This is a genomic window from Quyinboa sediminis, assembly GCF_042219855.1.
Lineage (GTDB): Bacteria > Bacteroidota > Bacteroidia > Bacteroidales > UBA5342 > JBHJHP01.
Map to the genome: position 1 here is coordinate 1,153,426 of NZ_JBHJHP010000001.1, position 57,671 is coordinate 1,211,096.

The 57,671-nt window shown below is 40.8% G+C and carries 45 protein-coding genes and 1 tRNA gene (1 of these 46 running past the window's edge); 27 read left to right on the forward strand and 19 right to left on the reverse strand.

The features are described from left to right. The 3 genes from ACE1EF_RS04800 to ACE1EF_RS04810 form a co-directional block, all read left to right on the forward strand. On the forward strand, positions 1-429 hold the end of the coding sequence (locus ACE1EF_RS04800; RefSeq protein ID WP_375719484.1) for a PAS domain S-box protein. 3,297 nt of this gene lie to the left of the window's left edge; the window shows 429 of its 3,726 coding nt (coding positions 3,298-3,726); its start codon lies beyond the left edge, outside the window; it ends in the stop codon at positions 427-429. Between the two features lie 79 nt (positions 430-508). After that, a complete protein-coding gene (locus ACE1EF_RS04805; protein WP_375719485.1) occupies positions 509-1,459 on the forward strand; it encodes an alpha/beta hydrolase in 951 nt (316 codons plus the stop codon). After that, positions 1,456-3,396, forward strand: a complete 1,941-nt coding sequence (locus ACE1EF_RS04810) for a peptidylprolyl isomerase (RefSeq protein WP_375719486.1) — start codon at positions 1,456-1,458, stop codon at positions 3,394-3,396. Before ACE1EF_RS04805 ends, ACE1EF_RS04810 begins: the two co-directional genes overlap by 4 nt. Here ACE1EF_RS04810 and ACE1EF_RS04815 read toward each other — a convergent pair. The 4 genes from ACE1EF_RS04815 to ACE1EF_RS04830 all read right to left on the reverse strand — a co-directional run bounded on the left by ACE1EF_RS04815 (position 3,391) and on the right by ACE1EF_RS04830 (position 7,879). Next, the gene (locus ACE1EF_RS04815) at positions 3,391-3,918 is read right to left on the reverse strand and encodes an RDD family protein (RefSeq protein WP_375719487.1); all 528 of its coding nucleotides are present in this window, start codon (positions 3,916-3,918) and stop codon (positions 3,391-3,393) included. The genes ACE1EF_RS04810 and ACE1EF_RS04815 overlap by 6 nt on opposite strands. Before the next feature lie 81 nt (positions 3,919-3,999). Continuing rightward, on the reverse strand, positions 4,000-4,944 hold the full coding sequence (locus ACE1EF_RS04820) for a glycoside hydrolase family 43 protein (RefSeq protein ID WP_375719488.1): 945 nt from the start codon (positions 4,942-4,944) through the stop codon (positions 4,000-4,002). A 95-nt stretch (positions 4,945-5,039) separates the two neighbouring features. After that, positions 5,040-6,752, reverse strand: a complete 1,713-nt coding sequence (locus ACE1EF_RS04825; RefSeq protein WP_375719489.1) for a rhomboid family intramembrane serine protease — start codon at positions 6,750-6,752, stop codon at positions 5,040-5,042. A gap of 113 nt (positions 6,753-6,865) precedes the next feature. Beyond that, entirely contained in the window at positions 6,866-7,879 is a 1,014-nt protein-coding gene (locus ACE1EF_RS04830) for a pirin family protein (protein WP_375719490.1), read from the reverse strand. 209 nt (positions 7,880-8,088) lie between these two features. Here ACE1EF_RS04830 and ACE1EF_RS04835 point away from each other — a divergent pair, with 209 nt between their 5' ends. Beyond that, positions 8,089-9,063, forward strand: a complete 975-nt coding sequence (locus ACE1EF_RS04835; protein WP_375719491.1) for an endonuclease — start codon at positions 8,089-8,091, stop codon at positions 9,061-9,063. Between the two features lie 12 nt (positions 9,064-9,075). On the opposite strand, the gene ACE1EF_RS04840 is transcribed toward ACE1EF_RS04835, so the two are convergent. Beyond that, entirely contained in the window at positions 9,076-11,229 is a 2,154-nt protein-coding gene (locus ACE1EF_RS04840) for a family 43 glycosylhydrolase (protein WP_375719492.1), read from the reverse strand. A 452-nt stretch (positions 11,230-11,681) separates the two neighbouring features. Here ACE1EF_RS04840 and ACE1EF_RS04845 point away from each other — a divergent pair, with 452 nt between their 5' ends. The 15 genes from ACE1EF_RS04845 (at position 11,682) to ACE1EF_RS04915 (ending at position 31,599) form a co-directional block, all read left to right on the forward strand. Further along, positions 11,682-12,695: an aldo/keto reductase gene (locus tag ACE1EF_RS04845; RefSeq protein ID WP_375719493.1), complete on the forward strand. Its 1,014-nt coding sequence runs from the start codon at positions 11,682-11,684 to the stop codon at positions 12,693-12,695. A 141-nt stretch (positions 12,696-12,836) separates the two neighbouring features. After that, a complete protein-coding gene (locus ACE1EF_RS04850; RefSeq protein ID WP_375719494.1) occupies positions 12,837-15,266 on the forward strand; it encodes a glycoside hydrolase family 3 N-terminal domain-containing protein in 2,430 nt (809 codons plus the stop codon). A gap of 59 nt (positions 15,267-15,325) precedes the next feature. Beyond that, complete coding sequence (locus ACE1EF_RS04855; protein WP_375719495.1) at positions 15,326-15,952, forward strand: hypothetical protein; 627 nt, start codon at positions 15,326-15,328, stop codon at positions 15,950-15,952. 381 nt (positions 15,953-16,333) lie between these two features. After that, a complete protein-coding gene (locus tag ACE1EF_RS04860) occupies positions 16,334-17,878 on the forward strand; it encodes a rhamnogalacturonidase (protein ID WP_375719496.1) in 1,545 nt (514 codons plus the stop codon). A gap of 15 nt (positions 17,879-17,893) precedes the next feature. Beyond that, positions 17,894-19,255: a hypothetical protein gene (locus ACE1EF_RS04865; protein WP_375719497.1), complete on the forward strand. Its 1,362-nt coding sequence runs from the start codon at positions 17,894-17,896 to the stop codon at positions 19,253-19,255. Between the two features lie 7 nt (positions 19,256-19,262). Further along, complete coding sequence (locus tag ACE1EF_RS04870; protein WP_375719498.1) at positions 19,263-19,721, forward strand: PH domain-containing protein; 459 nt, start codon at positions 19,263-19,265, stop codon at positions 19,719-19,721. Positions 19,722-19,763: 42 nt separating this feature from the next. Beyond that, positions 19,764-20,672 (forward strand): DUF6263 family protein, encoded by a 909-nt coding sequence (locus ACE1EF_RS04875; RefSeq protein ID WP_375719499.1) that lies wholly within the window; start codon positions 19,764-19,766, stop codon positions 20,670-20,672. Between the two features lie 20 nt (positions 20,673-20,692). Then, positions 20,693-22,372: an ArnT family glycosyltransferase gene (locus tag ACE1EF_RS04880; protein WP_375719500.1), complete on the forward strand. Its 1,680-nt coding sequence runs from the start codon at positions 20,693-20,695 to the stop codon at positions 22,370-22,372. 23 nt (positions 22,373-22,395) lie between these two features. Continuing rightward, complete coding sequence (locus tag ACE1EF_RS04885) at positions 22,396-23,223, forward strand: alpha/beta hydrolase (RefSeq protein WP_375719501.1); 828 nt, start codon at positions 22,396-22,398, stop codon at positions 23,221-23,223. Positions 23,224-23,361: 138 nt separating this feature from the next. Then, positions 23,362-24,207 carry a helix-turn-helix domain-containing protein gene (locus tag ACE1EF_RS04890; protein WP_375719502.1) on the forward strand — a complete coding sequence of 282 codons (846 nt, stop codon included), beginning with the start codon at positions 23,362-23,364 and terminating at the stop codon, positions 24,205-24,207. Positions 24,208-24,349: 142 nt separating this feature from the next. Continuing rightward, entirely contained in the window at positions 24,350-25,507 is a 1,158-nt protein-coding gene (locus ACE1EF_RS04895; protein WP_375719503.1) for a right-handed parallel beta-helix repeat-containing protein, read from the forward strand. 497 nt (positions 25,508-26,004) lie between these two features. Further along, positions 26,005-27,921, forward strand: a complete 1,917-nt coding sequence (locus ACE1EF_RS04900) for a sensor histidine kinase (protein ID WP_375719504.1) — start codon at positions 26,005-26,007, stop codon at positions 27,919-27,921. Positions 27,922-27,931: 10 nt separating this feature from the next. Further along, on the forward strand, positions 27,932-28,699 hold the full coding sequence (locus tag ACE1EF_RS04905; RefSeq protein ID WP_375719505.1) for a LytR/AlgR family response regulator transcription factor: 768 nt from the start codon (positions 27,932-27,934) through the stop codon (positions 28,697-28,699). 271 nt (positions 28,700-28,970) lie between these two features. Further along, the gene (locus tag ACE1EF_RS04910; protein ID WP_375719506.1) at positions 28,971-29,582 is read left to right on the forward strand and encodes a hypothetical protein; all 612 of its coding nucleotides are present in this window, start codon (positions 28,971-28,973) and stop codon (positions 29,580-29,582) included. A gap of 541 nt (positions 29,583-30,123) precedes the next feature. After that, complete coding sequence (locus tag ACE1EF_RS04915) at positions 30,124-31,599, forward strand: MFS transporter (RefSeq protein WP_375719507.1); 1,476 nt, start codon at positions 30,124-30,126, stop codon at positions 31,597-31,599. A gap of 516 nt (positions 31,600-32,115) precedes the next feature. Here ACE1EF_RS04915 and ACE1EF_RS04920 read toward each other — a convergent pair. Beyond that, positions 32,116-32,189, reverse strand: a tRNA-Arg gene (locus tag ACE1EF_RS04920). A 358-nt stretch (positions 32,190-32,547) separates the two neighbouring features. On the opposite strand from ACE1EF_RS04920, the gene ACE1EF_RS04925 reads away from it, so the two are divergent. The 3 genes from ACE1EF_RS04925 to ACE1EF_RS04935 all read left to right on the forward strand — a co-directional run bounded on the left by ACE1EF_RS04925 (position 32,548) and on the right by ACE1EF_RS04935 (position 36,357). Continuing rightward, complete coding sequence (locus ACE1EF_RS04925) at positions 32,548-34,035, forward strand: S10 family peptidase (RefSeq protein ID WP_375719508.1); 1,488 nt, start codon at positions 32,548-32,550, stop codon at positions 34,033-34,035. A gap of 204 nt (positions 34,036-34,239) precedes the next feature. Then, complete coding sequence (locus ACE1EF_RS04930; protein ID WP_375719509.1) at positions 34,240-35,043, forward strand: DUF4382 domain-containing protein; 804 nt, start codon at positions 34,240-34,242, stop codon at positions 35,041-35,043. Between the two features lie 243 nt (positions 35,044-35,286). Further along, positions 35,287-36,357 (forward strand): NAD-dependent epimerase/dehydratase family protein, encoded by a 1,071-nt coding sequence (locus ACE1EF_RS04935; RefSeq protein ID WP_375719510.1) that lies wholly within the window; start codon positions 35,287-35,289, stop codon positions 36,355-36,357. A 160-nt stretch (positions 36,358-36,517) separates the two neighbouring features. Here ACE1EF_RS04935 and ACE1EF_RS04940 read toward each other — a convergent pair whose 3' ends face one another. Next, complete coding sequence (locus ACE1EF_RS04940; protein WP_375719511.1) at positions 36,518-37,336, reverse strand: hypothetical protein; 819 nt, start codon at positions 37,334-37,336, stop codon at positions 36,518-36,520. A 410-nt stretch (positions 37,337-37,746) separates the two neighbouring features. On the opposite strand from ACE1EF_RS04940, the gene ACE1EF_RS04945 reads away from it, so the two are divergent. Next, positions 37,747-38,955: an outer membrane protein assembly factor BamB family protein gene (locus tag ACE1EF_RS04945; protein ID WP_375719512.1), complete on the forward strand. Its 1,209-nt coding sequence runs from the start codon at positions 37,747-37,749 to the stop codon at positions 38,953-38,955. 159 nt (positions 38,956-39,114) lie between these two features. Here the strand turns inward: ACE1EF_RS04945 and coaE are convergent, their stop codons facing one another. The 4 genes from coaE to ACE1EF_RS04965 all read right to left on the reverse strand — a co-directional run bounded on the left by coaE (position 39,115) and on the right by ACE1EF_RS04965 (position 42,289). Further along, entirely contained in the window at positions 39,115-39,696 is a 582-nt protein-coding gene (coaE, locus tag ACE1EF_RS04950) for a dephospho-CoA kinase (protein ID WP_375719513.1), read from the reverse strand. Positions 39,697-39,698: 2 nt separating this feature from the next. Continuing rightward, positions 39,699-40,724 carry a CdaR family protein gene (locus ACE1EF_RS04955; protein WP_375719514.1) on the reverse strand — a complete coding sequence of 342 codons (1,026 nt, stop codon included), beginning with the start codon at positions 40,722-40,724 and terminating at the stop codon, positions 39,699-39,701. A gap of 243 nt (positions 40,725-40,967) precedes the next feature. Beyond that, entirely contained in the window at positions 40,968-41,291 is a 324-nt protein-coding gene (gene yajC / locus ACE1EF_RS04960) for a preprotein translocase subunit YajC (RefSeq protein WP_375719515.1), read from the reverse strand. Between the two features lie 53 nt (positions 41,292-41,344). Continuing rightward, entirely contained in the window at positions 41,345-42,289 is a 945-nt protein-coding gene (locus ACE1EF_RS04965) for a transcription antitermination protein NusB (protein WP_375719516.1), read from the reverse strand. 167 nt (positions 42,290-42,456) lie between these two features. On the opposite strand from ACE1EF_RS04965, the gene ACE1EF_RS04970 reads away from it, so the two are divergent. Beyond that, positions 42,457-43,122 carry a CBS domain-containing protein gene (locus ACE1EF_RS04970; RefSeq protein WP_375719517.1) on the forward strand — a complete coding sequence of 222 codons (666 nt, stop codon included), beginning with the start codon at positions 42,457-42,459 and terminating at the stop codon, positions 43,120-43,122. On the opposite strand, the gene uvrA is transcribed toward ACE1EF_RS04970, so the two are convergent. From uvrA to ACE1EF_RS04995, 5 genes are all read right to left on the reverse strand, one after another. Then, positions 43,107-45,983: an excinuclease ABC subunit UvrA gene (gene uvrA, locus ACE1EF_RS04975; protein ID WP_375719518.1), complete on the reverse strand. Its 2,877-nt coding sequence runs from the start codon at positions 45,981-45,983 to the stop codon at positions 43,107-43,109. The genes ACE1EF_RS04970 and uvrA overlap by 16 nt on opposite strands. Continuing rightward, positions 45,984-46,958, reverse strand: coding sequence for a lytic transglycosylase domain-containing protein (locus ACE1EF_RS04980; protein ID WP_375719519.1), 975 nt, complete (start codon positions 46,956-46,958; stop codon positions 45,984-45,986). Positions 46,959-47,082: 124 nt separating this feature from the next. Then, entirely contained in the window at positions 47,083-49,740 is a 2,658-nt protein-coding gene (gene leuS / locus ACE1EF_RS04985) for a leucine--tRNA ligase (RefSeq protein ID WP_375719520.1), read from the reverse strand. 155 nt (positions 49,741-49,895) lie between these two features. Beyond that, entirely contained in the window at positions 49,896-50,135 is a 240-nt protein-coding gene (locus tag ACE1EF_RS04990; RefSeq protein ID WP_375719521.1) for a T9SS type A sorting domain-containing protein, read from the reverse strand. Continuing rightward, positions 50,119-50,379, reverse strand: coding sequence for a hypothetical protein (locus tag ACE1EF_RS04995; RefSeq protein WP_375719522.1), 261 nt, complete (start codon positions 50,377-50,379; stop codon positions 50,119-50,121). The genes ACE1EF_RS04990 and ACE1EF_RS04995 overlap by 17 nt, the downstream gene beginning before the upstream one ends. A gap of 470 nt (positions 50,380-50,849) precedes the next feature. Here ACE1EF_RS04995 and mnmE point away from each other — a divergent pair, with 470 nt between their 5' ends. Both mnmE and ACE1EF_RS05005 read left to right on the forward strand, forming a co-directional pair. After that, a complete protein-coding gene (gene mnmE / locus ACE1EF_RS05000; protein ID WP_375719523.1) occupies positions 50,850-52,250 on the forward strand; it encodes a tRNA uridine-5-carboxymethylaminomethyl(34) synthesis GTPase MnmE in 1,401 nt (466 codons plus the stop codon). Positions 52,251-52,524: 274 nt separating this feature from the next. Then, positions 52,525-53,025, forward strand: a complete 501-nt coding sequence (locus ACE1EF_RS05005) for an ORF6N domain-containing protein (protein WP_375719524.1) — start codon at positions 52,525-52,527, stop codon at positions 53,023-53,025. Between the two features lie 47 nt (positions 53,026-53,072). On the opposite strand, the gene ACE1EF_RS05010 is transcribed toward ACE1EF_RS05005, so the two are convergent. Continuing rightward, on the reverse strand, positions 53,073-53,375 hold the full coding sequence (locus ACE1EF_RS05010) for a hypothetical protein (RefSeq protein ID WP_375719525.1): 303 nt from the start codon (positions 53,373-53,375) through the stop codon (positions 53,073-53,075). A gap of 43 nt (positions 53,376-53,418) precedes the next feature. Then, a complete protein-coding gene (locus tag ACE1EF_RS05015) occupies positions 53,419-54,639 on the reverse strand; it encodes an MFS transporter (RefSeq protein ID WP_375719526.1) in 1,221 nt (406 codons plus the stop codon). Positions 54,640-54,933: 294 nt separating this feature from the next. On the opposite strand from ACE1EF_RS05015, the gene ACE1EF_RS05020 reads away from it, so the two are divergent. Continuing rightward, complete coding sequence (locus ACE1EF_RS05020; protein ID WP_375719527.1) at positions 54,934-56,382, forward strand: TrkH family potassium uptake protein; 1,449 nt, start codon at positions 54,934-54,936, stop codon at positions 56,380-56,382. Positions 56,383-56,384: 2 nt separating this feature from the next. Here the strand turns inward: ACE1EF_RS05020 and ACE1EF_RS05025 are convergent, their stop codons facing one another. Beyond that, on the reverse strand, positions 56,385-57,461 hold the full coding sequence (locus tag ACE1EF_RS05025; RefSeq protein WP_375719528.1) for a sensor histidine kinase: 1,077 nt from the start codon (positions 57,459-57,461) through the stop codon (positions 56,385-56,387). Positions 57,462-57,671: the final 210 nt, after the last annotated feature.

Consider the following 57,671-nt stretch of genomic DNA (forward strand, 5'->3'; position numbering starts at 1 on the left):
AGAGAATTTGAGTTGCTGTTTACTGCGGCCAACAACAAAAAAATCGACCTTATTAACCAGGTTGATGCCAATACAATAGTCTACGCAGATGCCGAAATGATTTCGACAGTAATCCGCAACCTGGTATCCAATTCCATAAAATTTACGCAGGATGAAGGCACCATTTCCGTCAAAGCTAAAACCACAGGGAATACGGTTGAAGTCACGATTAGTGATTCAGGGATTGGAATGGATGAAGAGATTGCAAAAAATCTGTTCAAAATAAACAGTGAAACCCAGCGAAAAGGCACATCCGGTGAAAAAGGTACCGGTCTGGGGTTGGTGATCTGTAAGGATTTTGTTGAACAAAACAACGGTACTATCTGGGTGGACAGTACGCTTAATGTAGGATCGAACTTCCATTTTACGCTTCCAAAATTCAACGGCTGATCTTTCTTTCATAAAACTTTAGTAATTTTAGAACCAATCTCTGATTACAGGGTTAATTAGATACATGAAAAAGTCTATTATGAAACATCAGCATTTTGCATGGATCCTTTACAGCATCCTTTTTGCAGCGGTTGTGAGCAGTTGTAAGAAATACCCTCCCATAGAACCAAATAATCTGGACAGCACATTGTTTAAAGATTCTGCCTTAATCGTACCATCAAATTATCTCATCTCGGCCACTGATACAATACCGGATGTATCCATACCCGTTTTGATTGCAGCTCATGGATACACAGCAACACCCTTTGAATGGTTCGAATTTGCATCTTTTCTTTCTAAACAGGATAGTCCGGTATATATTTCCAGGGTTTTGCTCGGCGGGCATGGCAGAGATTATGACAGCTTTAACAAAACCACCTGGCAAGACTGGCAAAAACCTGTGTTGGACGAATATGAAAAGCTGTATCACATGGGATTCAGAAACATATCCCTTGCCGGATCATCTACCGGATGTCCGCTGATTCTCGATTTAATAGTTAAAAATGCTTTCGATACACTCTGTGAGCCCAAAAATGTTTTTTTTATTGACCCGATTATTGAACCGTCCAATAAACTGTTGAACTATGTCGGAATTCTGGGGAAATTTATGCCATATGTTGAAGTGGATGTAACAGATTATGAAGCACGCTACTGGTATAAATACCGTGGAGAGAAAAGTCTGGTTCAGTTAAATAAACTGCTTAAGGTGAGCCGCAAAAACCTGAAAAAAGGCATTACCCTGCCGGATGCAACTCAGCACTCCATGGTATGGAAAGTTGAACGGGATGACTCAGCTGCACCTGAAAGCGCAAAGTGGTTATACGATGGTGTACACTTCAGCAACGGATCAGCCATTGACACCATAATGCTTAATTCCGGGCTCCATGTTTTTACACGTTTAAAAGGAAGAATGACCGTTTCTGATCAGGACAGAAAGCTACAGCAGGAAACATTTAAAACAATTTATCAAACCATTTTAGAATCCGAATGAAAAAACTCGTTTTTTTAACAGGTATAGTATTGTCAGTTATTGCCTGTCAACCCAAACCGCGCCCCATACAACTGAATAAATTTGAGGACATTACACTACAGAAAATATATACCTTCCAATACAACAGACAATCCGACAGCCTGATCAGCTATCTTAAAAGTGACAGTGCAATATACCGTGCGGAAGCCGCCTTGTCATTCTCATCCATTCAGGACAGCAATTATCTCACATCGCTCTATCCGCTGTTGAATGATCCGGATGCATCAGTCCGCAACAATACTGCTTTTGCAATCGGACAAACCGGTGCCGTTTCATCGGAGGCAGAGCTGATAAGCTCATTAACCGGAGAACGTGATCCGGATGTACGTTCTGCAAAGCTTGAAGCACTGGGTCGTGTATCCTCATTCCGCGGACTGGCATTTATAGCCGGTTATCCGGCAACCGACAACATTTCAACCGGAGGGAAAGCCTGGGGGATTTACCGTGCCGGACTAAGGAATATTAACAGCAAAGAAGCGGTTTCAGTGATGCTGGGTTATGCATCTGAAAGTGCACCATATGAGGCCCGCCTGGCTGCCGGCCACTATTTTTACCGCCTGAAAACATATCCGGAAAACCTTAAAAAAAGGGCTTTGCAACTTGCCACTGCTGACCAAACGCCTGAAATCAGAATGATCTACACAAGCGTATTATCCGGATTTAAAGATGACGAAACAGAACATAAACTGTTAACTACCTGCATGTCTGACTCGGTATACAATGTCAGGGTATCGGCAATAAATGCCTTAAAGGCATTTCATACCCCCGCAGTTTATGAATCAATATGGGAAACCCTACAGAAAGATCCCCATATCAGCGTCAGACTGGCTGCAGCCGAATATATTGCATCATCTGAAATCGAACCGGAAAACGATCTGATTAATGTGGTTCAGACCGAAGAGAATAATATTATCCGGGCCGTTTTACTTAGTGCATTTATGCAGAATGACATTGCAGAGTCTGTTAGTTCTATTGCAAAAGAATTTTTAAAATCGTCAGATGACAGATTTGAAAAGCAATTACTGGTAAAAGCCCTGCTGAAGCGCAGCGATAACTTTGATTATGTATTCACTTACATGAAATCAGTTGAGAACCGTGATTTTATTCTTGCGGTGGCTTATACGCTGAATGAAATGCTGGACAGTGGGAGAATCTCTGAGGGGGAATTCAGTTCCCGTTTATCCGCATGGCTCATGTCCGATAATCCTTACCTGGCAAAACAAGCTGCCTGGTTCACGACGAAACCGGGATTCAAACAAAGTACCCTATTACAGGGTCAGTTAAATGATGCTCTTGCCAGGTTTGATAATTACAGGGATAAAACAGTACCTGATGCCATAAGAAAGGCCCTTGAAACGACAATGCCGGATGAAAATACAGAAAACTGGGATCCTGAATATTATCAACCTTCAGATGAGTTTGTAACCTTTAACTGGAATAAAATTGTCACAATTCCTGGTGATCTTAAAATTGATGTTTATACTGAAAAGGGCAAATTTACCATGCAGCTTTTGGTTGAAGACGCCCCCTTCTCCGTGCGCCATTTTATTGATCTGATAAAAGATGAATTTTTTGAAGGTTCTCCTTTCTATCGCGTGATCCCAAACTATGTTAAGCAGGCTGGTGGAGCCAAAGAACCTAACTTTGATATTCTGGCGGAAGAGCGGATCAGGTCTGAGTTCAACAGGCACAGGTTCAGAAGCAATGTGGTTGTTATGGCATCTGCCGGAAGAGACACTGAATCGAGTCATTTTGCCATCAAGATCTCCCCTGCTCCCTGGAACGATAACCGATATACAGTATTCGCAAGGATAACTGAGCACAGGGATGTCGTTCAGCATTTAATGCCGGGTGATCTTATTTACGGCATGGAAATATTATGTAAATATAAACTATAGTCCCGGCTGAATCCCATCCATAGAAAGTACAACAGTAGAAGAAGCATAATCATGTATGCCTCTGCGGTTTTTATTGAAGGTAATGGTAAAAAATGATATCCAGCCCAGCAAAACTTTAACCGTAAACCGCAAAAAGGCTGAAAAAAATCCAACCTTTTCATCCGGAGCAGAAATCTTTCTAACACGAATGTTTGTCAGCAACTGTCCAAAAGTAGAACCGGTGGAAATCAATATCGGTTCATACAGAAAAATAACCAGAAAAAAGGAAATACCCCGAATGATTCCGGGTACATTTTCAATCACTTCAAACAGGTAAGATACGGATAAAGCCAGAACCACAATCGAACATGCATCAACCAGTGTCGATACGTACCTTCTTCTTATGGTCGGCATCTGAAAAGTAGACCTATAATCAGCCACATCCTTTTTGTCCTGCGATCCGGAATTAATAATCCTGAATTTATTTTTGCCCGGCCGGGAGATGTCCCTCTCCACGACAAATTCAACATGTTGGTTGTTCATAATGACAGATAATCTTTCTAATATTTACGTGTGTAAATACTCAGGTTTATGTCATAAAGATAACGGAAATATTTGAATGCATTAATCCGCTGCCACTGTTTTTTTAAGATTATCAAGAATATTCTGGCTGACCCTGAAAACTGAACCATGCCTGGTCCCTGCCGGGAAACTTAACTTATCAGAAATCTCTTTCCAGTTCTTCAGGTCATCCGACAGAACTACTCCCATAGTGTGACGGGTATATTTATCGTAATATACCACCCAGCCCATATCTGTTTTGGCAACGGTAGGGCCTTCAACCCAGTTATCCGTAATAGGCTCAGAGGCGTCTGAATAGCCTCCTGTAAGATAATCGCTTGTGGCAATTCTTATGTTTTTTTCTGCCCTGGGATACTTCGTTTCATTTTTAAGAAACATAACGTATTTACCATGAATCTTCTGAATTGTGGCATCGATCACATTGAAGCCTTTATCGTAAAGAAGTTTCGTATCAGCAAATGTTTTAAAATCGGTTGTGGTAGTATAATACATTCTGTGATTATATCCACTGTCTCCGGTAGAATCTGTTTCAGCAAACCGGCCCGGAATTGTTGTTGCCCAATAGATCATATAACGGCTGGAATCCTTATCATAAAACAATTCAGGTGCCCAGCAGTTTCTGGCTCCCTGCTCGTGTTCCATTACAGGGATAAACTGCTGCTCTGACCAGTGAATCAAATCCGGGGAACTGGCATAACCAATTCCCTTGTCATTCCAGCTTACAGTCCATACCATATGAAACAAACCATCCCCACCCCTAATGATACACGGATCACGCATTAGTTTTGCATTACCGACTTCCGGTTTTAAAAAGGACTTGTTATTGTTCAGAGTTGTCCATGTCAACCCGTCATTACTGTAAGCCAGATGTAAACCGTCCTGACCATTGTTCTGAAAGTAGGAAAACATATAGACTTCCGGTTCGGATTTTGAACAGGATATAAGAACAAAAATCATTATCAAGGTGGAGTACAGTTTTTTCATCATGATCATATTAGTTTTTACTGGCAACTAAAATATAAAAAAAGCTGAAGAGAAGCACCAAAACAAGGGCATTTAGTCCATGTTTTTCCGGTGAACCCTTATTTTGTAGTGATGACTACAGCTCCATTTTTACCCTTGTTGCCATAAAATGCTTCTGCTGTTTCAGGTTTAAAATAGGTCATTGATTGAATCTGTTGTTCATCTACATGTTCTAAGGACTCAACCGGCTGACCATCAACCACAAACAGAATGTCTTCCAGCGACTTAAACTTTTCTTCCAGCGTAAGGTCCTGGTTTTCCAGTCTTGCATTGATTAAGTTTTCATCATAGTAACGTAAATCGGCAGATTCATTGCTTTTTGTATCAGTCCGGGGCTGTCTGCCATATTTGTAACTATGTTTCTCATAAGCCACAAAATCCTTTAATAAATTTACATCTTTATGATTGCTCAGGTACTCTTGTGTGGCTCTGTTCACTAATGGCCTGAACTTTTCCTCGCTCTTCAGAATCTGTGGATCAGCCACTAAAAGTTTATCCTCGATATCCTCTCCGTTAATACGTTGAATAATCCGATTAATAATATCATTGTAGTAACGTATTCTTCCCCCATACATATAAGTCTGTTCAGCTAAACTTTTACCCGTAAACGTATAAACTTCTATTCTATAGTCGCAATACCGTTCATACAAATCCATGATGTAATAATGTTCGTCTGTCAGGCCTTCAATTTTTTTCATTTCACCGGATATCTCCCTGCATTTTTCCCACTCCGGTATTGCCGTTTCATTGATAAAATCGACAAAATCACCGGGAGATATATCATCATTCAGCATCGTATAGAATTTCAAGGCTTCCATTTCATGCCTTGAAAAATCAGCATAAAGTTTATCCAGTGCCCTAAGGTTGGTTGGGAAGTGTGTAACCACAAAACCCGATATGATGATTAACAGAATAAAAGGCACTGTTCCAACGATATATTCATGAAAAATTGAATCCTTATGTTTCAGTGAAGGATAAAAACTGTATCCGAGTATCACTCCTCCGAATAAACCCGCGATGTGTGCAGCATTATCCACATCATTCCGGATGCCACCCAAAAGATTATAAGCCACAAAAATGACCATGCTTGTCAGCATTCCTGCCCTGCGTTTCTTATCAACGAGTCCGGTGGTAAGGATGGCCATATACACACCAAAAAGTCCGAAAATTGCGCCTGAAGCGCCTGCGGAAACCATGTTACTGTCGTGCCATAGTGCACTGACGATACCTGACATAATACCGGTTATGAGAAATGAGAGGAAGAGCCGGTAATGTCCGATCAGCTGTTCCAGGAAGATACCCGCAAACACCAATGCATAAATATTGAAAGCCAGGTGAATTATTCCAAAATGAATTATCATGCTGGTCAGCAATCTCCAGTATTGCCCTCCCAATGTCAGCAGTTTTGAGTTTGCACCCCAGCTGACCATATCCTGTATGTCCGGATCAAAAATATGAACACCTGAAAACACCATAAGCAGGAAGGTGAACAGCAGGATGCCGGATAAAAAAGAAGTAACAAAGTATTGTTTCAGAAATACAAATACCGGATTTTCCTTCTTTTCCTCAGGTTTTCCGGAAAGCAGACTCTCAATGGAGTTATCCGGTTTTCGGACAGGCAGTACTATCTCATTTCTGTCTCCTGCAAAATTCGGGCAGTCCATGTCGAAATCTGCAAGGTCATTAGTCAGACCACAAATCAGGCCTTTTTCCTTGCTAAACTTACTGTGATTACAAACGCGGCAAAAACAGACATGTTCTTTTCTGGTCATAACAGGCAATGGTTAGATATTCTCTGAGGTTGAAATTATAAAAAAAACAGAGAACATCAAATAAAAGCGACACATGTTAAGCTGCCACCCGGACCAGAACCAGGTATCCTGCACTATTTAACCTCCTCTCTCCCATCTGCATACAGGGCAAAACGTCCCTTATCCCTTGGATGAACCATTTCATAGCTTTTCCATGGCCAGCCACCAAATTGTGTCTGCCGGTACTCGTTATAAGCCTGTCTTATTTCAGCTTCATAGTTCATCACAAAAGGTCCGTACTGTGCCACAGGTTCATTTATGGGTTTGCCCTGTAACAATAACAGATAAGCCGGGTCTGATCCATTAACCACAGTTACAGCACTATCCGCTTTAAGTCCCACCGAATGATATTTGCTGACCTCCTTATTATTTACTGTTAGCGTTGACCCTTTATAAAAAAACAAATCCCGGTTCACTCCTGCTGTAGCGGAAGGAATCTGCCATTCTGCTTCCGGATCAAGTTTAATCAGCCAGACGGCCACTTCGTTTTGAGGATCGGCAGCCCATGAATCCGGTGAAGGCTTAAGGGCCTGTGTCCCGTCCACAGTTCCCGCAATTACATTTATCTCTGTCTGTCTGCCATTCTTGTCCTTGTGCAGAACCTTCGGAATATCTTCCGCCCAGAACATGGTATAATACGGATCACAAAGCTTACTTTTTCGCGGAAGGTTCAACCAAATCTGAAACAATTCAAGTGGATTATCCTTATCTCTGTTCAGCAATGGAAACATTTCCGCATGTTGCAGGCCTGAACCGGCCGTCATCCATTGAACATCTCCATTACCATATCTACAGGCTGCATTGGCAGAATCTGAATGGTCAATAAAACCTTTCAGAACGATGGTTATCGTCTCGAAACCACGGTGTGGATGAGCAGGAAATCCCGGTACCTGTTCCCCATGATACATACGCCAACCGTCTTTAACTGTAAAATCGTTACCAATGCTCCGCCCTGCCAGAGAAGCATCCGGCCCCATATTTTCATTTCCTTTTGGATAATGATCATTGTGGTGAACACAAAATAAAAACGGATCACCAGTCTGCCAGTTAAATCCGAGTGGTTTTACACTTTTTATGGAATTGCTCATACCTTAATAAACGTTTTCATACTATAACATGTCAGGCGCCATGAATTGTTTAGATACAATAGCGTTAATAAACCCTAAACCGGAAAACTCACCAATCAATAAAAAAACCAGTGGTTAATAAAATGTAGAATTACGGTTAAAACCCTTACCTTTGGTGCGAGGTAAATGATAAACACCGGTTCACCAAAACCGGTTTAACAGGCTTAAGGATGAAAATCATAAGAAATACAATGGCTGTATTGCTGTTTGCTGCGCAATGCACCATCTCATTCACACAGATTCCAGCGGGCTATTATGGTTCCGCTGAAGGGAAAACGGGAGAACAACTTAAAGCAGCTTTATATGAAATTATTAAGGGTCATGTGGAATATCCGTATACGGCTTCCACTACTGACACATGGGATATACTGAAATCGTCTGACAGGGATCCGGAAAACGCTGAGAATGTCATTCTTATTTACACCAACAGGAGTGTTAACGGCCCGCAGGAATACAATAACGCACAGGGCTGGACCAGGGAACATGTATGGGCCAAGTCCAGAGGTGATTTCGGAACCTCAACCGGCACCGGAACAGATTTGCACAATCTGAAACCCTGCGATGTAAGTATGAACTCGTTACGTAGCAACCGCAGTTTTGCAGCGTCGGATAATCCGGTTGACGACAATGGCATATTTACCGGTTGTTATGTTGGTGATGGATTTACATTTGAACCAAGAGATGCTGTGAAAGGTGATGTGGCAAGGATAATTTTCTACATGGCTACCCGGTATGAAGGATATAATGGAGAACCGGATCTTGAACTCACGGAACAGGTATTGGATTCCGGTGATAAAAGTCCCCTGCATGGTGTTCTCTCTGACCTGTTGAGCTGGAATGACGCTGATCCTGTTGATGCCTTTGAAGAGAACAGAAATAACGTGATTTACAGTTATCAGCAAAACCGTAATCCCTTTATTGATCATCCTGAGTGGATAAATGCCATCTGGGGCACTGCAACAAAAATACAAAACACATTCACTCTGCCTGAAAACAATCAGATTGAAGTCTATGACCTGTCAGGGCGATGCGTTTATAAAGGAGAACGAAATCCGGGGTTCAGAAGTACGCTTATCCCGAATTCCATTTATATTATCAAAGACAGTTCAGGAATACACAAAATTATTATTCAGAATAACAGATAGTCCGGTAACCGGCTATTCTTCCAGTTCTGTAAGATTCCATACAAAGCATGCGCCGCCTTTGCGATCGGGCCGTGCTCCTCTGGCATCAGCAGAACAGAGACTATTGGCATCAGGATCTACAAACAAATACCGGTTTGTATACAGCGACATAAGCATCAGGTCGCCTTTCAGCATGTCGGTCCACTGAAATGTTGATGCCTCTCCTTTATCTTCGGATTCTATGCGAACCTCCGCCATTCCTCCCAGGCCTTTAACTGTAACATATCCGCCGGTGGCTACAGATTGCAGCGCAATTCTTCCCTGACCACGATCCAGTACCCTGAATTTCGCCAGATCACCGGCAGCAAAACGGCTACCCTCCTCAACCGGCCTCAGGTGATTCCGCCAGTTTACCAGAACTGATCCGTCAGCCAGGCTGTTTAGCGTAATAATTTTGTCATATGGTACAGGCCTTGTAAGGCTCTGACATCTAGGTTCAATCACCTTAAAACTGTTAAAGTCCGCGTAGCCTCCCTCTTTTCCGGTTTTATTAAAATTAAACAGTGCGTAACGTACCCCCTGGAAGGTTCTTAACTGGTAAGGCATTAAAATCTCTCCACCAAGATCGGTAAAATTCTCACCATCAACACTGTAACTCAGTAATCCATTATCCGTATCGAAATTACAATAGGCTCTGAACCAGATTTTTTTGGTTTGTAACGGTACTGTTAATGTTTTTTGCTCCTGTTGGTTATAAAACTGTATCTCTCTCACTTTCCCCTTCTGAACCACACCAATCCAGGCATATGGTAAATTTAACAGCGCCAGACCAGCTACATCGCCATCTTTAAGACCTTTAAGGTCCAGTTCTGTTATAGCAAAAGATTCGGGACCAATTCCACGTTGTGTCAATGAGTTTCTGGCATGCCAGAAGGATTCCGCAGGCAGGGAATGTAATCGCAAATATCCTTTACGCTCCTTTAACGACCATTTACTGTCAACAGGAACATGATTCCATTGCCAGCCATTTTTCAGTTCCGGTCCGCTAAAATCATCATCCCTGTCGAAGGGTGCGTGTGGTTTGGATGTAAATCCGGTATTAGGTTTGATCCATGTTCTTGGTGAACGGGTGAGGTTGCCCGGCAGACCGAAATACGGCCATCCATCCTGCCATGTAACAGGTGACAGGCCTACCACTCTTCCAATGGAATTATAGTCCAGCATGGACCATCCCCACCACTCACCGGATTGAATCTGTACTATACCTCCCTGATGCATCGGAATACACCCTACATAATTTTCAGGAAATCTTACAATATCAAACGGAGGTCCCTGACGGGTATTGAAAATACGCATGCGCTGACCTTCTCCAAAATTTTCTTCAGCGCTCATTACATTAACTTCATATGGTCCGTAAGGCTTATCTGCCCTTAGACAAACCTGGTAACAGAGTGGATCATAGTTGGTGTTTGTGATGTAATATTTCCCGTTAATTTTATAGATATGACTTCCTTCTCCAGCACCACTGCCAGCTTCCACAATAACATGTTCTGTCCCCGGAATCACATCCATCAGGTCGCTTGTCAGTTGGACCATTTTAACTTCATTATAGCCCCAAACGGCATAAATCTTATCATCATCGTCAAACAGAATGGTTACATCGTGCAGGCGTGCATTCATGGTGCGTTGCTTCCATGGGCCCATAGGGTCAGCGGATGTAAAAATCTGGGTTCCATGCCCGTTAACATTTGAAAAAATGTAAAAGGTATCCTTATGGTATCTGAAACAAGGCGCCCAAATGCCCTGTCCATAGAAATCACGGCCGTTCTCAAGACGCATCTCCGGTCCCATATCAAGCCGCGGGACTGCATAGCTCAGCAGTTCCCAGTTTACCAGATCTCTGGAATGCAATACTGGTAGTCCCGGCATGGTATGCATCGTAGTTCCGGTCAGATAATAATCGTCTCCGACACGGATCATATCAGGATCAGAAAACTCCTCGTAAAACAATGGATTGGTAAAGGTGCCGTTTCCGTTATCTGCAGTCCATGTGCAATCGGCAACCGGTTCTACAGGATCTGTTGCCATAGCAAGCAGGTTGCTGCTCATGACCAGAACAGCCGCGAGACCTGTTTTATATATTCCCGTCCTAAGATCGCTAAAACGGAGTGATTTCAGTTTTATCATAATGTACGAATTAATGTTGAAGGGGTATAAAGATAAGACTTTTTAGTGTTATACATACACTCTAAACAAAATCTCTTAAACCTGAGTTCCGAAAACATTTATTTAATTGCTGTTGTCCGGTTAAAACTTCAGAGATTCCTCGCTTCACCGGACTGAAAGGCAGCTGACAGCTTTAGGGCTGGAGGAAGGGTAAATATACGACTCAAATACAAACCGACTCTTCTCCGGCCAATTCTGAATCCACCAGGCTGTTATTCTGAGCCTAATAAAACGAAGCGAATAATCTGTAAGTCATACTGAGTTTTAAGCAGACAACGGTCATTTTTAATTTGAAATCATTATGAATTATTAATTTTTTGAACCAAACACCTGCCGGATAAGTTACACATACTGCCTTTCCTGTTTTGCAGTTCCGTTTAACCATCACCCGAAAACAATTAAATTTATACATTATGCAATACAATTTATTAGGGAACACAGGTTTAAAAGTCTCAGAATTATGTCTTGGCACCATGACCTTTGGTGGAAAAGGAATGTGGACTGCAATCGGCACCCTTCCACAGGATCAGGTAAATGTGCTTATGAAACAGGCTGTGGATGACGGAATAAACTTTATAGACACGGCCAATGTCTACAGTGAAGGCCTGAGTGAACAAATGACCGGTCAGGCAATCAGGGAACTGGGTCTGAACCGTGATGAACTTGTTATCGCTACCAAGGTTCGTGGTAAAATGGGAGACGGTCCCAATGATATTGGTTTAAGCCGTAAACATATTTTACAGCAGGCAGATGAAAGTTTGCAGCGACTGCAACTGGATTACATTGATCTTTACCAGATTCATGGCTTTGATAAACTGACTCCGGTTGAGGAAACACTGGAGGCTCTGGATCTCCTGGTAAAAAGTGGTAAAGTAAGGTATATCGGTTGCAGCAACCTGGCGGCATGGCAAATTATGAAAGCACTTGGCATTTCAGCAAAAGAACATCTGAATAAGTTTATTTCACTTCAGGCTTACTACACCATTGCAGGACGTGACCTGGAACGGGATATCGTACCGTTGCTTCTGGATCAGCAGATGGGATTAATGGTATGGAGTCCTCTGGCAGGTGGTTTGCTGAGTGGCAAATATAACCGCTCCATGGAAAACAGTGAAGGACGCCGGGCAACATTCGATTTTCCACCTGTGGATAAGGAAAAGGCATTTGATATTATTGATGTAATGCAACCTATTGCGGCATCAAAGAATGTCTCTGTTGCACAGATAGCATTAGCCTGGCTGCTTCATCAGCCGGTAGTCACTTCTGTTATTATCGGAGCCAACAAACCGGAACAGCTTTCAGACAACCTGAATGCTGTAAATGTAAAACTAACGGAAGATGAACTTCAAAAACTGAATGAAGTAAGTAAACTGACACCGGAATATCCCGGTTGGATGATTGATCGCCAGGGTGGAGACAGACAATAAGAAGTGTAAAGCTTATAAATATAAAGGTGAAAAGCGTCATTATCAGTGGCGCTTTTTCATTCTCCTATATTCCGGTATAAAGATCAAAGAATTTACAATCATTCTTTCTATTTTAGCAAGACGAAAAAAATCTCACATATAATGAAAACTATTTTCCCGATTCTGATGCTGTTGTCATACTTAATACTGGCACAACCCTTTGCTGCAGGACAAAAGTTTGCAACCGGTAAAAAAGGACTGAATATTTACCACAAATCCTGGGTGGATTTTAATAAAAACGGGAAAAAGGATGTGTATGAAGATCCGGATCAAGCCCTTGACAAAAGGATTGAGGATCTCTTGCAACAGATGAACCTGGAAGAAAAAACCTGCCAGATGGCTACATGGTATGGCTACAACAGGGTGCTAAAGGATCAGTTACCGACTGAAGACTGGAAAAACAAAGTTGTTAAGGATGGCATTGGCAATATTGATGAACACATCAATGCGGTGGCTTACCACGGAAATACTGTTACTCAATACTCCTGGCCACCATCAAGTCATGCCAGAGCCATAAACGAGGTTCAACGCTTTTTTGTGGAAGAAACACGATTGGGTATACCGGTCGATTTTACAAATGAAGGCATCCGGGGCCTGTGCCATCAGGGCGCCACCGGTTTTCCTGCTCAAATTGGCATAGGCAGCACCTGGGACAGGGAACTGGTATCTGAAATTGGTAAGGTAACAGCAACGGAGGCCAGAAGCCTTGGTTACACCAACATCTATTCACCAATACTTGATCTGGCCCGTGATCCACGTTGGGGTCGAACTGTAGAATGCTACAGCGAAGACCCTTGTCTTGTCAGTAACCTTGGACTTGAAATGGTAAAAGGTCTGCAGGCCAACGGGGTAGTTTCTACAGGAAAACATTTCGCTGTTTACAGTTCACCCAAAGGCGGACGGGACGGTGAAGCCCGAACCGATCCACAGGTTACGGATAGAGCCATGCACGAAATTTTTCTGGAACCTTTCAGAACTGCAACAGAAGAAGGACATATTCTTGGATTTATGTCATCCTATAACGATTACAACGGTATTCCGGTTACCGGGAGTCACTACTTTTTAACGGATCTTTTAAGAGATACATGGGGATTCAAAGGTTATGTGGTTTCTGACAGCTGGGCTGTCGGGGGATTACAGGGAAGACATTATGTGGCAGAGAATTTCAGGGAAGCTGTTTATCAGTCCGTAGAAGCCGGATTAAATATCCGGACCAATTTCACTCCACCAGAAGATTTTATTCTGCCCCTAAGGGAACTGGTGACCGAAGGAAGAATTTCAGAATCAACCATCAACAGCCGGGTAAGAGACGTTTTAAGGGTCAAGTTTATGCTCGGCTTATTTGACAATCCATATGTGGAAGATCCTGAAAAAGCCGATACAATTGTGCATAATGAAGCTCATGTTAAGATAGCCAAACGGGCATCCTATGAATCTGTAGTGCTTTTAAAAAATGATGTGAACCTGTTACCGCTGAATAAAGATGCTTTAGGCTCTGTTCTGATTACCGGACCAAATGCAAAAGCGGTTAATCACTCCATAAGCAGATACGGGCCGTCAAATATTGATGTGATATCGCTTTACGATGGTATTGAAAATCTGGTTGGGGATCAGGTAAAACTGGAATTTGCACAGGGCTGTGATTTTTACGATGAAAACTGGCCGTTAAATGAATTATATTACATCGCTCCCTCAGAAAAACAGCAAAACTACATTGATGAAGCTGTTGAAAAGGCCAGGAAAGTGGACCTGATTATTGTAGCTGTCGGCGATGATGAACATACCGTTGGAGAATCCAAATCCAGAACATCTCTTAACCTGCCCGGCAACCAGGAAGAGCTGGTGAAAGCACTATACGAAACAGGTAAACCAGTGGTAGTGGTTCTCATCAATGGTCGTCCGATGTCGATCAACTGGATCGATGCTTATATCCCGGCCATCATTGAAGCCTGGTTTCCCGGCGAATATGGAGGAGAAGCAATTGCTGATGTACTCTTTGGAAACTACAATCCGGGAGGAAAACTTCCGATCACCTTTCCCCGGACGGTAGGTCAGATCCCCTTTAACTTTCCGGCAAAACGCAGTTCTCAAAAATGGCAGGGTCGCAAAGAAATAGGCAGTACCAGAGTCAATTCGGCCCTCTACCCTTTCGGTTATGGCTTAAGCTATACCACATTTGAATACAGTGATCTGCAGGTCAACCCTAAAAATCAGGTCCCGGACTTTGACAGTATTTCCGTCAGTTTTACTCTTAAAAACAGTGGACAACATGCAGGTACCGAAATTCCCCAACTTTACATTCAGGATGAGTACAGTTCAGTGGTATGGTATGAAAAACTATTACAGGGTTATACCAGGGTATGGCTTGAACCGGGTGAATCTAAACAGGTGACGTTTTATCTGCACCCCAAAAACCTTTCATTGCTGAACAAGGAAATGAAGCGGGTGGTTGAACCGGGTATTTTTAATGTTTATGTCGGGGCATCGTCTGAAGATATCAGGTTAAGTGGTCAGGTGATGATCAGTGAATAGATGATATGTATATCAGATAAGTTTTATATATTTGATGTTTTCATCTAAATTACCATATCATGAAAACACCTGTAAATCCTTTAAATTTTGTTGTTATCCTTATATCACTTACGTTCTTAAGTCAGGGATGTAAGGTTAAATCCCAACATGAAAAAAGTAAAATGCAATATGTATTAAGTGCAAATTATAAAATTGATATCAGTCATTCTGATGGCATCCCCTACGAACGAAACGGCTTTAATAATTACAACCGGTTTCAATCTGCTTCCGTTGAAAATATGAATAAAGAAGACCTTATAAATACTCAGCACAGTAATGATACCATAAAACACCTGGTGAATCAAAATTTATTCGGGTATACCATATCGGAGTACGACTATAAAATTGATTCTGTCTTTAAAATTAAACCGGAGGGTAATTCCGGGTTTAAATATAAAAACGGTATAACAGGCCATTATAATTACCATATTTTAAAGATCCGTGAGAAACAGGACACAGTGCCCTACACGATTCATGTGCAGTTTACGGATACAATAAATTTAAACTGTAAGCATAAACAGCTAAATCACTTAATTGCACATGCCATTAATTCAGAATTACATGATTCTTTCAAAAAGTATATGCAAAATACAATCATCAAATTACCATTTGAAAAGCCGGATTATAATGCGTGGCGTAATGATTAGAATTAAAACAAGGTTTATAAACAGCTGTAAATAAAAGAAGAACCTTTAGTTTACACCTTCGCCAGGTTGTGCAGGAATGTTTACGTATAATCCTGATTGTATGAAACATGTAGTTTTATAAAGGCCACATCCCTTAAAAACCTTTCTGATAATTGTTTTTTTATAATGTTTATCCCATTCAGCAATTTACTTTAATTCAGCAGGTAAAGTCATAATGGTATATCTGTATGAACCATTTATCAAACGGATACTGTATGGTATTATCAATACATAATCTGCAAAACCATTCATTTTTTTGTAGCTTTGAAAGGCAAAAGTCAAAAGCAGATAAATAATCTGAAATTCACTGGATACCATTCAATTTACCACTATAAAACAAAAATGATGAATAGAGGATCATTAACGCTCATCTTTACTGTTCTGATTCTATTAACACCTTTTTATGCCCAAAGCACAACAGGTGTATATAATATACGTGAATTTGGCGCTGCAGGAGATGGAGAAACACCGGATACAGATGCCATCAATGCTGCCCTTACAGCTGCAGCAGAAAACGGTGGTGGGACTGTCGTTTTTCCTGCCGGAGACTACCTGAGCTATTCAATTCGGTTAAAAAGTAACATTTCCATTTACCTGAGCCAGGGTGCTACCATTATTGCAGCTGAACCCACCGACAGTACAGGTTATGATTCTCCTGAGGAAGGTCCGGGAAACAGATACCAGGACTATGGACACAGCCACTGGCATAACAGCCTCATCTGGGGAGAAGATCTTGAAAATATTTCTATTACGGGACCAGGAATGATCCATGGGAAGGGCTTGAAACGCTCACGTCCATACCGTTTTCCCCATGCAAATAAAGCCATTGCTTTGAAAAACTGTCGCAACGTCATTTTCAGGGATTTTACCATTTTAATGGGCGGACATTTTGGAATCCTGGCTACAGGTGTGGATAATATGACTATCGATAATCTAAAAATGGACACAAACCGGGATGGTATTGATGTGGATTGCTGCCGGAATGTCCGTATTTCAAACTGCAGTATAAATTCGCCCTGGGATGATGCCATTTGTCTGAAAAGTTCCTATGCGCTCGGATATGCCAGAGCCACTGAAAATGTTACCATAACAAACTGTCAGGTATCGGGTTATGACCGCGGAACATTTCTGGACGGCACATATCAGAAAGAGGAAGCACATCTTGTTCCGGACCGTGAAGGCCCGACAGGTAGAATCAAGTTCGGAACTGAATCGAATGGCGGATTTAAAAATATTACCATTTCCAACTGTGTATTTGATTATTGCCGTGGACTTGCTCTTGAAACGGTCGATGGCGGATTTCTGGAAGATGTAACAATTTCTAATATTACGATGAGAAATACCATCAACTCCCCCATCTTTTTGCGTTTGGGAGCACGCATGCGTGGCCCTGAGAATATTCCTGCGGGAAAACTGCGGCGTATTAATATCAGCAATGTGGTGGTATATAATGCAGACTCCCGTTTTTCCAGCCTCATCACAGGTATTCCGGGTCACCAAATTGAAGATGTTACACTCAGTAACATAAGCATCTGGTACAAACCATTGGATGCTGAAGCCGGAACAATTCCTGAGAATGTTCCGGAAATGGAAGATGCTTATCCCGAACCACAAAAGTTCGGATTAATTCCATCCTACGGATTTTTCATCAGGCATGCTAAAAATGTAAAAATGCATAATATAAATATATATCACACCGGCGAAGAAAAACGTCCGGCCATGATACTTGACGATGTTCATGGTTTATATCTGACGAACTCTGAATTTCAACAACCGGAAAACGGTGAGCTTATACATATTTTGAACTCTGCCAATGTTAAAATAAAAGGCTGTGAAAACATCCATGATGCAGAGTTGGAACAAATTGAAAATAAAATTATTAAATAACACAACAGGTTAATTATGAACGTTAATACCAGATTCAGCATTACATTGTACCTTATCTCCGCTTTGATGTTTTCTACATTAAGCACCGAGGCGCAGATCGGCACACGCTTTCCTTCAGAAAAAAAGATAATCACGGATCCTGTTACAGGTGTAAAACTCGCCTTTCTGACCAGTAAACCGCTTGGAGATTCTAAAATTTACCAGACGCACAACCAGTGGACTTCCGATGGAAAGTGGCTGGTATTCAGGTCAAACAGAGTACGTGGTGAGGCACTGGCAGTCAATGAGGAAACCGGCGATATTGTTCAGATAACTGAAGGTGGATATACCGGCATGCTAAATGTTGCCCGTAAATCCATGAAGCTATATTATATGCATCCCGTTGAAAAGGATTGGCGACGCAACAGAAACATACAGGTAATAGAGGTTGACCTGGCAAGGCTTTTTGAAGACAGCAGGAACAATACATTGAAAAATGAAGATACATACCAGCGGGTTTGCGGAACAATACCGGCAGAATACGGTGCCGGCGGAGATATGACGCTGGATGGCAACGAAGAATGGGTTTGGTTCAGGGTTGGAAAAACCATGGCCGGTAAGCATCTTCCCGATAGTGTCGCTGTGAAACCTGACTTCGGGCCTCGTCATATGGGTGCCGGGCCGGGTGGCATTGCCGGTATGAACATTAAAACAGGGGAAATTTCCTATGTTGTTTCCGTACCGTTTCAGGTCGGACATATTCAATCCAATCCATGGGTACCGGGGCAGATCGTGTTTTGCTGGGAAACAGGTGGTAAGTCGCCGCAACGTACATGGATCGTAAATTCTGACGGAACAGGACTGCGTCCCTTATATCCGGAAGCGCCTTACGAATGGATAACACATGAGGCCGTAATCACTCCTGATGAGGTGGCTTTTGCGATTATGGGGCATAGAAAAATTCCCGGAACAGATGAGCAGATAAAACCCGGAACAGATGTTAAAGGCGTTAATCCCGGACAGGAAGCTTCCTGGGGGCCTTGTGGAACACGTGAAAAACCAACGGGACTGGGCATCGTCAATATCAATTCCCGTGAGATGACGATTGCGGGTCAGATTCCTTATGGCAGCGGATTCTGGCATGTAAGCGGATCACCGGATAAGCGGTTTGTTGTTGGCGATAATTTCAACCGGGATATTTACCTGATAAACAGGGATACACATCAGATGCGCTTGCTATCAACCGGTCATAAGGCAACGGCATCAGACCATCCACATCCAACCTTTAGTCCGGATGGTTCTAAAGTGGAAATTCAGTCAGCCATGCTTTCTGATGATAACAAATCCATGAATATATGTGTTATCTATGTACCGGAAACCTGGTTTAATGAGAAATAGGGAGAAAATGACATCTAAAAAATTAATATTCAGAAGCAAACGGGATGTTTCCTTTGCATTACTACTGCTGCTGTTTATTTTAGTGGTAGTTGGTGTTGGAATTGTTTTACCTTACCTGAAAAGTCAGGAGGAAGAATTTTCACAGGTGATCATTTCTGCTGTTATCTCAGTTCTTTTTGTTGGTTTGATAATCTGGATCTGGTTTAACACAAAATACAAAATCAAAAATGACAACCTGCATATTTCCACCGGTCCCTTTTACTGGAATATCCTAGTCACAGAAATCAATACGGTGAGGCTGAATCAACAAACATTCGGGGGCTTGTTTAAGCTATCCCTTTCATGGAAATGCATAGCACTGACCTATAAATCAACACGAACAGTTTATATTTCACCCATAAATGAAACGGAGTTTTTAGCCGAACTGTTAAAAATAAATCCTAATATTGCAATCATAAACCATTGAGAAATACAATATTTTAATTATAACCGTTAACAACTATATATTATGAAACCGATTTACACCCTTATTTTAGCCACTTTGCTTATCGCAGCCTGCAAGCCTCAGAAAATTGAACTGTCATTAAACCTGGAGAAAAACAAGGATTATAAACAGATCAATGTCTCAAAGGTTGATATTACCCAAAATATGATGGGTCAGAGTATTGATATGGGAATGACCATGAAAAGCAGTCTGAATTTTAAAGTGGATGAGATTAAGGATACCATATACGACATCAGTGCAAAGTACGACAGTGTTTCCATGTCAATGGAATCATCCATGTTTAATATGACTGCAAATTCAGAATCAGAAGATGCAGCAAATCCCCTGACTGGTATTATGTCAGGAATGACGGATAAACCATTCAATATTCAGCTTACAAAGCATGGAAGAATTGAAGGCGTTTCCAACATCGAATCACTTTTTGAATCGGATAATCCAATGGCGCAGGCACAATTGGATCAGGTAAAGGTGCAGCTGCAAAATGCTTTTGGCGAGGAATCAGTAAAAAGCAACCTTCAGATGGTTACAGATATCTTTCCTGATCATCCCGTCAAGGTGGGCGACTCATGGGTGATTAATTCAACTCAAAGCTCCGCGTTTAAAATTAATTACAATACCACATATACTCTTGTTGAAAAAACCGCTGATTATTATCTGATTACCGGTAGCTCCGTCATTACAACTCCGGATTCGCAGGCATACATTGAGAATAACGGCATGGAAATGAAAACCGAGATGAACGGTACAATGACATCTGAAATAAAGATTGATAAAATGACCGGCTGGCCAATCGAATCCAAACAGAATCAGGATTTGACAGGGGTAAGCAAAGTTAAGGGCAATAATATGATGCCGGACGGGATGGAAATATCCATGAAGATTAAATCCAATACAGTTATTACGAACAAGTAAAACACCATACTCTCTTTTTAATGCGACAATCCGGCAAAAGATTCTATCTGTTGTTGTTGATTTTTGCTGTCATCAATTTAATTCAGGCCATAGTAACACCTGTTTCCTCTGATGAAGCATACTATATGACCTTTGCTCAAAATCCGGCCTGGGGCTATTTTGATCATCCACCCATGGTGGCATGGATCCTTTATGCCGGTTCTCTGTTTATGAATGGGATAACAGGGCTCAGGATCATGACAGTCCTGCTTTCAACGCTCACCTTAATGCTAATATGGAAACTTATTCCTGAACCGGTACGGCAGGACAAGAACTCGGCATACACTTTTTTCCTGTTGGTTCTGGCTTTTCCGGTTTTTAACATGTACGGTTTTATAAGCACACCTGATGTTCCACTGCTTTTTTTTGGAACACTTTACATTCTGCTATTCAGAAAACTGTTACAAAAAGCTGATATTGTCACATCCCTGATGCTCGGAATAGTTGCCGCAGCGCTCATCTATTCCAAATACCATGGTGGAATAATTATTCTGTTGAGTGTGATCCTTAATCTTAATGTATTGAGAAAACCGCACATTTACATTTCAGGTCTTATTGCTGCTGCTCTGCTGTTACCCCATTTACTCTGGCAGATGGATCATGATTTTATAACCTTTAACTATCATTTATTTGAACGTACAAAAGGAACGTTTCAGTTAAAACATGTCCTTGAATATCTTGGCGGAACCATTGGCATTCTGAATCCGCTTATCATTCTTTTTCTGATTATCCTTATCATCCGGGATTCTGGATTTTTTAAATATGCAGAGCTATTCTGGAAAAAACTGTTCATCGCTTTTATAACGTTCTTCTTTTTGTATTCATTCCGAAGCAAAACAGAAGCCCATTGGGTAGCATTTGCAGCTGTGCCTTTACTTATTATTCTAATGACTATTCTGTCAGGCAAGAATAAATACAGCAGACAGTTAAAACTTATAACCCTGATATCTGCCGGACTTATTTTATTAGCCAGAGTCATCATTATCCTTCCTCTACCTTTAAAAACTGATTTTCATAAAGAAAAACGAGACTATTATTCAGCCATAGAAAAGCTGGCAAAAGAACGAAATGTGGTTTTCGTAAACTCCTATCAACGGGCAGCCAAATTTACCTTTTACACCGGTAAAAAAGCCATGTCACTTAACAATGTCTATTACCGTAAGAACCAGTATGATCTATGGAACTGTGAAGATGATTTTGACAACCGGAATATATTATTAATCGGCAACTGGCCATCAGCATTTTTTGATAGTCTGATAACACGTAAAAATGAATTAATTCTATATAAAAAGATTGACAAATTCCCCCTGATCAGTAAGATTAACTGTACTCTGGTTTCTGATAGCCCCATACTCAGTCAACAAAAAAATGAACTAAAACTTGACCTCCTTAATCCTTACAAAAAAACGGTCTCATTTAACAGAACCGATTTTCCTGTCGTTTTTTCTGCTGTTTTGGAAAACAAGGAAAAAACGGTCATTTTACCGTTAAAACTAAAATCGTTACCGGATCAGGTGTTACCGGATCAACTTCTGCATCTGACCGCAAATATTGACCTGAGGTCCTTATCTCCGGGAACCTATTCATGTTGTTTTGTTTGCAAAACTGGTTATCTTTATGATCAACAGATCAGCAGAAAATATGAGATGGAAATTCAATAGCCTGACTTTATTTGGTAAATGACATGAAAACACATACTTTACTTATTGTATTCTTCTTAATTGCGACCTGCTTGGTCGCACAGGAAGTTACCTATAAAAGTATTGAGGATATTCCTTACTACGAAAACACAGATACCATAAAGGATGCCTATAAAAAAGAGCGGTGTGTGCTGGATTTATATTATCCCTCCGGTTTAAATGCATTTCCGGTGGTGGTCTGGTTTCATGGCGGTGGCCTTGAATTTGGACAGAAAGAAATTCCCGAAGGTTTAAAGCAAAAAGGTATAGCAGTTATCGGAGTGAATTACCGGCTTTCTCCAAAGGTAAAATCTCCGGCTTATGTCGAAGATGCTGCAGCTGCTGTGAGCTGGGCTTTTCATCATATTGCGGAATATGGTGGTGATCCGGAACTTATCTTTGTATCAGGGCATTCAGCAGGTGGATATCTGGCCAGCATGGTTGGAATGGATAAACGATGGCTTGCTAAGTTCGGTATTGATGCCAATGACATAGCCGGACTAATACCTCTAAGCGGTCAGTGCATCACACACTTCACGATAAGAAAGGAAAGGGGTATTCCATCCACTGAACCCATAATAGATGATATGGCACCCATTAATCATGTAAGGCCGGATGCACCGCCAATCCTTTTAATAACGGGTGACCGCGATAAAGATATGCCTGCACGATACGCCGAAAACGAGTATATGCTGACTATGCTGAAAGTAGTAGGACATCCGGATGCAAGACTATATGAACTTGGTGGCTATTCACATATGATGGTTGAACCGGCTCTGCCCCTCGTCCTTGAGGAAGTGAAGAGAATAACAAAAATTAAAGAAGGAAAATAATATTCCTCTGCTATATAATCTACCGAATTATGGTTGGAGGTTATTAAGCAGTACAGTCCAAAATATTTTTTTTTGACATACACAAAATAATTTAATTTGCGTGTAATCTTTTACAGGCTTTTGAATTATATTTGTTCCATGATTACCACCTATTCTACCGAGCATGTTATACCCAAAGATCTGAATGATGTACTGGTTCACATGATAACTTTCAGCTTTATTACGAATGGAGAAACATTAACCGATAAATTTATTCCGCAGTGCACCACTTCATGGGTATTACATTTCCGTGAGACATTTGAGTTATCAGGGAAAAACCTTGAACCGACCGTTTTGCCCAAAACATTTTTTACGGCTAACATCAATCAATATTTGTATCTGAAATCAATCGGTGATGTAGACAGCATTGTCATTATGTGTAAACCTTACGGACTCTACAGAATTTTCGGTACCGACATGGATCATTTAACCCAAAATTATTGCATAGATGCCATGCCATATATTGGAAAAGCATTTTATGACAAACTTAAGGCTACATCCTCAGCAAATGAACGTGTGGCAGCGCTTTACAGTTTTATTCAGAATAAACTGATTGAAACAGCACAACCACGGCATATTGTCGATATCATTTGTGACGATCTTCTGAAAAAAAAGGGCAATATTAAAATTCATGACCTGACCGATAAGTACGGTTTAAATGAGCGGTACCTCAGGCGTGTTTTTAAGGAACGAATCGGCTTATCTGCAAAACAACTGGCACGTACCGCACGGATCACCCATATTATTCAGAACCTGCCACTGAATACAAAACCGGAATGGTTATCGCTTGTAGCAGAATGTGGTTATACTGACCAGGCTCATCTTATTAAAGACTTTAAATCAGTAACAGGCGAAACACCGGAAATGCTTTACAGGCGCGACAGAAGCTATATGAATTTAATCTCCTATCTGAAATCTGAAGAAATGACGTTTCTTACCGATTAATCCCCCGTTATTATTGTCCGTTTTTTACAATATATTGGTACTCTGAACCCGTAATTTTAGCCTGCTAACAGTGTTACTCCTGTTTGGGATATTCAAACTGTAAAATTTACAATCACTATTATTCAATTAAACATGTTAAATTATGAACCAGAAATTATTGATTTGGATTTTTTTAGGCAGCATTGCGCTGTTCACATCCTGTGTTGAAAAAAATGTAAACGTTACGGGTAATCTTGTTAAGGATGTAAACTCTCCTACCACCCTGACAGCTGACAAAGAATGGACCGTAGAAGGTTATGTAAACATTATTTCAGATTTAATCATTGAACCGGGAACGGTAATAAAATTTAAGGAAGATGCCTCTCTGAACATCGGGAATGGGAAATACGGTTCACTTAAAGCAATCGGAACAGCTGACAAACCTATTATATTTACTTCAGCTTCCTCTAATCCAGAGGCAGGTGACTGGGATGGCGTATATTTTTACGATCAAAATTCATCGACTCAAAGCGAACTAAGCTACTGCAAATTTATGTATGGGGGACAAACATCAGCATATGATGACGAAGGAGGTCTTGTTGAACTGTATGATACAGATCTGAAAATAACCAACTGTACGTTCAGCCACATTAATAACTGTGGCATCTATCTGAATACCAATTCTGAATTTGTGGCATTTGAACATAACCGGATTGAAGATTGTGGTAAACATCTTATGGTTCTGCCCGCAACAGCTGCCGGAACCATTGGTGCTGACAACATCTTCACAACGAATAAAAACTATGGCATCCTGGTTACACAGTCTGAAATTAAAACCAATGTAGAATGGAAAACACAGACTGTTCCTTTCTTTGTTCACGATTGGATATCAGTCAATGGAAACAATGCCGTTTTTATCATTCATGCCGGAACAGTAGTGAAATTTAATCCCTACGGCGCTATTGTTAACGGGAATGATTCCAACGGGAAGTTTCTGGCCGATGGCTTACCTGATTCACCGGTTATATTTACGTCTGCTGCATCGGTAGCATCAAAAGGTGACTGGCAGTTTATCCAGTTCGGTGAATTTACATCTGCCGGATCCGGTTTAAATTATGCGGTTGTGGAATATGGTGCCGGCGCATACGATGATGATGAAGACGCTGTAATAAATATCTATTCGGATAAAGTGAGTATATCTCACTGTACAATCAGAGAGAACGAAGGTTACGGCATCTATATTTGGTATGATTTATCGCCGGATGTGAATGATAATATCTTCTCCAACAACAATAATGCGGATATTTATAAGGTGGAATAAGAGTTTGTAGAGATTAATTACCACGTTAAACCTTTACATCCCCGTTACCCGCAGTGTTCCCTCTGCGGGTAACTTATTTTAAAGCTTCATCAGAGCAGTTAGCAATATTCCGGTTTTGAAACTCCGGTTCTGATTTTGCTGTTTTTCTTGCTTTTGTATTTAACGTCATTTACAGCCATACCGCGTATTTTATTCATTCAGCCCTACAGGCTGAACCATTACACAGGCCATCACCCGGCACTACGTACCGGGTTTAGTACATGCAGTCCTTCAGACTTAAAACTGTACCTTATAAAGGTTAAAGCAAAGGCTGAAAGCCTTACTGATTCCAGCCTGACATGCATGTCAGGCTGATGAGCACAGCGTATACCCACACTGAAGGTGTGGCTGATGATGCCCTTTGTATTTCATCGGCTTATTTCGCAGCTTATCGGAAAAATGTAGTATAACTGACAGATACGGTGTTTTTTTACACAATAAATTATAATTTTAATGCAATGAAAAAAAGACACCTCACTTTGTTATTACTTACAGGAATACTGTTCCTGGGACAAACGGTTCATGCCAACGACCAGTTTTCGAATCTGGATAAAGCCACAGAAAAAAAGTACTGGGACTTTATGAGTGAACGCCTGTTTAATCCTGAAGTAAGGGTTTTTGCTAAATTTCCCCATCAGGACATCCGAATCACCATGTCAGATGCAACTCCTGAGGACAGCACTATTGTTAAGGATTTGATCAATGAAATTCAGCCCTTTATTACGACCAAGAAAATCGGTTTGATTCCAACGATACCCAATGACAGAAATCCTGATATCTGGTTATTTTTTCCCAAAAGAGATTCCTTAAACAGGTCTACTCACAACTTCAGCTTTTCTTCAAACGGAGAATTAAAAAAATTTGAGGACGAATCAGGAAATATCATAAAATACGATGGGTTTAAGGGGCAATTTCAAACAGAAATTTACCTGCAAAATATATTGTTTGATTTCAAAGATGCTGCAACAGATTCACTACGCATCCGCTATATCCGATACGCCATTTTAAGATCCTTCTGCGCATTTAACGGAAACCGCAATACTATTAAAACCTACATTGATCATGCCGTTTTTAACTCCTATGATTTTAATCCGAAGGGGACTGAATTTAAAGAGGTAGACAAATTTCTGCTATCCAGGCTGTATTCACAGGACATAAACGAACAATATAAAAATTACTTTTTGGAATACCATTCCTGGATGGAGTATTATATATATTTCATTAATGAATTTCTAAGTGGTTTTTCATATAAGATAATAACGTTTATAATTGGCTTAATTCTTTTTCTGATTTTCTTAAAGCCTGTATTTATTCGTTCTTATAAAAGCAAAATAATAAGCTACATACTTCCTGGATTAACCATTTTTGCTATTCTCTATCTAATTATGATTCTAAACGAAATTCCATTGATATTTACTTTTGGAAAAGAAAACTACAATGATTTCAGGCACGTCTCAAGACTGAGTGGTTATTTAGTTAACAATTTCATTGTCCTTATTATCTCAATTTCGTTTTTTACATTCACCCTTTACATTATTGAAAACTATTTACTACCTCTTAAAGCTTTTAGAAAAAGAAAAGTTTTATTTCAAGCTTTAACGCTCCCATTTTTAATTGTAACAACAATATTATCTCTTATACTTCTCACAGGAACTCATATTCATCTGGCAGGTCTTCTTGCCAAGGTGTTAACTTGGGGTATTACGTTTTCAGCTGCCCGTGGAATATGGCTCTTTTTAAATAACATATCAGACTTAAAGCTTAAAGAAAAAGAAGTGGAAATCAGCCGGCTAAAAGAGCAAAAATCACAGGCAGAGCTACAGGCTTTGCATTCCCGGATCAACCCGCATTTTTTATACAATTCACTGAACACTATTGCCGGACTGGCGCATAGCAATCCTGATAAAACAGAACAAATGGCTTTATCCCTGTCAGATTTGTTCCGCTACACCATCAACAGGAACGGGGAACAGCTGAGTAGTGTAAAAGAGGAAATGATGATGGTTGAAACCTACCTGAATATCGAAAAAATTCGTTTTGGTCAGCGGATGACCTTTACCATAAATGTGGATCAGGATTTAAACGACGTATTAATCCCCAAATACATCATTCAGCCCCTGGTGGAAAACGCTGTGAAGCATGGTATATCCAAAATAAACGGAGCAGGAAATATTGGGATTTCCGTCCGCAGGGATAAGGATGACCTACTCATTGAAATTGCCGATAACGGACCCGCATTTGATGAAGGACTGGTAAGCGGCTATGGACTTCAGAGTGTATTCGACATTCTTGAGCTAACCTACGAATCACGGGCTTCAATGCATTGGGAAAACGAACCGCGAAAATTTATCCAAATAACCATACCTTTAAAATAACCCGATCATAATGAATACAAAAACATACTCGTGTATTATTGTAGATGATGAACCCGCGGCAATTCAGCGGTTAAAGGAACTGGTGAGTGATTTTCCTTCTACATTCAGGATAGCCGGTACAACTCAAAATGCAGTGGAAGCCATCGATTTAATAAATTCGCTTGAACCGGATTTAATTTTTCTTGACATCCAAATGCCTGAAATAACAGGTTTTGATCTGATTAAAGCATTACAAAAGATTCCGTTGATTGTATTTTGTACCGCCTACGACCAGTATGCATTGAAAGCATTTGAGACCAACAGCATTGATTATCTGCTTAAACCGGTCAAAAAAGAGCGCTTAGAACAAACTGTAAAAAAACTAAATTCACTCACTTCTCAACCGGACAGAAACGAATTAATGAAACTGCTGGAACAGATATCCGCCGTTTCACCTAAAAAGGAAATGACTTCCATTACCGTACGTCAGAATAACAAAATTCAGTTTTACAGGTTAAGCGATATTGCATATTTCAAAGCCGCGGATAAATATGTAAGCTTATATCTAAAAAACGGTGAAGAAAAAATAATTGAGAAATCGCTCGTTCAGCTGGATCAGGATCTTCCTGAAAATTTTCTGAGAGTCCACCGTTCTTTTATCATCAATAAGCATTATGTGCAGGAAGTACAGGTGCACTTTAACAGCCGGTATGCCATTTTAATGAATGATAACCCAAAAACAAAGATTATTTCCGGCCGAAGTTTTCAAACACAGATTAAATCCTGGATGAATTATTGATGTCAACCAAAATTCCCCTTCATTTCCAACGAAAGAGGATTTTATGCTGTCGGACTGCTAAGAATAGCGAATATCCACACTGAAGATGTTGCTGATATAAACGTCAAAATTTTCATTCAGTTTCAACTCCCATTGTCTTAATTTATATCGCATTTAACCTTCTTATTTCCAACAACAAAACCTGAATAAAATATTATCGTTCAACAAAATTGTCTTAATTTTATATACCTCAAAAAATGTACTCACTTTAAACTCTCTAATATAACTTCAAATGAAAAAGTCACAGAACCGTAAGCCATTAAGAGTAATTATCATCCTATTGTTCAGCTGTTCCTTTATTGGTCTTCAATCACAGGTTACAACAAGTGAAGCACCCCATACGCCTGCCGTGTTTATAGGAGTTGGAGGCGGACTAAATGAAATGGGTATTCTGGGACTCGCCATGGAACTTCCTGTAGGCGGAAAGAATTCATTTGGTGCCTCCGCCGGAATTGGTAGCTGGGGCTATAAATTGCGTGGCAGTCTGAACTTTTATACAAAAGAAGCCGGCTATAAATCATGCTTTAGTCTTGGCGTCAGCTATGCAACCGGAATGGACAACTTTACAAGCGAATTACCGGTTGAACCGGATGATGAAATGGTTGAACTGGAAATGGATCTTCTTCCGGTTTTGAGTATCGATTTGGTTTACTCCTATAATATCAGAGTTGGAAAATCATCCAAGGTCGTATTATCCTTAGGTTATTCCATCAACACAAAATCGAATGCATATACCCTGCATGACAGCTATTATCAGTTAAGTGACACAGGCAAACAGGCTATGAATTTAGCACAACCCGGAGGTCTGTTGCTTGGTTTGAAATTCATGTTCGGTGTCGGATAAAACGTTTAGAGCTACACACTATTATCTCCTCTTTAAAAGGAAGTGTCCCTTCCGATAGCTATCGGAATTATCAGGAGTGAGGATTTCTTTCAGCCCTACAGGCTGAACCACGACTCATGCCTGCAACCGGCACTGCATTTAACAGATTCATCGGATGACTCGGAGTCATCCGATGAATTTACTCTGGATTTCGCCCTTAATACTTTTACTCCGGTGCATTGCACCTGACTTTTGCTACGAGTCTGTTGGACCGAAACGTAACAACTTTGCAGGTTAAACCAAAGGCTAAAAGCCTTAGCGATTTCAGCCTGACATGCAATGTCAGGCTGATGAGCAAAGCAAATACCCACACTGAAGGTGTGAATGCATAAATCCGGGCCTCGATAAATTGCATTTTCATAAAATATTAACCAATTTTATACAGATATATACCAATTGTGTTTGATACTCTGACATGCAGTAAAAAAATGGATGAATTCAAAGAATCAACTTTATAATACAAGAGTTGAGATAAAGGACTAACAATAAAAACTAAATAAACATGAGCACAGGCAAGAAATCGTTTTTTGGTGTTATAAAATCTTTTAAAGGAGGATTCTGGATTGCAAGCATGATGGAACTACTTGAGCGTTGGGCCTGGTACGGACTATTTGCAGTTCTGGCACTTTATTTAACCGGATCAACAGACGAAGGTGGACTGGGACTTTCACATATTGAGAAAGGACAAATCATGGGAATTGTAACTGCAATTCTGTATTTATTGCCATTGTTTACCGGGGTCATAGCAGATAAAATTGGTTATAAGATATCGTTAATAATCGCGTATGTATTATTGATTTCCGGATATTATGTAATGGGCGAAGTGCAATCATATGCCATGGTTTTTATTGTGTTTTTGTGGGTAGCTGTAGGGGCTGCCATGTTTAAACCTGTTGCGTCTGCTATTGTAACCAAAAACACCGATGAGTCTAATTCTACCCTGGGTTTTGGGATTTTTTACATGATGGTCAATATCGGTGGCTTTGTAGGACCAGCTCTCTCATCAACCCTGCGTACTCAATTTGGTTGGAAATTAATATTTATTCAGGCAGCTACTGTTATTGCATTAAACCTGGTAATCGTTTTACTTTTTTATAAAGAAAAGGACAGGGAGAAAAATACAGAAACAATCTCAGAAGCCATTAAAAGTTCCCTGGTTAAAATCTGGGAAGCCGTTAAAGACAGCCGTCTTTCCGTTTTGCTTATTATCATGGTTGGTTTCTGGACAATGTTTAATCAACTGTTCTATACCCTGCCAACTTTTATTGAAGATTGGGTTAATACCAAAGCACTGCATGACTCGATTGCACAGATCTCTCCATGGATTGCCAACGCCATGAGCGGAGGCGGTGATTCAGTTAAACCGGAGATGCTAATTAACCTGGATGCAGGCTCTATCATATTGTTCCAGTTAATCGTATCGTATTTTGTGTTAAAAATGCGTCATGTAAGTGCAATGATAACGGGATTTTTTATTGCCGCAATAGGGATTGGGATTACATTCTATACAGGGAATGGTTTTTATACCATACTGGGAATAATGATTTTTGCCATTGGGGAAATGATGACGAATCCAACATTCTCCTCATTTATCGCATTGATATCTCCAAAAGGAAAAGAAGCCTTGTATCAGGGTACTTATTTCCTGCCGGTTTTTCTGGGTAATTTCTTAACAACATTTGTTTCAGGTAATCTTTACGAGGCATGGTCTGATAAATTAAGCTTGCTGCAATCAGAAGTGGCAAACAGAGGGATTGCTATGCCCGAAATAACCCAGACTTTTACAAAAAACGATTACTTCGCATCCGCTTCTCAGAAACTGGGAATGACACAAAATGAAATGACACAATTTCTGTGGGATCACTATCAGCCAAATAAAATTTGGTATGTAATTACAGGGATTGGTATTGTTACTATCTTAGCTTTAATAATTTACGACAGATTGGTAATCAGGCCCAAAGAGGCGAAATTAAAATAAAATTCGTTTTGCGAAAAAACGAAGAATAATATCCTCGCTACGGTATATTTTTCTCCCGTCGTTTGATTTTAACGTTTAACAGATTCATCGGATGACTCGGAGTCATCCGATGAATTTACTTTGGATTTCGCCCTTAATACTTTTACTCCGGTGACTTGCACCTGACTTTTGCTACGAGTCCGTTGGACCGAAACGTAACAACTTTGCATGTTAAACCAAAGGCTGAAAGCCTTAGCGATTTCAGACTGACATGCAATGTCAGGCTGATGAGCACAGCGAATAACCACACAGAAGGTGTGATTGAACATCTAAAGTTTCATAGTTAACCATAGCGTCCTTGCTACGGCTCTGTATTGTCAGATTATTTCATGATCCCACAGTGATCCGAATTCCGAACGTAAAACCAACCGCTATGCGGTTATGTTTTTTTATTTCTGCGCAACACTGAAAATAAATTTTCGTGTTGCTTGAAATAAAAAACCCAACACATTAATGCGTTGGGTTTTACGTTCTTAGTGATTCCGGCGGGATTCGAACCCACGACCCTCTGCTTAGAAGGCAGATGCTCTATCCAGCTGAGCTACGGAACCAGTAAGTTATATTTTTAAAATCTGAATCTCTTTTCAGATGCTCTATCCTCCCGAACCTTCGGGAGAGCTACGGAACCATTCCTTGCTAAAATACTTTCGTCTAAGCATTTTTATTTGAGCGGTGCAAATATATATATTTTGAAATTGAGCACAAAGAAAAAAATCCGTTCTGTTAAACCAGTATACAATTTTCTACATTCCGGAAGGGTAAATACTGAAAAATCAAGGTTTCCCTTCAGTGATTAAAGGTAAAAAGCTTGATTCTTCATCACTTTTAATCCTGAAACGCACAAACACAACATATACCGGCAAACTTTCAACCGGTAAAACTTGTTGTGCATACATAAATTTACACACAATGAAAAAACTAACGCTTCTTTTCCTTCTGATTCTCTCACTTCCGTTACTGAACGCACAAAAGTTAAAAATACCGGTCGATACCATGGTGGTAACGCAACATACTACAACCATCAACGGGCAAAAAATGGCTTATACTGCCGTTACCGGCATGCAACCCTTGTGGGATGAAGACGGGAATCCCATAGCCACGCTCAGTTACACGTATTATAAAAAGTCCGGCGTTACCGACTACGCCAAACGTCCGCTGATGATCTCCTTTAACGGCGGTCCCGGATCAGCATCAGTATGGATGCAGATTGGGTATACGGGGCCCATGCAGCTGAATCTTGATCCGGAAGGCTACCCGGTTCAACCCTACGGCCTGCACGAAAATCCGTATTCGGTGCTCGATGTCACAGATATTCTGTATGTAAACCCGGTTCAGACGGGCTATTCCAGGCCGCTGAATGAAGCTGACAAGGAAAAGAACAACAAACTCTTTTTCGGGGTGAACGCTGACATCAAATACCTGGCTGAATGGCTGAATACCTTTGTTACGCGAAATGAACGCTGGCTATCGCCCAAATATCTTATTGGTGAAAGTTATGGCGGCACGCGTGTTTCGGGTCTGGCACTGGAACTTCAGGATAAGCAATGGATGTACCTTAACGGTGTGATCCTGGTATCACCGGCGGACTTTAACTCACTGATGACGGACCGTCCATTGGTATCTACCTTGAATTTCCCTTATTTTACAGCTGCAGCATGGTACCATAAGGTGCTTCCGGATGTATTGCAGCAAAAGACCTTAGAGGAAATTCTGCCCGAAGTGGAAGCCTTTACCCTCAATGAGCTGATGCCGGCCCTGGCCAAAGGCGGATTCATCGGTGAAACAGAAAAGAATGCCATCGCCAAAAAAATGGCTTATTATTCCGGCTTATCACAGACGTTTATTTTGCAAAACAACCTGGACATTCCCACGCCGTATTTCTGGAAAGAATTGCTGCGCGATAAAAATGGCTATTCAACCGGAAGACTGGATTCCCGTTACCTGGGACTTGATAAATCCGAAGCTGGTGACAGTCCCGATTACAACGCCGAAATGTCGGCCTGGATGCACGCTTTTACGCCTGCCCTCAATTATTACATAGCTGAAGACCTGAACTTTAAAACCGATGTCAAATACAACATGCTTGTTCCTATCAAATCATGGGATCTGCGGGAGAACCATACACGTGATCAGCTGCGCCAGGCTATGGCCAATAATCCGTATTTAAACGTCATGTTTCAGGCCGGTTATTTCGATGGTGCAACCACCTACTTTAAAACCAAATATATGATGTGGCAACTGGACCCTGCTGGTAAAATGAAAGACAGAATGTCTTTTAAAACCTACGAATGCGGGCACATGATGTACGTCAGGCAGGAAGATTTAAAGAAAGCCACCAGCGATATTCGTTCATTTATCGAAGAATCTGAGGTGAATAAAAAACCGGCAAAATACTGAAATACATCATAGTCATCAGAATTTCTTCAGAGCATTATTCACACTTTAATTATTAATTATATCATTCCAAATCAAGAACTAAATATTTATTATATCATTGTTTAATATTATTAAAACATATTAATTACAATATTTTAATATTTTAGTACGTATATACCTGATCTCATTTGTCTTTAGAATGTAATTAACGTAAACCGGATTGCCATGTTTAAAAAGACAACGTATTGGGGTTTAGCACTTGTTTTCATGGGATTAAGCTTTGTTTCCTGTGATAAAAACCTGGAGAATTACAGTCCTTCCACCAGCAAGCTAAAAGTCACACTCGCTGACTCACCCGGAGATTACGAAGCCGTTTATGTAGATATCCAGGGCATCATGGTCCATTCAGTCACCGAAGCCGATTCGGGATGGATAACACTACCGGATATTCAGGCAGGAATATACGACCTTCTGAAACTGACCAACGGTGTGGATACCCTTCTGGGAGAGAATGAAATTCCCTCGGGTTATCTGTCACAAATCAGGTTACTATTAGGTCCTGATAATTACCTGGTTACAGACGGAGACTCCATCCATATGGATACTCCGGGTGCACAACAGTCCGGTTTAAAACTTGATATCGATCAGTTTCTCGAACCTGATCTTACCTACCATATTGTACTGGATTTTGATGCAGCTAAATCTGTGATCTCTGCCGGAAACTCCGGTAAATACATATTAAAACCTGTTTTAAGAACACTGATGGAGCAAACCACCGGAACGCTGAAGGGCCGCTTGCAACCGGATTCAGTTATCTATGCAGTTTATGCGGTTTTAAATGGTGACAGCATCAGTACCTTCACCGATACGAATGGTGAATTTATCATTAAAGGGCTCTCACCGGAAATCTATTCTGTATACATTGATCCCGGAGCCTCTTCCGGATTAAACGACACCTTGCTGCCCACTGTAGGTGTGGATAAAGGTATTGTTACCGATCTGGGTCTTGTTGAAATATCTATACACTAAAATTCAGAGTGTTTTAAACTAAAAGTAAGATAAACAGCCCCGGCAGATTAATTCTGCCAGGAAAACCCCCTCTTTGGCATTCCCCTTATTAGCAGTTTTACAGTTTCTGTTAATGAGGGGAACCTTTTTATTCAGAATGTGATAACCTCATCATTTAATAATATTTAATATCCTCAGGTGAACATTAGCACTGCATTTTTTGTATTAGCTCATTAAACGTGTTATATCATAAAATACAGAAATATGGAAAAAATGGATATAAAGAATCCCGTACTGGTCACTGGTGCTACAGGGTATGTAGCCGGGTGGCTGGTTAAACGTTTACTTGAGGTCGGCCTTACAGTTCATGCAGCAGTCAGAAATCCGTCGGACAAAAGCAAACTGGCTCACCTTGACGACCTTGCCAAAAATTCCCCCGGTAAAATAAAGTATTTTAAATCCGATCTGCTTGAACCCGGTTCCTATGCAGAAGCAATGAAAGGCTGTGCCGTGGTTTTCCATACCGCATCTCCCTTTACAAGCAATGTTAATGATCCACAAAAACAACTGATTGATCCGGCAGTTAAAGGAACAGTAAATGTGTTGGAGCAGGCCGGTAAAACGCCTTCGGTAAAACGGGTGGTTGTCACCAGCAGTTGTGCAGCAATATATACTGATGCCATTGATTGTCAGCGTGCTCCGGATGGGGTTCTGACCGAAGAAGTATGGAATACCACCGCATCACTGGACTATCAGCCTTACTCCTATTCTAAAACACTGGCAGAGAAGAAAGCCTGGGAAATTTACAAAAAGCAGAACCAGTGGGAACTGGTAACCATTAATCCTAGTTTTGTACTGGGGCCTGCCCTGAATCCGGATACCGTCACCTCTGAGAGTTACAACATTCTGAAACAACTTGGTGATGGCACCATGAAAATGGGCGCTCCACGCATGGGTATTGGTGTGGTAGATGTAAGAGATGTGGCTGAAGCACATTTTCAGGCCGGCTTTAACCCGAATGCCAAAGGCCGGTATATTACCTCCGGACATAATTCAGATATTCTGGATATGGCATTGACGCTTATCCCGAAATACGGTGATAAATATCCGATACCTAAAAAACCACTGCCAAAATGGTTGCTGCTACTTGTGGGTCCGTTTGTGAATAAGCTGTTTTCGAGACGTTACGTCAGAAATAATGTGAATGTACCGTTTAAAGCCGATAATACAAAAATAAAACGAGACCTGGGCATTAAATTCCGTTCCGTAAAGGAAACCATGGAAGATTCATTTCAATTGATGATTGATTCCGGTATGATTAAAAAAGCGTCATAGATATCATACAAAAGAGGATCAGGCATTAAACTTCTTTTGGGTAAGCGATAAATCCTTCCCGAATTTAAAACGTGGAGGTAGGTGAAAAGTGGTTAAAAAAGGTCTATACTTTAAGGCAAAAAGATCTTTTTACTGACTACTTTTTACCTTTGACTTTCAATTAAATATTCTTTTTCAGCTCGTCTATCCTTTCTTCGGTTGTTTTTATGCTGGTTTCAAGCTGACGCATTTCTGTAATGACTTCTGATAATCCATAGGCATTACGCACCGCTTCTTTATCGTATTTTTCAAGTACGATATAATATGGTTTTCCACCTTTATACATGGCCTTTAATCGTTTTTCAGCATTGTTTGCAATAAACAGGGCTGCACCGTTATCATATTCCCCCTTATAGTTTACACTCTCCCACTTTTCTTCTCCATCCTCAAAACGCCGGTTATTGATTCCAACAGGAACAGGAAGTGTTTCAGCATATATGCCCTCATCATAAATTTTAACCGCATCATGATTGATAAAGCTGTTACCATGATATTTACTTTCAATGTAAAAATCACCGTTTTCATCTACCACTGCTTTTATAAAGGTCCGGTCATATGAATTGGCTACCTGCTGCCGCTTGTGCACATAGGTACCCACGTAGCCCTCACCGGGTCCCGGTTTAAAAACAAAGTTCTTTTTAAGATCTTCAAAATCCTTTTTACGCACAATCATCATGCTGTCATAAAATGCCAGGCTGCTCATCTGCTCTTTCAGTTCAACCCTGTTCAGTAATTTGCGCCCCTCTTCAATTTTTCCTTTCTCCCCCGGAAACTCCTCACTCAGGGTATCAATCACCAGTTTGGCTTTGTTAAACTGATTACTATCCAGTAAGTGAATAGCATAATCCAGTTTTTTCTGCGCCAACTCCTGATCCGACGGGCCGCATGAAGACATGAGAATGACAAGCACTAAAAGTAAAAACGGAGAAATATATTTCATAATGTAAATCTGTTTCTGCAAAAGTAACGAAATATTCCCTACTAAATTATATGAACTTAGTTGTAAGTAATAAGTTGTAAGTTGTTAGTTATAAGTTAAAGCTACCCCCTCACGAAATACGGCCAACGATTCAGGGTTACCGGGTGACGGGTTACAGGTGACGGGTTACACGTGACGGGTTACAAATGACGGGTTACAGGTGAAGAATTAGGGATGAACAGTTAAACAACGAAGTATTAACCTAAAACGGTCAACTTATTTTGGGAATCCACATGTGTTTTGATCCTTGTGTCTTGAATCTTGTGTCTTGATTCTTGCGTCTTGATTCTTGTGTCTTACATCTTGTGTCTAGATTCTTGTGTCTTGTATCTATAAATTACTATCTTTATATCCCACTAAAACAATATGATATGAAGACACTGACCTCACTTTTCATCCTGATTATCACGTTTTTTTCAGCCAGTGCACAAATCTATCAATGGCGGGGAACCCATCGTGATGGTATTTATCCTGATAAAAACCTGGCCAGTCAGTGGGATTCTGTTCCACCGCTTGTAATGACCATCGAAGGCTGCGGTTTAGGTTATGGATCTCCAACGATAACTCCTGACGGCATTTTTGTGGCAGGTATGATCGATACTACAGGTTATGTGTTTGCTTATAGTCCCGAAGGAGAAAAAATGTGGCAGACAGCCTATGGTCCGGAATATACCAACCGGTTTCTGGGTTCACGGGGAACGCCGACCATAGAAGATGGAAAGCTTTATTATTCGGGTACGTTTGGGGATGTTATATGTGTGAATGTAAAGAACGGGAAAGTACTCTGGCATAAAAATATATTTGAACTTTACGGTGGCGAACCCATCAAGTGGGGTTACACGGAATCGCCCCTGATCTACGGGGACAAACTGATTCTGACACCCGGTGGCAACGGCTACAACGTGGTGGCTTTATCTAAAAAGAGCGGTGAACTTATATGGACCAGTCCGATAGAAAATACAACCAATGCCTACTGTTCTCCGGTTCTGATCCGGCATCAGAACATGGACCTTATCATGATGAATACCAGCAACAATCTGCTGATGCTAAAGCCCGAAGATGGATCTGTTTATATTAAACATGGATTAACAGACCGGAGAGGCAATCATCCAATGGCACCAATGTATGCTGATAACCAAGTGTTTTATTCTTCCGGCTACGGTGAAGGTTCTGTCATGTTTAACACCGATGATGTAAATCACAAACTGGATACATTGTGGCAAAATTCAGATTTTGACTGCAAATTAAGTGGTATGATAATCGTTGACGGAACAATATTCGGCACCTCCGACAGGAAGAAACAATGGATGGGCGTGGATTGGAATAGTGGCGAAACTCTCTTTGAAAGCCGCGACCTCAAACCAGGATCATTTGTTATGGCAGATGGAAAATTCTTTATGTTTACCGAAACCGGTGAAGTGGCTCTGGCCATACCGGACAAAAACGGATTTACCATCAAAAGCCGTTTTATGATTCCTGCGGAAAATATTATTTACGCCTTTGCACATCCGGTAATCGATCATAAAAAACTATTTATCCGGTATAACGATCGGATCTGGATTCACGATGTAACTAATTAGGAATTACAATAGTTCGGTTAAAGCTTCGGAAATTCTGATTATAGTAAAATGAAGTGAAGAATCATTAAGGAAAATTGATTTTTTGCCGGTCAACAATGAATAGGAATTATAACTTATGACTTTCGGCAGTTATTATCTGATCGATTCACGATTCACTGCTCACGACTTTTTAAGGTTTTTCAGTATCTCATCTACCTGCTTAATGACCGAATGCTCATCATCGGCATAGACGATATAATCGGAAAGTTCAATTTTTTTCTTATCCGGCCACTGATTATTCATTCTTTTCAGCACCTCATCTCTTGTAAGATGATCACGATGAATAACTCTTTTGATACGGGTTTCTAGTGGTGCTGTCACACAAATCACACGATCCACGGTTAAATGTCCGTCGCTTTCAAATAAAATGGCAGCTTCTTTAAACACAATTCCGGAAGTCTGTTCTGCGCTCCAGCGCTCAAAATCCCTGTATACTGCGGGATGCACATAATGCTCCATTTGCTTCAAGAGATCCGGATCGGAAAACACTTTTGCCGCAACCAGTTTTCGGTTCAGTTCACCGGTAACATAAACTTCAGCGCCAAACAGGCCGATAATCTGTTGCTTCAGATGATCATCGTGATTCATCAGGTATTTAGCGCGGCTGTCTGCATTGTAAACCGGATAACCGAACAACTGTATGATTTTGGAGACTGTACTTTTACCACCCCCAATTCCACCGGTGATGCCTACCTTTAACATACCTATTGTTTTAGTTCCAAAAGGTAATCAATTTTTTCCGGTATCAGGCGAACATTTGTTATCCAGTTTTGATCTGTAGAGTACGAAAGGGGGACATTACCGGAAACCTTACCCTCTACGGAAGGATAATCAATAAATACCTCAAAATCCTTTTCTGTGACACTCGGGAAGTGGCTAATTCCGACAAAGAAGGATATTTTCACATTGGACGGAAAGGTCCTCAACCGCAGTGAATCCGGAAAATCTTTTGCCAGTACTGGTACATCGAGTACTTTCTCGGTGAACATTTCCACTGGAATTTCCACATTAACTCGTTTATCAGCTATTTCAACACCATCAATATCCTTTAATCCAATATTCCGGCGCAAGGTATCCTGTAAATTTTTAAAATCCTGATAATTGGTATAGACCGCCTCAATCGTATCCACAATACGGCCTGCCCCGAAAATGGAAACCGAGTCGGGTGTAAACGTAATATTACCGGATATAAGACGCTGCCGTCCCGGCGTTACATTGGCCAGAAGCCGCACCGGCACTTTTTTTCTAACCTGATTACTGAAAATGATATGCAGGGTATCAGGATGTATAGACTTCAGTTGTGTAGTGGATGCAAGGGCATGTTCTATCTGACTCTCATAATCCCTGGTCAACACAAAATAGTGTCCGTTTGATAACTTTCGGTCCTTTCGGCTGATCACATTATCCAGGTTTATGGTCAGTGATTTAATATTTGGGGTCAGCATATTCTGCAGCAACTGAAATCCTGCGTCATGAACGCTTAACGTTATCGAAGAAGGCAGCTGTTTTTCGAAGATTACACCGCGGGGTTTATTGGTAAACCTCACCGCAAAATCAATATCCGTGTCATAAGGTTTACTTAATGATTTCAACAACCAAAAAATAAAAGACAACACAAAAAAGGCCATGAATACCAGGTAATCCCGCTTAAGCCTGAAATGCCTGAACCGTTCAGCAAACTTTTTAAAAAAACTGTTTATTTGAGCCAATATATCCCTGGTAGTTGTCATGATGTAAATCGTTGTTCAAAAATAGCAATTTTTATCATTCAGACCTTATTATCATAGAAAGCCTTCATAGTTGCAACTGCTGGTTTTAAACCACACAAAGTTTTTAGGCGGGTTTCATTTTCGAAATGCTATTCAGCTGTATCTTTAACTTTAGTGCTTAAGCTTCAAAAAATATATGTTTACAGGCGTAAAAAAAGGCATCCTTCTGATGACGGATGCCTTTCCAAGTATTTTATCGTGCGCTTACCGTTGTGCCATATCAGCACCAGTCTGAAATACAGAAGCTTTTTCTACAGTAACCTTAACACCTTCAGCAATTTCAACTACAACTGAAGTGTCTTTCATATCTTTTATTTTACCATGCAGTCCACCGGCCGTAACAATTTTGTCACCTACTTTCATGGCTTCACGAAATTTCTTCACCTCTTTCTGACGTTTCATCTGAGGACGGATCATGAAAAAGTATAATACAACGAAAACGAGTACCATCATGAAGATGCCGCTCATTGGATTCCCGGCTGCTCCGGAGGCACCACCTGTCTGGAGAAAAATCCCTAATTGAGTCATAATCAGTTTAATTTATTTGATTTCTTTTAATTTCTGCAAAGGTAGTATATATTTTATTCCATCAAACCCCTGCCTGTCTTTTTTATCTTTCCTGTGCTGATGTAAGACTTTATGATCTTATCCAGCACCCCGTTAATGAAAACACTGCTCTTGTGGGTGCTGTACATTTTTGATATTTCGATAAACTCGTTAATGCTAACCTTTACCGGTATATTTGAAAACTCCACTGCTTCGGCAATACTTACCTGCATGATTAGCATGTCCATAAAAGCCAGTCTGTCCACATCCCAGTTCTGAACGGTATTGCTGATATCTTCCTGGTAATCTTTGGCGTTTAATATCGCCTGACGAAGCAGAATCTTAACGTAATCCAGATCTTCAAGATCCTTAAATATTGGCAGCAGCTCCTGACGATTACCTTTGGCAGGGTCAAATTTCTTGATGGTCTTCTGCACCATACTCAGAATCAGCTCAGCATCATCATTCCAGTAAATACTGATCTCCTCAAGGGCGTTCCCCAGCTCTTCACTGTCTGTAATTATTTTCTTAAACAGTTTTACCCAAAGGGTTTTATCGTCTTCGTAAGATGGTTCCTTCAATGCCATGAAATCATTGTAATACTCACTTTCCCTGATTTCATGAAACAGGTTTTTTATCAGTTCAGGATAGTTAACCCACGACAGTTTTTTGGTATTGATGAAACGGGTAAATGTTTCATTCTCCCTGAGCTGATTGACAAATTTATTATCTATGAAATTGGTATTCGGATTCAGGTCTTCATGTGAAGGAAGTTTCTTCGACCTGTTCTGTTCTATTTTCCGTTCAGCGTAGATGGTGATTTCGATAATAAGTTGCAGGAAATAGTAATACAACTCGTGTGTTTTATCAATGCTGAACAACAACTCTTTTTCGGCATCTGCTATCGATTTGTCCTCAGACTGATAATATGCATACAACACCTGGACAACCTTGATACGCAACAACCTCCTGTTAATCATAATATTATAAAAGAACTAATGTTATTAATCGCTGCAAATTTACTTCAATTTTCCAAGCACACAAGACCGAAAATCACATTTTTATCATTTTATTCCGCTAAAAGACCTGTCGAAAAGCGATATTTTCTATGATGATTTTATTAATTTAGTGTAGAATTTTGAGCATTATGGAAGCAATTGATCTGATAACCGATAACATTCCGGTCATAAAAACTTCAGACACAGGAGAAAATGCACTGAACCTGATGGAGCTCTACCGGGTATCACATCTCCCTGTTGTAAACACAGATGTATTACTTGGCGTGGTATCTGACGAAGATATTTACAGTCTGAGTAAACCGGAAGAACCTATTGGCAATCACAATCTTTCCGTTGGTAAGGTATTTGTGAATGCCAACACTCATATCTACGAGATTATATCGGTCTTCTCACAATTTGATCTTACTATTCTACCGGTTCTGAATAATGAAGAACAATATATCGGGGCCATTACCCTGCGCGATCTGGTCAGAATGTTTGCTGATCTGCTGGCAACAGGCGGGCCTGGTGGAATTGTCGTTCTTGAGTTTCGTGACATGAAGTTTTCTATGGCAGAGATTGCCCGGGTCATTGAGGATGAGAATGCCAAGATACTGAGTTCTTACCTGCATCACTGCCAGGTAAACAATATTTTTAAACTTACGTTAAAAATCAACAGGGAAGATCTGAGTTCTATCCTTAAAGCATTTGAACGCTATAACTATAACATTAAGACCTGGTATATGAACGAAGGCAAACTGGACAGTCTTATTCAGGACAGGTATGACTCACTGATGCGTTACCTTGATACCTGATGTCCGTTTAACTCCTCACGAATAAATTTAGCGGTATAGCTTTTTTTATGTTTTGCCACTTCCTCAGGGGTTCCGGTGCACATCACCTTACCTCCGGCATTTCCACCTTCAGGTCCGATATCAATAATATGGTCAGCTGCTTTAATCACATCCATATTGTGTTCAATCACGATCACAGTATTCCCTTTATCAACCAACAGATTAAGAACCCTGAGCAACACACGAATATCTTCAAAATGGAGACCTGTTGTGGGTTCATCTAGAATATAGAGCGTTTTTCCTGTATCTTTTTTGGCCAGTTCGGTAGCCAGTTTAACCCGTTGTGCCTCGCCCCCTGAAAGAGTGGTGGATGGTTGCCCCAGGGTCAGATAACCCAGACCAACTTTCTGCAATACACTGAGCTTATGCTGAATTTTGGGTATGCTTTCAAAAAACTCTACAGCCTGGTTAATGGTCATATCCAGCACATCGGAGATGGATTTGCCCTTATACCTGACTTCCAGTGTTTCGGTGTTGTACCGTTTGCCATGACAGTCTTCACACGGCACCAGAACATCCGGCAGAAAATTCATTTCAATGGTTTTATAGCCATTGCCTCCGCAGGTTTCACAGCGGCCACCGGCTACATTAAATGAAAACCTTCCGGCTTTATATCCCCTGATCTTAGATTCCGGCAACTCCTGAAACACATTGCGGATATCTCCAAAAAGGCCGGTATATGTTGCAGGGTTTGAGCGGGGCGTACGACCAATGGGTGACTGATCCACATCAACCACTTTATCGATATGTTCGGTTCCGACGATCGCTTTATGTTTCAACGGATCTTTTACCGACTTATAAAACAGCTGACTCAAAGCCGGATGCAAGGTTTCATTAACCAGGGTAGATTTTCCACTTCCGGATACTCCGGTTACACATATCATCTGTCCCAACGGAAAAGCAACATCAATCTTTTTCAGATTATGCCCTTCTGCTCCGGTTATCACGATCTGCTTCCCGTTACCTTCTCTGCGTTTTGGAGGAATTTCTATCTGCTTTTCGTTTGTAAGATAGGCGGCAGTCAGTGTTTTGGAATTCAGTATCTCTTCGGGTGAACCAAATGCCACAATTTCACCACCATGACGTCCGGCATGGGGCCCCAGATCAACGATATAATCAGCAGACATCATCATCTCCTTGTCATGTTCCACTACGATCACAGAATTACCTGTATCCCTGAGATCCGAAAGTGATTTGATCAGCTTCCGGTTATCCCGCGGGTGAAGGCCGATGGATGGCTCATCCAGAATATACAATACATTCACCAGTTGAGAACCGATCTGCGTGGCCAGTCTGATCCGCTGACTTTCACCACCCGACAAACTCATTGAGCTACGGTTCAATGAAAGATAATCCAGCCCCACATCGAGTAAAAAGCGTATACGGGTCCGGATCTCCTTTAATATTTCTGCCGCAATGGCCTTCTGACGATCAGACAAATGCGGTTCCAGGCTGTCGAACCATTCTGCAAGCTGTTTAATGTCTAGATTGGACAAATCGGCAATATTTTTATCATGTATTCTGAACCACAACGATTCCTTCTTAAGCCGACCACCCTTGCATTCATCACATGCAACTGTTTTGATAAACTGGTCCGCCCATTTCTGTGCTTTTTTTGATGTTTTTGAATCCTGCTGTGCTTCTATGTATTTTATGATCCCGTCGAAATTAACCGCATAACTCGACGACATACCAAGCGGAGTATTCTTTAGCCTTATGGGTTGATCCGTCCCGTTAAAAATTTCATCCAGTGCTTCTTCCGGAATATTCTTAAGCGGCGTTTTTAAGGTAAAACCATACTTTTCCCCCAGTGCTTCCAGTTGCCAGAATACGATGGAGTTGCGATATTTTCCTAAGGGAACAATTCCACCGGCATGAATGCTCAGCTTATCATCGGGAATGATGCGGGAAAAATCAATCTGATTCACCACTCCCAGTCCTTTACAACGGGGACAATAACCGTGGGGTGAATTAAACGAAAAGCTGTGTGGCGCTGGTTCGTCGTATGAAATACCAGAGGTGGGACACATCAGGTGACGACTGAAATAGCGTACAGCATTACTCTCTTTTTCAAGGATCATGCAATTTCCTTTCCCCATCTGCATGGCCAGTTTCACTGATTCCCTAAGTCGTTTATCTTCCTTTTCGCCAACCTGTATACGGTCAATAACAACCTCTATGTCGTGAATCTTATAGCGATCAACGCGCATACCATGCGATACCTCTTTTACCTCACCATCAATACGAACATACAGATAACCCTTCCGGATAATATTCTCAAAAAGTTCTTTATAATGCCCTTTACGTCCCTTTACAAGCGGAGCGAGAATACTTATCCGCTTATTGCTGTAATTTTCGGTGATAAGGTTAATAATCTTTTCATCGGAATATTTCACCATCTTCTCACCTGTGACATACGAATACGCTTCACCTGCTCTTGCGTAAAGTAAACGGATAAAGTCGTACAGTTCTGTTGTTGTTCCAACGGTTGACCGCGGATTCTTACTGGTGGTCTTCTGTTCAATGGAGATCACAGGACTCAGCCCTGTAATTTTATCCACATCCGGCCGTTCCAGGTTCCCCAGAAAACTTCTGGCATACGCCGAAAACGTTTCTATATACCTTCTCTGTCCCTCTGCAAAAATGGTATCGAAAGCCAGAGATGATTTACCGCTACCACTCAATCCGGTAATTACAGTCAGCTTGTTCCGCGGAATGGAAATATCAATATTTTTCAGATTATGACTTCTGGCACCATACACGTTTATCTGTTCCGTACCATCTGCGGAAATATGTTCTATGTGCGCTTTGTTATCCTGCATTTATTTAACCACCCAATTTTGCTGGTAGACTTCAATATGTCGTTTGTTGAAAGTAAGGTAAGATTTAACAGGGATATCGATGACATAGGTCCTGTTATGACTGTTCGTAAGGAAACTATCCCTTAACCAGGGATTAAACTCCTTTAATATACCGTATGAAATATCGTGTTCCCTGGCAAACAACCCAAAATCAGAAACCGAAGAATTCAGGACAACCTTCCGCATTTTCACTACAGGGTACAGGTCTTCCCGTTTCAGATTAAAACCATAAGCCACCGGATCTTTAAATATTTCTTTAATGGCAAGAATTCTGAATACATACCTGCTTGTTTCGTCCACCAGCAACAGATCATAATAATTATCCACTTTCTGACGGCTCAGCTCTTCAGATATTCTGCGCTGACCGATGTTATAAGATGCCGCAACCAGTGTCCAGGAGCCATATTTTTCATATGCCTTTTTAAAATATTCACAGGCAGCACGTGTACTTTTCTCAATATGGTAGCGCTCATCTATTTCATTATCCACCTCCAGGCCATAATCCTTGCCTGTGGATTTAAGAAACTGCCATATCCCGACCGCACCCATCGGGGATATTGCCCGCGGATCGAGAGAACTTTCAATTAAAGCCAGGTATTTAAAATCAGCAGGTACACCCTCACTTCTCAATATTGTATCCAACATAGGAAAGTAACGGTTGGCACGTTTGATTAAAAGCAAGGTATTGGAATGGAAGTAAGAATTACTTAACAATTCACGATCCAGACGTTCACGCACATCAATCCGCTCAACCGGCACCTGTTCCCCGGCAAATGTCATTTGATCCGGGATATCTATTCCCTTAATCTGGTACGGAATAACCTGCTGAACAGCGGTTTCCGAGTCACTCCCCTCACTCTTTACCCACGATGAAAAAACCAGGTAGACTAAAACTATATTGATTACTGCAAACAGTGTCCAAATTTTCTTCTTCATATCCCCAAAACGTTTAAAACTACTATGCTTCGCACAAATTTATAGAAATAAACGGCGTCTCCTGAATATTGTTTTAAATAATTATTAAAAAAGCCCGATTTTAACAATTGGGCTTTTTATTATTTTACCTGACAACGATGTTTATAATTTTCTTTGGCACAATGATTACTTTCAGCACCTGTTTTCCCTCTGTCCATTTCTGTGCCTTCTCATGCTCAAGTACCGTTTTCTCCATCACTTCTTTATCCTCATCCAGAGGAAATTCGATGGTAAAACGCATTTTACCGTTAAAGGATACCGGATATTCATAGGTGTTTTCAACCAGATAGGCTTCGTTTACCTCCGGCCAGGATTCATAAGCCAGACTCTCCTTTCCTCCGTACATCTGCCATAACTCTTCAGCTAAATGTGGTGCATACGGAGACAGAACCAGTGCAAAAGTCCTTGCAGTGTCTTTGGTAACAGTCTTCTTTTTATAGACCAGATTCGTGAAAACCATTAACTGCGAAATTGCTGTATTGAACTTCATATTTTCAATATCAGATGCCACTTTCTTAATGGTCTGGTGCAGCCCCTTCAGTACCTCCGCATCTTCCTCTCCTTCGCGGATATTATCAGTATCCGCAAAAAAACGGTGCACCCTGCCAAGAAAGTTAAACACACCTTTTACGCCCTGTTCCGACCATGGTTTGGTTGCATCCAGCGGTCCCATGAACATCTCGTACAGGCGAAGGCTGTCGGCGCCATAATTCTGAACCACATCATCAGGATTAACGACATTTTTCAGTGATTTGGACATCTTAGCCACAATCTGGTTCAACTCCTCTCCCGTTTCAGTATGGTAAAACTTACCATCCCGTTCTTCAACGAGGTCTGATGTTACCTTAGATCCGGCCTGTGTCTCATAGGCAAAAGCCAGAATCATCCCCTGGTTATAAAGTTTTTTAAAGGGTTCATCCGTCGAAACCACACCCAGATCAAACAGAACCTTATGCCAGAATCTGCTGTAAAGCAGGTGAAGCACGGCATGCTCGGCACCACCGACATAGAGGTCAACGGGCATCCAGTAATTTTCCTTTACTTTATCGAACGGAGCCTCATCATTTTTCGGATCAATATACCGTAAATAGTACCAGCAAGATCCGGCCCATTGCGGCATAGTATTCGTTTCACGGCGGCCTTTACGACCATTTTCATCTGTCACATGTAACCATTCGCCGGCATTGGATAACGGAGACTCACCACCATCGCCCGGCTGATATTTTTCAACCTCAGGAAGCTGCAGCGGCAACTCTTCCGTATTCAGGACAGACACCTCACCATCTTCCCAGTGAATCACGGGAAATGGCTCACCCCAATACCGTTGACGGCTAAACAGCCAGTCACGCAGTTTATAATTGACCGCACCTTTACCAAGTCCGTTTGATTCGAGCCAGGATGTTACTGTGCGAATACCATCTTTTTTATTTAATCCGTTAATGTTTAAACCATTCTCAGGGTTAGCCGAGTTGATGTATTCGCCGTCCTCCGTCCAGCAAAAGTCTCCGTTCAGAATTTCGCCCCTGTTGGATACAGTTTCACCCGGATCAAGTATACATACCACGGGTATATCGAATTTCCTTGCAAACTCAAAGTCCCGCGTATCATGAGCAGGAACGGCCATAATCGCACCGGTTCCATAACCCATCAGTACATAATCCGCAACCCATACCGGTATTCGGTTTCCATTTACCGGATTCACAGCATACCTGCCGGTAAACACACCGGTCTTTTCCTTAGCCAGTTCTGTTCTGTCAAGATCCGATTTCAAAGCAGCCGCCTTTACATAAGCTCCAACTTCCTCCCGCTGTTCTTCAGAAGTTATCTGATCCAGCAATTCATGCTCCGGAGCCACAACCATGTAGGTAGCACCGAATAATGTATCAGGACGTGTTGTATATACCCTCAGCTTGCTTTGCAGGCCTTCAAGTTGAAAATCAACTTCTGCACCCAGGGATTTACCGATCCAGTTGCGTTGCATATCCTTAACACCTTCAGGCCAGTCGAGTTGCTCCAGTCCCTGTAACAAGCGTTCAGCATAATGCGGAATACGTAGCATCCACTGCTTTAAATTTTTACGTACAACTTCTTTGGTACCGCATTTTTCGTGCGATCCGTCATTCAGAACCTCTTCATTGGCACAAACAGTTTTGCAGTGATTACAATACCACACCTGCGCGTTATCGTAATACGCCAGACGTTTTTTCGAGATGTACGCATCCACAGCTTCCTTACCTTCGGATTTAACCTGCTCAGGTATGACAAGCTCGGATACAGGACGCCCTTTCTGCTGCTCATCATCAAACCAGGTATTATACAACTGAATAAAAATCCATTGTGTCCATTTGAAATAAGCAGGATCGGTGGTATTTATTTCACGATCCCAGTCATAGCTTAATCCAAGGGACTTAATCTGGCGACGAAAGTTATCACAGTTTTTCTTTGTAGTCACAGAAGGATGTGTTCCGGTTTGAATAGCATACTGTTCGGCAGGCAATCCAAAAGCATCCCATCCCATGGGATGTAAAACATTTAAACCCTTCATCCTTTTGTAACGGGAAATGATATCGGTAGCCGTATAGCCTTCAGGATGTCCTACATGTAATCCTGCACCCGACGGGTAGGGAAACATATCCAGGATATAGTATTTTTCCTTAGTATAATCATCAGGCGTACTGAATGTTTTGTGCTTCTCCCAGTAAGCCTGCCATTTTTTTTCCAGCTCGGTAAAATTGTATTCCATCACGTTTGTGCGCTAAATTATTAAAGAGCGCAAAATTAATGAATCTTTAGGACATAGGCGAATGATACTATTTTATTATCGGTACAATATAAAAACAAAAAAAGCCCTGCAATGCAGGGCTTCTCAATCACTAATTAAAAACCTTTCTACGTTAATCACTCTTTAATCACCTTTACAACTTTTTTTACCCCCATCATACTGGTTATGGTCACAATATACAGTCCACTGTGCAGGTTGTCGAGATACAACTGCTGAAAACCGGAAACATCATTTAAAGATGTCACAAGGTTTCCCGTAATATCGTATATGTGAACCATATACTTTATATTTCCTGATAATGAAATCGATACTTCCCCCTTCGTCGTGGTGGGATATACACTAACGTCTTCGATCATAGCTTTGCGATTTATGTGGTTCCTCTACGCGTACAACGCTCATCATACTAGTCACATTCACTAAAAAAACACCATCGCTCAGTTTATTTACATTCAGGAGATGAGAACTCGGTTCATCGGTTAAACAATTTGTTAAATTACCATATTCATCGATATTATGAACCAAATATTTAATATTTCCCGCCAAAGATAACTTTTCGTTAGCTCTTGCTATTGCAGGATATATTTTAATATCATTTTTCATCTCAGAGTGGTGGATTAATTATTATTATAGGTCAAAGATATGTTATATTTTACTTATTTCAAAATATTTTTAACGTTTTATTAACTTTTAATACGCTAATTTTTTACAATAAAACAACACTAAATACACAATAAGAATGTATATGTTTAATTATCAATATATTGCGGATATAAAAATAATTAAGAACTGTTATTATACGCAAATAAATATTTTTACGTTACCGGGATAAAGGCTATACAACGCATTCATAAAAATTATTTAAGTATATTTTATATTAATTAAATATTAATCACACTAAAATCCTTCCTATTATTAAGTTAATTAAAACTTTAAAGGAATTTCCAACGTCTTAATCATCAAAAACTTAAACTTCCTTATAAAGTTTTCGGCATTTCATATGAGAATTCATCAAGCCGGCATACTTCCATTATTATCCGGAATAGAATGACTATTTTTGTAAAAAAAGAGAGATGCAGCTTTTTGACAACACCATATGTGCCATAGCCACTGCTCACGGAAGTGGTGCAATAGCGACCATCAGACTATCAGGCAACCAGGCTTTTACCATTGCGGATAAGGTATTTAAAAGTGCATCAGGCAGGCATCTGTCGGAACAGAAGCATTCTACCATTCATTTTGGAGATATTACGGACAGTAAAGGCAACATTATTGACGAGGTTCTGGTCTCGGTATTTAAAAGTCCAAAATCATACACCGGTGAGGACAGTATTGAAATATCCTGCCACGGCTCCCTGTATATTCAGCAACAAATCCTTGAATTATTGTTAAAAAACGGTGCAGAAATGGCACGTCCCGGTGAATTTACACAACGCGCCTTTCTGAATGGGAAAATGGATCTTTCGCAGGCTGAAGCCGTAGCCGATCTTATTGCTTCATCATCAAGGGCTGCACATAAACTGGCCATGCATCAGATGCGCGGTGGTTTTGCAGAAGAACTGACCAAACTGAGAAATGAATTACTACGTTTCGGATCTCTTGTGGAACTGGAGCTTGACTTTGCAGAGGAAGATGTTGAATTTGCGGACCGCGCAGAACTGAGGCAACTGGCAGATGTAATTCAAAATCATATATCAGGTCTGGCAGACAGCTTTCAGCTTGGAAATGCCATTAAAAACGGGATCCCTGTGGCCATAGTAGGTGAAACCAATGTAGGAAAGTCTACCCTGCTCAATACCTTTCTGAATGAAGATAAGGCCATAGTATCTGAGATCCACGGCACTACACGTGATGTCATTGAAGATCTGGCCAACATAAAAGGTGTACAGTTTCGCTTTATTGATACTGCCGGTATCCGCAACACAGAAGACACGATTGAAAACCTTGGTATTGAACGCACCTATCGCAAACTTGAGCAGGCCCGGATCGTATTACTTCTGATCGATTCCAGACAACGTCTGTCACGCATTGAAGAAATGCTGCATCAGGTCCGTGAAAAAATCCGCCACCAGCGTCTGATAATTGTAGGCAATAAGATCGACGCCATCTCCTCCGAAGAAATGCAGTCTATCATGAATGATATTCCGCTGAATGAGAATGAGAACATCGTATTGATTTCGGCTAAATACAAAACCAACATTGACAAGCTTGAAAAGTTACTGCTGGAAACAGTTTCTCTTGAGAAGATAGATTCCAATGAATTGATTGTGACTAACCTGCGCCATTACGAAATTCTGAAAAAATCGCTTAAGGCTATCAAGCGCGTAGAAGACGGACTGGATTCAGGCATTTCCGGCGACTTTCTTGCACAGGATATCAGGGAATGCATGCATTATCTGGGTGAAATAACGGGACAAATCTCAACGGACGATATGCTGGGCTATATCTTTGCGCATTTCTGTATCGGAAAGTGATAGCCGTTGAATAAACACTTTAAAATGCCGTAAAACCGGCAGTTGGAAACCAATCCTTGCTTTAACATTACATTATTTTTTAACATATTTGTTTAATCAACTATTAGGTGCTTGGTTCAAATTTTATATTTTTAGGATCAAATAAAAAAACAACCCTAAACAGGTATTAAATCTGTTTTATTCTACTTATGTACATGGGGCCGATCTTTGTGACAACTGGCAAGCCTTTATATTTAAATCGATTTATAACGATGAATTTAAAACCTAAACAACTATGCAACTTCAAGGCATTCAACGCAAAATTTATGAAATCAGAGGGCATAATGTGATGCTGGATTTTGATCTGGCTAAACTTTATGAAACAGAAAACAGAAAACTAAAACAAGCGGTAAAGCGAAATATAGAGCGATTTCCGTCAGACTTTATGTTTCAACTTACCCGGGAAGAATGGAAGAAGCTTATCACAAATTGTGATAACCTGCCGGAAGGTGTGAAATTCAGTCCCGCCACACCTTTTGTTTTTACAGAACAAGGAGTGGCCATGTTATCCAGTGTTTTACGAAGTTCAAAAGCCATAGAAGTCAATATTCAGATCGTACGCGCTTTTGTTTACCTGCGCCAATATGCGTTAACCTATAAAGAACTTGCAGTCCGTTTAAAAGATCTGGAAGGAAAATTTTCTGATGTTGCCCAGGCAATCAACTACCTGCTTAAAAAAGATCAACAGGAAACAGAGCAAAAAGAGCGCAGGAAAATTGGATATAAGCCAGAGTGAGAAGATTAAGGCATATGCCGTAACTTACCTCTGTTTCCTGGTGGATTTCATACTAACGGACTGAAGAATTCAACTTTTCCGCACTTCGGACACAGGTAAAGTTCAAAACTTTCCTTGTTGACTAAAAGTTCAAACAACCCCCCAAGGACTCCCGTATTAAATCCTTCGTGAAATTTATAAACTCCGGAATATTTCATTTTAACATCGCAGCGCAGGCAATTAAGGTTTCTGTGTCCCTCATCAAATTCGTCCTCCGGTATTATTTCTTGATCCGTCAGACTGTAATTGCAATTCCAGCACAGGTTAAAATTATCTTCCAGTTCAGCGTTACAATTGGGGCAATTTTTCATATCATCAGTATTTTGTTTCTGAGAGATAAAGATAACATACAAATCACTTTTGACAATTCATCTTTCGGATAAAATACAGTGCACTCAGCACGATTATGATGAATAATCCGAAGAATGTAGCAAATCCTGCCTTTTGGATCAACCAGCCCCCAAGCAAGGGGAATATGGCCGGCAGAATATTTCCGGCTCCGGCAAAACCTGCGTATAATGCCCTGTTTTCGTTTCCTGAAACCTCCAGTAATACACCATTCATGCTGATGTTATACAATGAAAAGATGATCCCTCCAATGATGAACAGATAGCGTATTGCAATCAGGTCGTTAATAATCAGCACAGATGATGCCAGCAACACGGACAAAAACACATTGGTCATAAGCATGTACCTGTATTTCACCTTACCTGAGAAAAGCAGGACAAAAACGCTTACCAGGACCACGCCGATAATCTTGTTTAACAGGAACACGCCTGTGTCGGTACTGCCAGCATTAAACATGGTTTTGGCATACAACACAACAAACGGCAAAAATGAAATGGCTATTCCCTGTGTATTTATAAATCCCAGAAACCAGACCAGTTTTTCATTCTCCCTGATCTCAGTTTTCATGATCCGGAAAAAATCTGTAATACTGCTGATCCTCATATGTGAGCTCACATGCTCCCTGATTCGCCAGAATCCTCCTGAAGCTGTTAACAATAGTAATCCGCCAATCAGAAAAGTGTAAGCATAGTTTACCGGGAAAGCTTTGGCAGTTATAATTTGTTTTGCTGTAAAAGCAGATATGAGAACAGCCACGCCAATAATGATCTGCCGGATTGAAAAGAATTTTTTTCGTTTCTCAGGATTTATAGACTTCCCTATAATATCCATGTAAGCAATATTAGCAAAGGCACCTCCAAGAGCGAACAAGGAAATTAAGGCAAAAATAAGGTACAGAATCATATCTGAATGCTTTCCCGACATATAAAACAATAGCATCCCCAGGCTGATTAGTGCCAGCACACGTAAATTTATACCGGTCAACAATATGCTTTTCTTAAAAGGCCGGTTACTGATAAAGGGAGCAAAAAAAAGCTGCGTAAGACTCGATCCTCCCATAAGAATTGCCGTCATTAATCCAATATGAAACGCATTACCACCGGCTTCTACCAGCATTGCCGGTATGACGGTGTCTACATCCATAAAGCTTTGTGCCAGGGCAAGAAAAGCCGCATGCCAGATAAACGCTCTGAAATTATGAGTTGAAACTTTTACCGGAATCTGCATAGTGAAAAAATTAATGAGAATATTCTCAGTGCAAAAATACTCTGTTTCATCAGACTTCCAACACCGGTTCCAAACCCAACAATACTTCAGTTAATAGTATATTTTTCAAATACTTGTATCAATGGTAACGCCCATAGCGGTATTTGGACTCTTTCAAAAATTAAAGTTTTAAATAAACTTTCTGCTCAAACAGGACATTAAAAACAAAATAGAACTAACTTTGCAGCACCTTAGATTTCGGGTACGACTGAAAAAGACCTTTCTTAAACGAAGGAAGAGAATTTGAAGCATGATATGAGTAAAGTAGACTCCAGGATTATTTTAAAGGTTTTAAGCCGAAATTTATTTATCATAGCCGGTGCGGTACTAAGCTGTGCGGGTATTGCCCTCCACTATTCGGAAGACGTTAAACCATTTTTATATACGTTTTTATTTGCTTTAATTCCGGGCCTGATATTCTTTCTTTTATCCAGACGCTCCGGCAATGATGTGAATGTCAGCAAACGTGAAGCCTATGTAACAGTTACCATTTCCTGGCTTGTTATCGCGTTTTTCGGCTGTCTGCCTTACATTATATCCGGTGCTATTCCCGGTTTTGTAAATGCATTTTTTGAATCCGTTTCCGGTTTTACAACTACCGGCTCATCCATTCTAGTGGATATTGAAGCATTGCCAAAATCCATTTTATTCTGGCGCAGCATGACACACTGGATTGGTGGAATTGGTATAATTGTACTGGTTATCGTGGTGATGCCTGCTCTTCATCTCGGAGGTTATCACTTGTTTACCCTGGAATCCTCCTTACAGGAAAAGATCCAGCCCAAGATTAAATCGGTAGGGCTTAGGCTGCTTTATATTTATCTTTTTCTGACCTTCGCTGAAGTCATATTTCTGCTGTTTGGTCATATGCCACTTTTTGACAGTGTATGCCACGCTTTCGGAACAGTAGCAACGGGAGGGTTCTCCCCTAAAAACACCAGCATTGCAGAATACTCCCCTTACATTCAGTATGTTATCATGATTTTCATGCTTCTGGCCGGAACCAATTTTGTGGTGCATTACTTTATTGTGAAGGGAAAATTCAAACGGATTTCCAACAATGATGAACTGAAATTCTATCTCCTGATTGTACTTGTTGTCGGCCTGATGATAACAGGATCACTCTATTTTAAAATGCATTTGCCGCTGGAGGAATCCTTCAGGGCAGCATTCTTTCAGGTCATTTCCATTGTTACCTGTACTGGTTTTGCATCTGCTGACTATCTGACCTGGCCTGTATTTGCCTGGGTTTTGATATTTTTCGCCATGTTTTTGGGTGGCAGTACCGGATCTACAGCCGGTGGGATAAAGATGGTTCGTCACCTGATTGTTTTCAGAAACATCCGACGCGTTTTTCGCCAGCTATTGTCTTCGAATGCTGTCATTCCGGTAAAACTTAATAAATCGCCGATATCAGAAGAGACGAATAATTCCATTCTGACATTTGTTACCGTATACATTATGGTTTTTGTTGCAGGGAGCCTGACGATGGTCGCACTGGGTTTGGATGACAGAACGTCTGTCAGTGCCGTTGCCACCTGCATGGCCGGTATTGGTCCGGGACTTGGAACTGTTGGACCGGTCAGCAATTTTGCACATTTACCGGAAGCAGCCAAGCTTGTCCTTACATTTTTGATGCTGGTGGGCCGACTGGAAATTTATACTATCCTCTCCCTTTTCACCCGTTCATTCTGGACCAATTAGGATCAGTTTTTCTGTTCTGATGAATTTAAAAGAACAGTAATGGTTGTTCCCCTTCCCTGTTCACTGTCAATCCTTATTGAACCATGGTTTAATTTGATGAACTCGTTACACAAGACCAGTCCGAGTCCTGTTCCACTTTCATTTTCTGTTCCCGGAGTAGAAACAACCCGGGCCGGATCAAAAATAGTTTCCAGCCGGTCTGCTGCAATGCCCACACCCGTATCCTGCATAACGATACAAACCTTTTGATCGTCCGTGAGATAGGCACTAAGCGAAACCTTACCATCTTTCCTGGTAAACTTTAAGGCATTTGAAATCAGATTGCGCAAAACCATTTTTACCATATTCCGGTCAGCATAAACCATTATTTCCGGATCAACAGACACCTCAAGATCAATGCGTTTTTTATGTATAATAATCATCAGAGCATTCAATACCCTGCTGACAATATCCTGCAGCCTGAATTCTTCGTAAAACAGCTTTTGCTTATCGAACTGTATTTTAGACCAACTCAGTAAATCCTCCAGCAACGCATTGGTATGATCCACCTCAGCATATAATACTTTCAACTGCTCCTTATCCGGTAAATCATCCTCATCAATGTAAATCTGCAGCAACTCTTTTATGCTGCCAAGCGGAGCCCTTAAATCATGAGAAATAATGGAAAGATACTTATCCTTGTTCCTGTTGAGATCTTCAAGTTTTTTATTGTATTGTTCAAGATCTGCATAAAGCCGGCGGATCTTCTTTTTACTTTTTAGATTTGTTCTCAACAAAAAAATCAGCCAAACCGCAAAGACACTAAGAAAAATAACGAACCACCTTTGAATGACGATAATATTCTTATTTCTCTGACGTTCAACTGCCAGTGCATTCATCTGATCAAGACCTGCACTACCTGCATTACTGAACAGTTTAAGGTTAAGAGCGTCCGGTGCAAACAAATTCCGTGGATCATTTCCCTTAATTTCCATTTTATTCCTGTGCTGATTCCCCCTGAAATTATCTGAATCAATTTCAAACGATACCTCTCCACAAGCAAAAATGACAATACTTATGAGTAATTTTAATACGTACATCCTTAACTAAAATGCAATTTACTGAAATATTTTTCAATGCGCATATTCTCATTATTAAATTGCTTCCCTAATAAAAGACAATATACTTTATGCCTTTACTTATATTTTAACCGTTTTATCTTAAGCTTACCCTCCTTTTATCATTATTTAATCTAAATTAAATAAAATAATGATACAGGATTAATCATATCATAGCGGCTAATATCGTAA

Excerpts from the sequence above, each read along its gene's own strand:
- ACE1EF_RS04805 (WP_375719485.1), top strand. The coding sequence starts at position 509 with ATGAAACATCAGCATTTTGCATGGATCCTTTACAGCATCCTTTTTGCA.
- ACE1EF_RS04810 (WP_375719486.1), top strand. The coding sequence starts at position 1,456 with ATGAAAAAACTCGTTTTTTTAACAGGTATAGTATTGTCAGTTATTGCC.
- ACE1EF_RS04815 (WP_375719487.1), bottom strand. The coding sequence starts at position 3,918 with ATGAACAACCAACATGTTGAATTTGTCGTGGAGAGGGACATCTCCCGG.
- ACE1EF_RS04820 (WP_375719488.1), bottom strand. The coding sequence starts at position 4,944 with ATGATGAAAAAACTGTACTCCACCTTGATAATGATTTTTGTTCTTATA.
- ACE1EF_RS04825 (WP_375719489.1), bottom strand. The coding sequence starts at position 6,752 with ATGACCAGAAAAGAACATGTCTGTTTTTGCCGCGTTTGTAATCACAGT.
- ACE1EF_RS04830 (WP_375719490.1), bottom strand. The coding sequence starts at position 7,879 with ATGAGCAATTCCATAAAAAGTGTAAAACCACTCGGATTTAACTGGCAG.
- ACE1EF_RS04835 (WP_375719491.1), top strand. The coding sequence starts at position 8,089 with ATGAAAATCATAAGAAATACAATGGCTGTATTGCTGTTTGCTGCGCAA.
- ACE1EF_RS04840 (WP_375719492.1), bottom strand. The coding sequence starts at position 11,229 with ATGATAAAACTGAAATCACTCCGTTTTAGCGATCTTAGGACGGGAATA.
- ACE1EF_RS04845 (WP_375719493.1), top strand. The coding sequence starts at position 11,682 with ATGCAATACAATTTATTAGGGAACACAGGTTTAAAAGTCTCAGAATTA.
- ACE1EF_RS04850 (WP_375719494.1), top strand. The coding sequence starts at position 12,837 with ATGAAAACTATTTTCCCGATTCTGATGCTGTTGTCATACTTAATACTG.
- ACE1EF_RS04855 (WP_375719495.1), top strand. The coding sequence starts at position 15,326 with ATGAAAACACCTGTAAATCCTTTAAATTTTGTTGTTATCCTTATATCA.
- ACE1EF_RS04860 (WP_375719496.1), top strand. The coding sequence starts at position 16,334 with ATGATGAATAGAGGATCATTAACGCTCATCTTTACTGTTCTGATTCTA.
- ACE1EF_RS04865 (WP_375719497.1), top strand. The coding sequence starts at position 17,894 with ATGAACGTTAATACCAGATTCAGCATTACATTGTACCTTATCTCCGCT.
- ACE1EF_RS04870 (WP_375719498.1), top strand. The coding sequence starts at position 19,263 with ATGACATCTAAAAAATTAATATTCAGAAGCAAACGGGATGTTTCCTTT.
- ACE1EF_RS04875 (WP_375719499.1), top strand. The coding sequence starts at position 19,764 with ATGAAACCGATTTACACCCTTATTTTAGCCACTTTGCTTATCGCAGCC.
- ACE1EF_RS04880 (WP_375719500.1), top strand. The coding sequence starts at position 20,693 with ATGCGACAATCCGGCAAAAGATTCTATCTGTTGTTGTTGATTTTTGCT.
- ACE1EF_RS04885 (WP_375719501.1), top strand. The coding sequence starts at position 22,396 with ATGAAAACACATACTTTACTTATTGTATTCTTCTTAATTGCGACCTGC.
- ACE1EF_RS04890 (WP_375719502.1), top strand. The coding sequence starts at position 23,362 with ATGATTACCACCTATTCTACCGAGCATGTTATACCCAAAGATCTGAAT.
- ACE1EF_RS04895 (WP_375719503.1), top strand. The coding sequence starts at position 24,350 with ATGAACCAGAAATTATTGATTTGGATTTTTTTAGGCAGCATTGCGCTG.
- ACE1EF_RS04900 (WP_375719504.1), top strand. The coding sequence starts at position 26,005 with ATGAAAAAAAGACACCTCACTTTGTTATTACTTACAGGAATACTGTTC.
- ACE1EF_RS04905 (WP_375719505.1), top strand. The coding sequence starts at position 27,932 with ATGAATACAAAAACATACTCGTGTATTATTGTAGATGATGAACCCGCG.
- ACE1EF_RS04910 (WP_375719506.1), top strand. The coding sequence starts at position 28,971 with ATGAAAAAGTCACAGAACCGTAAGCCATTAAGAGTAATTATCATCCTA.
- ACE1EF_RS04915 (WP_375719507.1), top strand. The coding sequence starts at position 30,124 with ATGAGCACAGGCAAGAAATCGTTTTTTGGTGTTATAAAATCTTTTAAA.
- ACE1EF_RS04925 (WP_375719508.1), top strand. The coding sequence starts at position 32,548 with ATGAAAAAACTAACGCTTCTTTTCCTTCTGATTCTCTCACTTCCGTTA.
- ACE1EF_RS04930 (WP_375719509.1), top strand. The coding sequence starts at position 34,240 with ATGTTTAAAAAGACAACGTATTGGGGTTTAGCACTTGTTTTCATGGGA.
- ACE1EF_RS04935 (WP_375719510.1), top strand. The coding sequence starts at position 35,287 with ATGGAAAAAATGGATATAAAGAATCCCGTACTGGTCACTGGTGCTACA.
- ACE1EF_RS04940 (WP_375719511.1), bottom strand. The coding sequence starts at position 37,336 with ATGAAATATATTTCTCCGTTTTTACTTTTAGTGCTTGTCATTCTCATG.
- ACE1EF_RS04945 (WP_375719512.1), top strand. The coding sequence starts at position 37,747 with ATGAAGACACTGACCTCACTTTTCATCCTGATTATCACGTTTTTTTCA.
- coaE (WP_375719513.1), bottom strand. The coding sequence starts at position 39,696 with ATGTTAAAGGTAGGCATCACCGGTGGAATTGGGGGTGGTAAAAGTACA.
- ACE1EF_RS04955 (WP_375719514.1), bottom strand. The coding sequence starts at position 40,724 with ATGACAACTACCAGGGATATATTGGCTCAAATAAACAGTTTTTTTAAA.
- yajC (WP_375719515.1), bottom strand. The coding sequence starts at position 41,291 with ATGACTCAATTAGGGATTTTTCTCCAGACAGGTGGTGCCTCCGGAGCA.
- ACE1EF_RS04965 (WP_375719516.1), bottom strand. The coding sequence starts at position 42,289 with ATGATTAACAGGAGGTTGTTGCGTATCAAGGTTGTCCAGGTGTTGTAT.
- ACE1EF_RS04970 (WP_375719517.1), top strand. The coding sequence starts at position 42,457 with ATGGAAGCAATTGATCTGATAACCGATAACATTCCGGTCATAAAAACT.
- uvrA (WP_375719518.1), bottom strand. The coding sequence starts at position 45,983 with ATGCAGGATAACAAAGCGCACATAGAACATATTTCCGCAGATGGTACG.
- ACE1EF_RS04980 (WP_375719519.1), bottom strand. The coding sequence starts at position 46,958 with ATGAAGAAGAAAATTTGGACACTGTTTGCAGTAATCAATATAGTTTTA.
- leuS (WP_375719520.1), bottom strand. The coding sequence starts at position 49,740 with ATGGAATACAATTTTACCGAGCTGGAAAAAAAATGGCAGGCTTACTGG.
- ACE1EF_RS04990 (WP_375719521.1), bottom strand. The coding sequence starts at position 50,135 with ATGATCGAAGACGTTAGTGTATATCCCACCACGACGAAGGGGGAAGTA.
- ACE1EF_RS04995 (WP_375719522.1), bottom strand. The coding sequence starts at position 50,379 with ATGAAAAATGATATTAAAATATATCCTGCAATAGCAAGAGCTAACGAA.
- mnmE (WP_375719523.1), top strand. The coding sequence starts at position 50,850 with ATGCAGCTTTTTGACAACACCATATGTGCCATAGCCACTGCTCACGGA.
- ACE1EF_RS05005 (WP_375719524.1), top strand. The coding sequence starts at position 52,525 with ATGCAACTTCAAGGCATTCAACGCAAAATTTATGAAATCAGAGGGCAT.
- ACE1EF_RS05010 (WP_375719525.1), bottom strand. The coding sequence starts at position 53,375 with ATGAAAAATTGCCCCAATTGTAACGCTGAACTGGAAGATAATTTTAAC.
- ACE1EF_RS05015 (WP_375719526.1), bottom strand. The coding sequence starts at position 54,639 with ATGCAGATTCCGGTAAAAGTTTCAACTCATAATTTCAGAGCGTTTATC.
- ACE1EF_RS05020 (WP_375719527.1), top strand. The coding sequence starts at position 54,934 with ATGAGTAAAGTAGACTCCAGGATTATTTTAAAGGTTTTAAGCCGAAAT.
- ACE1EF_RS05025 (WP_375719528.1), bottom strand. The coding sequence starts at position 57,461 with ATGTACGTATTAAAATTACTCATAAGTATTGTCATTTTTGCTTGTGGA.